This window comes from Nonomuraea sp. NPDC049625 (assembly GCF_040675285.1).
GTDB classification, from domain to species: domain Bacteria; phylum Actinomycetota; class Actinomycetes; order Streptosporangiales; family Streptosporangiaceae; genus Nonomuraea; species Nonomuraea angiospora_A.
Genome location: NZ_JBFAOQ010000035.1, coordinates 1 through 56749, shown reverse-complemented (window position 1 = coordinate 56749; position 56749 = coordinate 1). Strand labels below are relative to the sequence as shown.

Below are 56749 nucleotides of genomic sequence, written 5' to 3'. Positions count from 1 at the left end.
GCTGGCGTTCGGCGCGGTCTGGATGCCTGCCCCGGCCTCTCCCAGCTCGCTCGCCTGCTCCAGCACCGTGACCCGCAGGCCGCGCCGCCGCAGCGACAGCGCGGCGGTCAGCCCGCCGAGGCCGCCGCCGACGATCGTGACGTGGTACGACTGGCTCGCCGCCAACGCTCCTCCAGCCTCTCCTGATCGGGGCCGAAATTAATCCGAACACGGACGATCCACGGAAAGCAAGAGGTGGGGGAGGATATAACTCCAGTGAGACGAGGAACTGACGTCCCCCGCCGGGCGCTTCACTCGCCGGCCGTGAGCCCTTCCCACCGGGCGGCGAGGGCCGTCATCTCGCGCAGCACCCGTTCCCGCTCGGCCGGCGAGTAGCCCTTCAGCAGCTGCTCGTCGAGCTCCCGGGCCCGCTTACCGACCTCGGCCAGCCGCCGGGACCCCTTCTCGGTCAGATGCAGCAGCTTGCGCCGGCCGTCATGCGGCGCCGTGTGCCGGACGATCAGCCCGTTGTCCTCCAGCCGGCGGACGACGTCGGCCATCGTGGACCGGTCGAGCGCCACCGACGAGGCCAGCGAGCCCTGATCGACGCCCGGATGGTGGTCGACCGCGGTGAGGACGGCGAACTGGGGGCCCGTCAGGACGGGGTCGACCACGCGGGTCCACAGGGCCACGTACGACTGGTGGAGCCGCCGGGCCACGTAACCGGGTGCCGCGAGAAGCGCCTGAGGGGTGGTGATCCCCTCTCCGCGGCTGCCCCTTATCGCCGGCTTGCCCGATTCATGCGCCATGGGCCTACCTAATCATGACCCTGCGGCCGGCGGCCTGGCCGTCGCCTCAGAGCGCCACCGTGCGGAAGCCCGCGTTGCCCATGCTGGAGTCGGGCGTGTTCGACGATCTGGCGGCGTTGCGGTAGCGGTTGCAGTAGGAGTCGTGGCACAGGTACGAGCCGCCGCGCAGGACCCGGAGCCTCGGGGCGACCCGGGAGCGCGGGTCGTGGACCCGCTCGCGGGCCCGTTTGGCGTACGCCCGCGGGTCGAACGGGTCGTCGCACCACTCCCAGACGTTGCCCACGGTCTGCCAGAGCCCGAACCCGTTCGGGCGGTAGGCGCGCACGGGCGCGGTGCCCGGCCAGCCGTCCTCGGCGGTGTTGCGGTCGGGAAAGGAGCCCTGCCAGATGTTGGCCTGCCAGTCGCCCCGCGCGTCGAGGAGGTCGTCGCCCCAGGGATAGCGGGCGCCTTCGAGGCCGCCGCGTGAAGCGCGTTCCCATTCGGCCTCGGTGGGCAGGCGCCGCCCGGCCCAGGCGCAGTAGGCCTGGGCGTCGTTCCAGGTCACGTGCACGACGGGATGATCTTCACGGTCGAGCGGGTCGGAGCCGGGGCCTTCCGGATGCCTCCAGCTCGCGCCTTCGACGGCGAGCCACCAGGGAGCGCGCGGCGAGCTGCCGATGACGTCCGCCCGCGGGTGGACCAGCGTGTGGAAGACCGCCGACATCCCCACGAGCTCCGCCTCGGTGCGATAGCCCGTGTCGCCGGTGAAGCGGGCGAAGTCGGCGTTGGTGACGGTGGTCGCGTCGATGTCGTAGGCGTCGAGCGTCACCTCGTGCACCGGCGACTCGCCGTCCCCGGCCAGGCCGTCGCCGAAGGGGTCGCCCATGCGGAAGGCGCCGGCCTCGACGCGGCACTGCTCGATCAGGTGGGCGCCGCGCCCGGCGGGAATCGGCTCGCGGCCCGGGGTGGCCGCCAGGTTCGGCATGCAGCAGGAAGAGGGGTCGGACCTATCGACAGAGGGTGACACTTGTGTCATGGTATCACCGTTCCACTTGTGGCACGGTTAACTCCGTTACAACGACGGGCACATTTGATGAAGCTTGAGATTCTGCTGCTCGGCGCGCTGCTCCATCGCCCCAGCACCGGCTATGAGCTGAAGAGGTTCTTCGACACGCACGGCCGGTTCATGCGCTCGAACACGACCATGAGCCAGGCGTACCGGACGCTGTCGGCGATGGAGGAGCGCGGCTGGGTCGAGCACACGATCGAGGAGCGCGCCGGGGCGAGCAACGCCAAGCGCTACCACGTGACCGAAGAGGGCCACACGGTCTTCACCGACTGGCTGACGCGCCCGTACAACCCGCCCACGCGCTTCCAGGACCCTGACCTGTACGCGCGGCTGGGCAGTGCCGGGTTCATGACGGTCGAGCAGGTGATCGGCATCCTCGACGTCGAGATCAACACCCGGGTGGCGGAGGTCGCGCGGTACCGCCACCGTGACCGCAGCCGGTTCGACGAGCCGCCTCGGGGCTACGACGCCGAGCTCGGAGGCCAGATGGACGAGTGGCTCCACCGGCGCGGGGCCGAGGCGATGGACCGCCACATCGCCTCGCTCATCGAGCTGCGCCGGCGGCTCCTCGACGGAGAGCCGATCAACGCAGATCACGCCGAGGAGGCGACGCGATGAGAGCCATCATCCTCATGTTCGACAGCCTGAACAGGCACATGCTCGCCCCTTACGCCGACACCTTCGTCGACGCGCCCAACTTCGCGCGGCTGGCGGCCAAGGCCGTGACGTTCGACAACTTCTACGCCGGGTCGCTGCCGTGCATGCCGGCGCGGCGTGAGATGCACACCGGCCGGTACAACTTCCTGCACCGCAGCTGGGGCCCGCTGGAGCCGTTCGACGACTCGATGCCGGAGCTGCTCAAGCGGGCGGGCGTGCACACGCACCTGGTCTCCGACCATCCGCACTACTGGGAGGACGGCGGCGCGACCTACCACACCCGCTACAGCACCTGGGAGTTCTTCCGGGGCCAGGAGGGCGACCCGTGGAAGGGCGTGGTCGCCGACGACGGCGGCCCGGCGAGCCCGTACGGGGCGATGAAGCGGCAGGACGTGATCAACCGCACGTACATGCCGACCGAGGCCGAGCACTCGCAGACCCTGACCGTCGACGCCGGTCTGCACTTCCTGGAGACCAACGCCGACGCCGACCGGTGGTTGTTGCAGATCGAGCTGTTCGACCCCCATGAGCCGTTCTTCACCCACCAGCACTACAAGGACCGCTACCCGCACGACTATGACGGGCCCGCGTTCGACTGGCCGCCGTATCAGAAGGTGCTGGAGCCGCAGGGGCAGGTCGAGCACGCCCGCCTGGAGTACGCCGCGCTGGTGTCGATGTGTGACCGCTCGCTCGGCCGGGTGCTGGACTTCATGGACGAGCACGCCCTGTGGGACGACACCCTGCTCGTCGTCAACACCGACCACGGCTTCCTGCTGGGCGAGCACGGCTGGTGGGCCAAGTCGGTGATGCCGTGGTTCAACGAGCTGGTGCATCTGCCGATGTTCCTGTGGGACCCGCGGACCGGCGGGCGGGACCGGCGGCGGGGTGAGCTGGCGCAGACCATCGACATCGCGCCGACCGTGCTGCGCTACTTCGGCCAGGAGCCCACCCCTGACATGCAGGGCGCGGACCTCGCCCAGGACGGGCCGCTGCGGGAGGGCGCGCTGTTCGGCATCCACGGCGGGCACGTGAACGTCACCGACGGCCGCTACGTCTACATGCGCGCGGGCAGGGAGGCGGCCAACGGGCCGCTGGAGGAGTTCACGCTCATGCCCACCCACATGCGCAGCAGGTTCTCGGTGGCGGAGCTGCGGGACTGGGAGCCGGCCGAGCCGTTCGCCTTCACCAAGGGCCTGCGCACGATGCGGATGCCCGCCTCCCCGAGCTGGATGAACCCGTGGCAGCACGGCACCCTGCTGTTCGACCTGCACGAGGACCCGGCGCAGCAGAGCCCGATCGTGGACGACGACGTGGAGCTGCGGATGATCGAGCTGCTGCGCCGTCTCATGGTCGAGACCGACGCCCCGCCCAGCCAGTTCGAGCGCCTGGGCATCCCGCGCGAGGGCGAGGTCACCCGCGAGCACCTGCTGGTCCGCGAGCAGCGCGAACGCGCGGCGGCCGTCGCCGTGCCGCTGCCCGCGGGCGCGGAGTTCCAGGCTCCGGCCCTGCTCCGCGCGCCCCTCCTGGAGCTGCTGGGCGTCACCGGCGCCAAGGACGTCCTCGCGCAGGAGGCCCCGGCCCTGGTCCAGTCGGAGCTGCTCGCCGCCCCCGCCCCCATGAGCCTGCTGGACCTCGCCCGTCTCGGCTTCGTACCCGCCGCGGTCCTGCGCCGCATCGACGAGCAGTTCGGCCTTCTTACGGCAACACCCGCCGCCTCGATCGACTGAGGCGACGGTCTCTCTATCGCAACACTGCAGACAGGGGCACCGCATGGATGCCAGCGCCTCCACCGCGTCCGTACAGCCAGGAGCGGCTCAGGCCGCCAACGTCCCCCATCGCTGGCGCAATCTCGCCGTCCTTTCCGGCGTGAGCGTCGTCGACAACACCGAAGCCGGTCTCATCAACACCGTCTTCCCCACGCTCGCGGCCGCGCTCCGGCTCAACAGCGGTCATCTCGGCATCATCGCGGCGCTCGGCAAGATCGCCAGTGTTCCGGCCGGCCCGTTCTGGGTGTGGCTGTCCAGCAAGATCGGCCGTCGTGGCGCGCTGGTCGCCACGACGGTGACCGGCGGCCTGTTCGGCATCGCCGCCGGTTTCTCCCAGAACTTCGTCCAGCTCCTCATCTGCTGCACCCTCATGTCCGCCGCGGTGATCGGCGGCTCGCCCATCGCCATGGCCGTCATCGCCGACTCCTTCGCCGACGAGCAGCGGGCCCGGGCGAACGGGATCTTCTTCGGTACGCTCCAGCTCGCCGCCATCGTCCTCGCGCCCGTCATGGCCGTCTTCGTCGGACTCGAGGACGGCTGGCGCTGGGCGCTGTGGACCCTCGGCGGCGTCTGCATCGTCGCCGGGTTCGTCGTCGCCGCCTTCTTCGCGGATCCGGGCATCGGATCCTCCGAGAAGCAGCTCGCCGACCTCGCCAACGAGGACCGGACGAAGGCGAAGGTCACCGTCGCCTCCGTGGCCGGCCTGTTCCGCATCCCCACGTACACCGTGATGATGGTGAGCCGGCTCCTGTCGGGCCACCTGCTGATCGCCATCTTCGGCGTGCAGTTCCTGGTCACCGAGCGCGGCATCGACAACGCCACCGCCATCCTGGTGGCGCTCCCGTTCGGCATCGGCTACAGCGTCGCCACGCTGAGCGCAGGCTTCATCCTGCCCCGGCTCGACCGGCTCATGCCGAGCAGGGGACGCGTCCTAGTCCTGCAACTGGCCCAGATCCTGTTCGCCGTCATCGCCTTCTTCGGCACGCAGTTCCGGTACGAGACGATCGCCGCCTACGCGGTCTTCTGGGCCCTGCTGGGCGCCTGTCAGGGCCTGAACCCGCCGGTCAACCGGCCCATCGTGGCCGGCGTCGTGCTGCCGGAGCTGCGCGGGCAGGCGTACGCGATCTGGCTGACGGTGTTCGAGACGATCGCCTGGGCGCTGTTCTCGCTCCTGGCCGGCTCGCTGGCGGCGACGCTCGGCATCCAGGGCGTGTTCCTGTGGGTGCTGGTCATCCTGATGATCGTCAACGGCCTCCTGCTCTCCGTCCTGTACGTCACCTACCCGCGCGACACCGCCCGGATCGGGCAGCAGCTCGAACTCCGTCGCCGGCAGGCGCTGGCGGACTGACGCCCGGTCACGACGTCTCCCGGTGAACCACACTGGCCCAGACGCCGGGCTCGGCCGGGGGCGTGTCCTCGACCCCGAGGGCGTGGAGCGCGCGATGGGCGGCGTACCTGCCCAAACCCGCCACATCCACGCGCACGCTCGTCAGCGCGGGCACCAGCAGCCGTGCCAGGGGACTGTCGTCGTGCCCGACCACCGCGAGGCGGCCGGGCAGGGCGATCCCCGCGCGCACGGCCGCCCCCACGACGGCGGCGGCGATGTCGTCGTTGTAGGCGATCACCCCGGTGACGCCGGAGTCCACCCAGTCCCGTACGGCATCGGCCGCGGAGCCGTCCTCGTCGGAGACCGTCCGCACGTCGGCGATCTCGAGGCCGAGCTCCGCGGCGCGCGCCCGCGCCAGGGAGGCGCGCAGGCCGGCGAGCAGCTCCAGGCGCGGCTCGCCCGTGCGGGCGACGGCCACCCGGGCGTGGCCGCGCTCGTGGAGATGCTCCACCTGGAGGGCCGGCCCGGCCCGCAGGGACGGCACCTCGTGCAGCTCGGAGGGCTCACCGCCGCCGAAAAGCAGCCGCGCGCCCGCCTCCCGGCGCAGGACGTCGAGGTCGTCGCGGGGGAGGGGGACGACCGGGACGACGAGGTCGGGGTCGAGCGTCTCCCACAGCGGGCGGGAACGGCCGCCCGCGTGCCGGGTCCAGGTCACCAGCGAGTAGCCGGCGCGGTCCAGGACGAGGGTCGCCTCCTCCAGGTAGCGGCGCAGGCTGTGCTCCACCGGCCAGTCGGGCAGGATGAACAGGACGATGCGGTTGCTGCCCCGGGCGAGCGCCTGGGCGGCGGCGTGCGGCCGGTAGCCCAGGCGCGCGGCCTCGGCCAGCACCTTGCGCCGGGTCGCCTCCGAGATCGTCTGGCCCGGGGTGTCGTTGATGACGAAGCCCACCGTGGCCCGGGAGATCCCCAGGGACCGCGCGATGTCGCTCGCCGTCACCCGTCGTTCCCGTCCGCCCATGGCCGCCCTCCCGTTTCCCCGACGACATGGCACTTGCGCGCGCTAGTGCCCCAAGGTTAGCGTCGCATCGCTGGCAGCTAGCGCGCGCTAGCTCCACTCATCCCGCAGGACAGGAAGGTCACGACATGACCGACGGACGACCCGTCGTCGAACGGCTCACGCTCGAGGAGAAGGCGCGGCTCGTGTCCGGCGCCAGTTTCTGGACGACCGCGGAGGTGTCGCACGCGGGCGTGCCGGCCGCGCTGCTCACCGACGGCCCGCACGGCGTACGCCTGCAGCGCTCCGGCGTGGACCACCTCGGGCTCGCCGACAGCATGCCCGCCACGGCGTTCCCCACCGCGGCGGCACTGGGCTCGTCGTGGGACGACGGCCTCCTGCGCGAGGTCGGCGAGGCGCTCGCGGTCGAGGCCAGGGCGCTCGGCGTGGACGTGCTCCTCGGCCCGGGCGTCAACATGAAGCGCTCCCCGCTGTGCGGGCGCAACTTCGAGTATTTCGCCGAGGACCCGCTGCTGGCCGGCGTCATGGGCGCCGCGTGGGTCGCGGGCCTGCAGTCGCGCGGCGTCGGCGCGTCGGTCAAGCACTTCGCGGCCAACAACCAGGAGACCGACCGCATGCGCGTCAGCGCGGAGGTGGACGAGCGCACCCTGCGGGAGATCTACCTGCGCGCGTTCGAGCACGTCGTGCGCGAGGCTCGGCCGGCCACGATCATGTGCTCGTACAACCGGGTCAACGGCGTGTACGCCTCGGAGAACCCCTGGCTGCTCACCACGGTCCTGCGCGAGGAGTGGGGCTTCGACGGCTACGTGGTCTCCGACTGGGGCGCGGTGCACGACCCGGCCGCCGCCGTCCGGTCCGGCCTGGACCTGGAGATGCCGGGTACCGGGGGCCGCAGCGCCGCCGCCGTCGTCGCGGCCGTGCGCGCCGGCGAGCTCAGCGAAGAGGTCCTGGACGTCGCCGTGGAACGCCTGGTGAGCACCCACGACCGGCTGCGGCAGGGGCGCGCGGACGCCGCGCCCGACTTCGACGCGCACCACGCGCTCGCCCGCCGCGTCGCGGCGGAGTGCGCGGTCCTGCTGAAGAACGACGGCGGCCTGCTCCCGCTGGACCCGGAGTCAGGCGGCCCGATCGCGGTGCTGGGCGAGTTCGCGCGCACCCCGCGCTACCAGGGCGCCGGCAGCTCCCTCATCAACCCGACCCGGCTCGACGACGCCCTGACGGCGATCCGCGCCGCCACCTCGCGCGAGGTCGCGTTCGCGCCGGGGTTCCGTCTCGACGGGACGCCCGACGCCGTCCTGCTCGCCGAGGCGGTGGAGGCGGCTCGCGGCGCCGCCGCGGTGCTGCTGTTCCTCGGCGAGCCGTCGGAGGCCGAGTCCGAGGGCTTCGACCGCGAGGACCTCGACCTGCCGGAGGCGCAGATCCGGCTGCTCGAGGCGGTGGCCGCGGTCAACCCCTCGGTCGCGGTCGTGCTGAGCAACGGCGGCGTCGTGCTGACCGGCCCGCTCACCGAGCACGCGGCCGCCCTGCTGGAGATGTGGCTGGCGGGCCAGGCGGGCGGCGGCGCCGCGGCCGACCTGATCTTCGGGCACGCCGACCCCTCCGGCCGGCTGGCGGAGACCGTCCCGCACCGGCTGTCCGACACGCCCGCGCACGTCAACTGGCCGGGCTCGGAGGGGCAGGTGCTCTACGGGGAGCGCCTCTACATCGGCTACCGCTGGTACGACCGCACCGGGCGGGACGTGGCCTTCCCGTTCGGGTTCGGGCTGTCGTACACCACGTTCGCCTGCTCCGACCTGGCCGTGCACGTCCCCGACCCGGCCCGGCCCGAGGCCCGCGTCGAGGTCACGGTGACGAACACCGGCACGCGGGAGGGCGCCGAGGTCGTGCAGGTGTACGTCAGCGATCCCGTCGCCGGCGTGGACCGTCCCGAACGCGAGCTGCGCGGCTTCCGCAAGGTCCGCCTGGCCCCCGGCGAGAGCGCCCGCGTGGTGATCGAGCTCGACGCCCGGGCCTTCAGCTACTGGAGCACCCGGCACGGGCAGTGGGTGGCCGAGCCGGGCGAGTACGGTGTGCACGTCGGCAGCTCCTCCCGCGACCTGCCCCTGGAGCAGCGCATCCACCTGGACGTCGAGTCGCCGCGGGCCGCGCTCACGGCCGACAGCACGCTTCAGGAATGGCTGGCCCATCCCCAGGGCAGGAAGATCGTCGAGGAGACCCTGCTGAAGGCCGCGGACGGTGAGAAGAGCTTCTTCACCGACCCGGCCAGCCAGGCGCTGATCGCCCAGATCCCGCTGGCGACCCTCCTCAGCATGGGCGCCTCCCAGGGCGGGCAGCAGCCGCCGGCCATGGACGACCTGCTGCGGATGGCGAACTCCGAGACCCCGGCGAGCTGAGCGGACGGCCTGCCGCGCGGTGACGGTCGCCGCGCGGCTCAGGAGTTCAGGACGCGTCCCGCGAAGGAGCGGAAGCGGCCGACCAGGTCGACGTTGTCAGGGTCGAGCAGCCACTGCGGCTGCAGCCCGTCGGCCATCGCGACGAGCTGGTCGGCGAGCTCCTCGTGGTCCGTCTCCGGGTCGAGGTGCCCGGCCTCGGCCCCCGTGGCCGGGCTCATCGCTTGACCGGGACCGGCTTCCAGGCGGTGACGCCCAGGAGGTCCGTGGAGCCGAGGTCGAAGAGGCCGCTGACGCGCTCCCTGCCGGAGCCGGTGGTGACGACGAGCGTGGCGCCGACCGCGGGCGGACGGGTGGTGCCGCCGTAGGTGTTGCGCCACGCCAGGGTGAAGGCGGCCGATCGGCCCGGCCGTACGGTCACCGCCTTCGGCCCGGGATCCTTGATGGCGGTGGTGACCTGCCGGGCGCCCCGGTCGATCTTCACCTTCAGCGGCTCGCCGTCCTCGTCCAGGAGCCGGACGCGCGGGTACCCCTCGACCTGCCGCACCGTGTCGCCGCAGTTGGTGAGCGTCACTGTCTGGACGCGCAGCCCCATCGCGGCATCGGGCGGTTCGGCGTACAGGAGCAGTCCCGAGCCGGCGCAGGACGGGGTCGGGGGCGGGGACCACACCGTCGGCGGCGGCTGGACCAGGGGGTGGCCGGGCGGGAGACCCGTCGCCGTGGGACGCGCCGGCGCGGCCCCGGCGCCGGGAGCCTGCGTGCCGCAGCCGGCGAGGCAGATCAGGGCGGCGGCGACGACGCAGACGCGCGCGGCGGGCGGGAGGATCATCGGCATCATTCTGCCGGGGAAACCCGATGCCGCGGTCGTCCGGGCGGCGCGGGCCTCCTGCCCGCGCCCCACCAGCGCGTCGCCGCCCAGGTTCGCCCGGATGCGCTCGGACTTCGGCGTGGGAGAGAGGGACGGTGACCAGGTCCGCCTCGGGGAAGTCGGCGACAACCCCGAGGACAAGGGCGCGGGCCATCCGGTTGTCCGGGGTCAGTCCACGGCGGTGTCCCATGCTTCCTGACGTACCTCCAGGTGCGGGGAGGCGCGCAGGTCACGGAGGAGGTCCCGCCACGGGGCCGCCCACTCGGTGCGCTGCCCTCCCGACTGGGTGAGCATGAGCGCGAACAGGCCGCCGGACAGGTCACCGCGGCCGGCCAGACGCCGGGCCGCGGGCAGCGCGACCGCGATCGGCAGCGGCGGCCGCCGTCCGTACTCGCCGAACAGCTCCGAGACGGCCTTGCCGGCCGTCCGGGCGGCGAGCACCGGCCGGTCCGCGAGCAGGTCGGCCAGGGCGCACAGGGCGTCGGCGAGTTCGTCCCCGTCCGTTTCCCTGGGGATCAGGGCCACGCCCAGCTCGGCCACCTGGGGCAGCAGGAGAGGCTGGGTGGCGAGCACGTCCATCGCGTCCCGGGCGAGCCGCCGCCGCCACGGCTCCGGCTCCTCCTCCAAGGGCCCGGCCAGTCTCCGGGCGATGGTGTCCACGCGTTGCCTGGCCGGTGTCCGCAGGCCCTCCCCGGGTACGGCGGCGGCCAGCCTGGCCAGGACGTCCAGCGCCTGGGACCGGATCGACCCGGCCCGCAGCAGCCCCAGGAACACCGCCATGCCCTCCCCGGTCGTCCCCGGATCGGCCACGGCCTCGATGATCTCGTCGAAGCCGCCCCGGTACCAGTGCGCCCACACGGCGAACGCCTTCGACCCGCGGAAACTCACCCCGGGCAGGTCGGCGGCCATGAGGAGGCGCCGTACCAGGTCCGCGTAACGGGGGCGGGCGGCGGGGGCGTACTCCATCGGGTGGGCCTGGAAGAGCGTGCGCAGCATCGGCTCGCCGGCGTGCGGGCCGGCGGCGTCGCCGAGCGCGTCCAGGGTCCGCGGGTCCTCGGGGATCGTGCGCAGCACCGAGGCGAGGGCGACCCGTACGTCCCGGTGCAGCCCCGGGTCCGCCCACGCCCGCAGCAGCACGTCCACCGCGCCGGGCGGGCGGTTGCGGCCCAGCTGGCGGGCGGCCAGCTTGCGCAGCGTCACCTTGCTGCCGGGAGCGGTCAGCGCCTCCTCCAGCAGCGGCCCGAGCAGGGACGGGGGTGTCGAACGGCAGCAGCGGGCCAGCGCGGCCACCGCGACGCGGGAGGCCGGGCCGCCGGCGTGGCCCACGAGCACGGGCACCGCGCGGGCGGGCTCACCGGCGTGCGCCATGGCCGTGACGGCGGCTTCGGCCAGCATCGTCTCCTCCCGGCCCGCCCATGCGGCGAGGAGGTCCAGCCCGCCGCCGATCCGGCCGGTCGCCCGGACGGCGGCCAGCCGCGCGGCGATGGGCAGCCCTTCGTCGTGGACGGCGACGGTGAGCTCGGCGCGGACCCTTTCGCGCTGGGCGGGCGTCCATCGACCGGCGTCGCCGCCGTCGACCCGGGGCACCCACGCGGGGTCCGCGAAACGGCCGCTGCGGTGGCCGTCCAGGAGGGGGAGGAGGAGGTCGGTACGACGCCGGGCCACGGTCCGCCAGACGGCGGGCAGCGTCACGGCGGACGCGTCCTCCCGCACAAGCCAGAGCACCCGCTCCTCCCGCACGCTCCCGCTTCCTCCTGACCGCCCCTCCTGCTCGATCCTGAGGTCGCTCGACCGCTCCGGCGCTTGCACCCCAGAGGCGGCTGCGGCACGAGTCGTCCGCAGGCGGCGACGAGGACGGTTCAGCCACAAGCCGGCAGCCTCGCGGGCCAGCGCCTCCGGTGCCGTGCGGATGGCGGCGCGCAGGTCGTCCTGGAGTTCGGCGAGCGCCCATGAACGGCGGCCGAGCACGTGGGCGAGGGCCACGGCCAGGGTGAAGTCCTCCCGCTCGCGTGCGGCACGAAGGTGCGGACGCAGCACCGCCAGTAGATCGTGCTCCTGACCCGCGCGCAGCACCCGGTCCAGGCGGTGCGACTCCGCGACCGGGCCATGGGTGCGGTAGCGGCGGCGGCGAACGGGGGAGGGCCGGGGCTCCCGCGCGGACAGGCCGCTCGCGCCGTGCCGCGCCACGAGCCTCCCGTACGTGCCCAGCGCCCACGCCGTCAGCGCCGGCGCGGTGGCCGGGTCGTGGTGCCGCAGGACCCGGCCGGCCAGGCTCCGCAGCTCGTCCTGGGTGGCGAGGGAGGAGTCCGGGGCCTCGACGGCGTCCGCGGAGATGCGCTCCAGCGTCCCCGCGCAGGAGTCGTCGAGCAGCGCGGGCGGGACCTCCCGCAGAGCGGCCAGCAGACCCCGGCGGAGCGGGTCCTGTTCGCTGGCGGTGCGCAGGGCCAGGTCGGCGAGGAGCGCGTGGAGCGCCGCCCGGTCCCGGGTCCGGGCCGTGCACTGGATCAGCAGCGTCCTGGCCAGCCCGCGGCGTCGGGGGTCCCCGGCCACGGCGGCCTCGCGCAGCGGGCCGACGGCCTCCTCATAGGGCAGGTAGGAGGTGAGCTTCAGCGGGATGTCCGGATTGTCCAGGCGGGAACGGGGCGAGTGCCACACCGACTCGTGCCAGGCCAGCATGCGCCTCGCCTCGGCCGCCGCCGACTCCGGAGGCAGCCATCTGAGGAACCGCATGGCCCACAGCCCGGTGGAACCGCCCCTCCGCGCGGCGACCGCCTCGAAGATCGCGGCCCGGCGGGCGGGCGGCAGCGAGGGCAGCACCGGGTCGAGCCGGTGTTCGGACGAGGCCAGACGCAGGATCTCCGGGTCCGATCCCGACCGCAGGTGGCGGAGCACCGCTTTCGCCGGCCCCTCCCAGCCGGTCGCCACGGGGTCGGCGAACAACGTCCCGGCTCGCGCGGCATCCACCCTGAACAGCGCGTTCACGACCGGGGCGGGCAGGCCGCGGAGGCTGTGACGCAGGTCGTGCCGTTCCAGCAGAGCCAGCATGCGGGCCGGCTCGGCGAGGGCCGCGAGCATCACGCCCGCCCCGCGGCGGCGCCACCAGCTCCACGCGTGAACGCCACCCGCCAGCTCCTGCTCGGCCACCGCCATGATCGCGCCCGGGTGCCGTTTGGCCAGCGCCGTCCAGGACGTCACCGCGTGGGCGACGTCCGGCAGCCATCGCGCGACGGTCTCGGCACCGCAGGCCGGCAGCAGCGCCGCCGCCTCGCGCGCCCCCCATCGCGCGTGGACGTCCGGCAGGAGCGCTTCGGCCAGCGCCTGCCGGCGGCCGAGCGCCAGCGTGCGATACAGCGCGAACCGCAGCTCGGCAGGGGCGTCCTCGAACGCCGCGGCCACCGCCGGATCCGGCACGGGCAGGGTCCGCACCGCACGCAGCGCCGCGCGCCGCAGCCCCATGTCCGGCCTGGCGAGAACCTCCCGGACGTGATCGAGGTCGCGCGCCGCCATGGCCACGTGCAGCGCCGTACGCCGGGCGTACCGATCCCGCGCGGACAGCTCGTCCAGGAGGACGCGCAGCTGGGAGGTGCCGGCCAGCCGGCGGGCGTGGAGCGCCAGAGCCCGCATGCGCCGCGGGTACGGCAGAGGCGCGAAACGCGCCAGCAAGGCATCGGCGGAGATGTCGAGGGCCGGCTCCTCGGCCGGCTCCATGGGCCTCAACGGGCCGGGCGGAGATCGCCCTTTCCACAAGTCATGCCGACGATACTGGCCGATCATCGCCTCGCCGCGCAACCCCGGCCGCTCAGGGAGAGCGGCGCGGCGGCCGAGGGGGAGGCGGTGAGCCACCTCGGCCGTGGTTCCGTGGACGCCGGCCCTTTCGCAGGAGACGGCGGCCGAGACGGGGTCAGCCCTCGGTGTCCGCGAGCTGGTCCTGGGCGGCCGGGTCCGGACGGTCATCGCGGGGCGGTGCGCAGCTCTGGCCGCAGCCGCCGAAGCGGGCCGTGTTCACCGGGGTGAAGTCCGCGGCCGGCACGTCCTCCAGCGCCGCCATCATGGTGTCCTTCCAGATCGGCCCGGGCACCGAGGCGCCCGCCACCGCGCCGAAGGTGCGGCCGCCGATCGTGACGCCGGTCAGCTTGTAGCGCTGGGAGCCGCGCGGGTCGCCCACGCTGACCGCCCCCGCCAGGTCGGGGGTGAACCCGGCGAACCAGGCCGTGGCGTACCCGTCCGTGGTGCCCGTCTTGCCCGCCGCCGGACGGCCGATGCCGCCGACGCCGCGCATCGTGCCCTTGGTGAACACCCCGGACAGGACGTGCGCGGTCGCGTCGGCCACCTCCGGGTCGAGGGCCTTGCGGCACGACGGCTCGAACGCGGTCGCCTTGCCCGTGCTCGCCTCCGTCACCTTGGTGATGACCATGGGCGCGCAGTACGTGCCGCGTGCCGCGACGGCCGCGTACGCGGTGGCCACGGTCACCGGGTCCATCTCGTTGATCCCGAGCGTGAACGTCTCGTACTCCTGCAGCGGCCCCCCGTCCGCCCGCCTGATGCCGAGCGACTTGGCCGTCTGCACCGTCTCGCACAGGCCGACCCGCTGCTCCAGCGCCATGAAGAACGTGTTCACCGACCCCCACGTACCGGTCGCGAGCGTCTTGAAACCGGGCGAACCCTCGTCGTTCGTGACCGTCCAGGACGGGATGCCCATGTTCTGGCCCTTGCAGTTCTTGAACGAGGCGTAGCCAGGGGCGGTGTAGGCGTTGGTCACGCTGATCCCGTCGTCGATCTTCATGCCCTGCGCCAGTGCCGTGATCAGCGTGAACGTCTTGAACGTCGAGCCCGCCTGGAAGCCGATCAACCCGCCGTGCCGCTTGTCCGCCACCGGGTTGTAGGAGATCTCGTTCCGCTTGGCCGAGCGGCCGTAGGGGCGGCTGGCCGCCATCGCCTTGATCTCGCCGGTGCCCGGCTTGACCAGCGCCTCGGCGGCGACGGGGTGGTCCGAGGCGAACACGTGCTTCCTGATCGCCGTCTCCGCCGCCCGCTGCGCCTTCGGGTCCAGGGTCGTGTAGATCTTCAGGCCGCCGCGGGCGAAGCGCTGCTTCCTGGCCTGATCGGTCCTGCCGAAGGCGGGGCTGGTGAGCAGCTCATGACGTACGTATTCGCAGAAGTAGGGATAGCGGCTGACCTGGCAGCCATTGGGCGCCTCGACGCCCTTGTAGCCGAGTTTCGCCGCCTTGGCGCGCGCCGCCTGATCCGGCGTGATCCGGCCGAGTTGCGCCATCCGGTCCAGCACCACGTTCCGGCGCTCCAGCAGCAGCTTGCGGGGCTGCTTGCCGAGCCCGGGGTCGGTCCTGTTGGGGTTCTGGACGGCACCGGCCAGGGTCGCCGCCTGGGTCAGGTTGAGGTCGGCGGCCGAGACGCCGAAGAAGCGCCGCGCCGCCGCCTCCACGCCGTTGGCGCCCGCGCCGAAATAGGCGATGTTCAGATACCGGCGGAGAATCTCGTCCTTGGAGTACTTCTCCTCGACGCCCATCGCGTACCGCAGCTCCTTGAGCTTGCGCGCGTAGCTGGCCTCCAGCGCCTTGTTCTTGCCCTCCTCGGTGTCGGCCGAGTTCAGCAGGACCTGCTTGACGTACTGCTGGGTGATCGACGAGCCGCCCTGGGCGATGCCGCCCGAGCTGAGGTTCTTGGCCAGGGCCCGGGCGGTGCCCTCCAGGTCGAGCGCGCCGTGCTCGTAGAAGCGGTAGTCCTCGATGGCGACGATCGCCGTCTTCATCACGTCCGCGATCTGGTCCAGCCGCACTTCCTTGCGGTTCTCGGCGTAGAACTGGGCGATGCGGTCGCCCTCGGCGTCGTACACGACGGAGGTCTGGGCCAGGGGCGGCTCTTCGAGCTGGGCGGGCTTGAGATCAAGCATCTCGGTGGCCGAGACGAACAGGGAGCCTGTGCCGCCCACGGTGGGCAGCGCGATCGCGGCGACCACCGTGCCGGCGGCCACGGCCGCTCCGGTCAGGCGGGCAAGGCTCCACAAGAGGCTCGAAGGGGACATGGGCGTCATGACAGCACAGAGCCGTTCGCGCTGTCCAAGACTGATATGCCTTGATTGTCGATATTCGAATGGATATCACTGCAGGCCGGAGCGCCGCCGTCCGGGGACGGCGGCGCTCAGCGTCGCGCATGTCACTCGCCGGTCATCGCGGCGTGCATGCGCAGGTACGGCTCGGCGTCCTTCGGCCTGTTCTGGCGCTGCAGCGTACGACCGAGGAGCAGGCAGGCGTACCCCTCCGCCGGGTCGCGCTCCAGCACCAGCCGGAGCTCGGCCTCGGCCCGGCCCAGCTGGGCCGAGTGGTAGTAGGCGCGGGCCAGCAGCAGCCGGGCCGCGAGGTTGTCCGGCGCGGCGGCCACCACCTGGGCCAGGATGCGGGCGGCCCCGATGTAGTCCTGGGAGTCGAAGAACCGGCGCCCGCGCTTGTACTCCTCGGCCAGCTTCTCGATCGGCATGTTCACTCCTGTCCGGTGTGCGGAAGGCGCTCGGCGGGGATGACGCCCAGGCGGCCGGCCTGGTAGTCCTCCATCGCCTGAAGGATCTCGGCGCGGTTGTTCATCACGAAGGGGCCGTACTGGACGACCGGCTCGCGGATCGGCTGCCCGCCGAGCAGCAGCACCTCCAGGTTCGGCTCGGCCTGCGGCTGGGCCGGGTCGGCGGCGACGGTGATCGCCCCGCCCTGGCCGAAGACGACCAGCTGTCCCTTGCGCACCGGCGTGCGCTCGTCCCCGGCGTAGCCGTGTCCGGCCAGCACGTAGGCCAGGGCGTTGTACGCCGGGTTCCACGGCACCTCCAGCCGGGCGCCGGGGCTCACCGTGGCGTGCACCATCGTGATCGGGGTGAACGTGACTCCCGGACCGGCGTGGCCGTCCAGCTCGCCGGCGATCACCCGCAGCAGCGCGCCGCCGTCGGCCGAGGCGAGCAGCGCCGCCTGGCGACCGCGGATGTCCTGGTAGCGGGGCAGGTGGAACTTGTGCGCCTTGGGCAGGTTGACCCACAGCTGGACGCCGTGGAACAGCCCGCCCGAGACCACCAGGTGCTCCGGCGGCTTCTCGATGTGCAGCAGGCCCGAGCCCGCGGTCATCCACTGGGTGTCGCCGTCGGTGATCGTGCCGCCGCCGCCGTTGGAGTCCTGGTGCTCGAAGATGCCGTCGATGATGTAGGTGACGGTCTCGAAGCCGCGGTGCGGGTGCCAGGGGGTGCCCTTGGGCTCGCCGGGCGCGTACTCGACCTCGCCCATCTGGTCCATGTGGATGAACGGGTCCAGCGCGGACTGCGGCACGCCGGCGAACGCGCGCCGTACCGGGAAGCCCTCGCCCTCGAACCCGCTGGGCGCGGTCGTCACCGACTTCACGGGCCGCCGCGTGACGGCGGCCGGGTCGGGCGCGGCGACGCGGGGCAGGGCCAGGGTGTCAGCGGTGATGGCGGGCATGACCCCTCCTGTTTGGTTGAAACTTCAATCGGTTGCTCGCCACAACGCATGGGTGCCTCCGGGCATTCCCGGCCGCGCGTACCTTTGGGTCATGCGATCTGCCGTCGTCGTTCCCGGCGGGAATTTCGGCCGCAGGCGGGCGTCACCTGGCGTCAGGGCGACGGTCAGCAGGACTCTCGCATGATGCGCATCAGCTCGTCGGGCCGCAGGGGCGGCTCCGGCAGCGGATGCGCCGCCGGGGCGCGGAACCCGTCGAGGATCAGCGCCAGATGCCGCCGCCACACCTCGGGCCGGACGGCGGTGGTGGCCTCGACCGTGCGGGCGATGCCCCACGTCACGAACACCATGTCCTCCAGCGTGCAGTCGGGTCGCAGCACCCCGGCCTCGTGCGCGCGGTCGATGATCCGCGACATCATCGCGTAGCCGAGTGCCGGGTCGCTGGCCGGCGTGGGCTGCGGGCCCCGGCGTGAGACGAGGTCGTTGTAGCCGCGGTCGGCGGCCTGCAGCTCGCACACCCGCTCCAGGAAGTGCACCAGCCCGCTCCACGCGTCCGGCAGCGACAGGGCGTGCTCCGAGATCCGCACCACGGTGGCGGTGCGGTCGCTGAAGACGGCGTCGACGAGGTCGTCGCGGCTCGGGAAGTGGTTGTAGAGGGTGCCGCTGCTCACCCCGGCCGTACGGGCGATCTCGTCGAGGGGGACGTCCAGCCCGCGGGCGGCGAACAGCTCTCTCGCGGCCGTCACCAGCAGGTCGCGGTTGCGCTGCGCGTCCCTGCGGAGCGGTCTGGCGGGGGTCGGCATGCGGCCCATCGTAGGCGAAGTTGAGAACGCTCCCAACTTGTGCGTATGCTTCCGGCACGGAACTTGGGACTGCAGTCAAGTTAGCTGAATGCATTAAGGAGTTGTCATGCCCAGAACTCTCGCCATCTTCGGCGCCGGCCCCGTCATGGGCCTGTCCCTCGCCCGCCGCTTCGGGCGCGAGGGCTTCCGGATCGCGCTCGTCGCCCGGACCAGGCAGAACCTCGACCACCTCGTCGCCGAGCTCGCCCGCGACGGCATCGAGGCGGCCGGATTCACCGCCGACGTCTACGAGCCCGCCCGGCTCGCCGCCGCGGTCGCGGCCATCAAGGAGGCGTACGGGCGGATCGACGTCGCCGAGTTCAGCCCCGGCGGCGGGAACATGGGGGAGGGGATCGCGGCGACGCTCGACGTCGACGTCGAGAACGCGCGGGTGATCCTGGACCGGTTCGTGCTCTCGGCGGTCGCCCTGGTGCGGCAGGTGCTGCCCGACATGGTCGAGCGGGGCGACGGCGCGATCCTGTTCACCGCGGGGCAGTCGGGGATCTACCCGACGCCGGGGCTCGGCAACGCCGGCATGGCGCAGGCGGCGCTGCGCAACTACTTCCACACCCTCAACGCCGAGCTCGCGGGCAAGGGTGTGTACGTGGGGGCGGTCAACGTGGGGGCGCTGATCGAGGGCAGCGTGCCGCACCGGGGGATCACCTCGTCCTCGGTGCCGCTCGAGTTCGAGCCGGAGGTGATCCACCCGGACGTCCTCGCGGACGGCTTCTGGGAGCTGTACGCGAAGCGGGACCGGGTGGAGGTGCTGGCGGGCAGCTTCGGCCAGTAGGCGGAAGGACGGTCAGGACGACTGGACGGGCAGCCCCGCGGCCGTCCAGTCCTCGATCCCCTCGCGGTACTTGCGCACGTCGGTGTAGCCCAGCGCGGTGAGCCGGCCGGCGACCTGGCCGCTGTTCGGGCACGCCGGGTTGGAGCAGTACGTGATGATCGCGGCGTTCTTGTCGGGCAGCAGCGCGGATGCCTGGGCGTCCACGTCGGCCGGGGCCAGGGGGACGGCGCCGGGGAGATGCTGCTTGGCGTAGTACGCGCCGCCGAGCGCATCGACCACGGTCACCGTGCCGGCCTCGATGGCCGCCGCGAGGTCGTCCCGGGTGATCAGAGCGGTCATGTCATTGCCTCCAGAATAAGTCGGACTGCGGTCCGGTTACGTGGGTAAGACGTTACCGGACCGCAGTCCGATTTTGCAATCTGGGGCGGGCGGCTCCTCGTTACTTGCCGAATCCGGCGGTCAGGCCGGCCAGCAGCTGGCGGCGGCCGACCACGTACAGGATGAGGATGGGCACCGAGGTCAGGACGACGGAGGCGAGCACCGCGGGCACGTTGATGCTGTACTGGCCCTGGAAGGTCCACAGCGCCAGCGGCAGCGTGCGCTGCTCGGGGCTCTGGGTGAGGATCAGCGGCAGCAGGAACCCGTTCCAGATCGTCAGGGCGTTGTAGATGGTCACCGTCACCACGGCGGGCCTGGTCAGAGGGAGTGCCAGGTGCCAGAGCGTGCCGAGCTCGCTGGCGCCGTCGAGGCGCATCGACTCGAACAGCTCCTTGGGGACGTCCCTGATGAAGTTCGACAGGATCAGCACCGACAGCGGGATCGCGAACGCGATCGACGGCAGGATGAGCGCCATGGGCGTGTCGTAGAGACCGAGCTTGATGATGATCAGGTAGATCGGGATGATCGTGGCCTGGTGGGGGATGGCCAGGCCCATGAGGAACGCCGAGTTGGTCCAGCGCAGGAACCGCCCCCTGCCGCTGCGGACGATCGCGTACGCCGCCATGAACGACACCGCCACGGCGGGCGCGACCGCGCCGACCGTGACGACGACGCTGTTCATGAAATATCGGATGAAGTCCGACTCGATGACCATCTGATAATTGGCCAGCGTGGGCTCGGCCGGCGGCACGAGGGGGTTCTCGACGTAATAGTTGCTCTGCGACTTGAAGCTGGTGATGACGATCCAGTAGATCGGCACGACCACGACCGCCAGCCAGAACCAGGCGACCAGCCCGCCCAGCCAGTTGGGGCGGCGGGTCACCCGTTTGGGGTCGGGAGCGGTGTGCCGCGCCGCCGCCTGCGAGGTGTTCTTCGCGAGGGTCGTCGTCATGTCAGGCACCTTCCAGCTGGCTGTGGGTCGCGTCCCGGCCGCCGAGGCGGCGCAGCAGCAGCGCCAGCGCCAGGCCCACCAGGACCAGGATGACGGCGATCGCGCTGGCCGGGCCCATCAGGTTGGCCTGGAAGCCTCTCTTGTACATCTCCAGGGCGAGCACCCGGGTGGCGTCCCCCGGGCCGCCGGCGGTGAGCACGAAGATGAGGTCGAAGAAGACCAGCGACCCCACGACCATCAGCGTCGAGGACGTGATGATCGTGTACTTGAGCTGGGGCAGGGTGATGCTGAAGAACATGCGGACCCGGCCGGCGCCGTCGATCTCGGCGGCCTCGTACATCGAGCGCGGGATCTGGCGCACGCCACCCTGGTAGATCAGCGAGTGGAACGGGATGAACTGCCACGACACCACGAAGATCACGACGCTGAAGGCGAGGACGGGCTCGCCCAGCCAGTCCTGCACGAGGATCGGGATCCCCAGCCCGGCGCCGAGCCCGAAGTTCGGGTCGAGCAGCGCCTTGTAGGTGATCGCGATGGCGGCCGAGCTGAGCAGCAGCGGGATGAAGTAGATCACCGAGAGCACCGTGCGGTAGCGCTGGAAGCCGGCCAGGAACGTGCCGAGCAGGATGCTCGCCGGCGTCTGCACCACCCACGACATCGCGATGACCAGGAACGTCACCCACAGCGCGTGCGGCAGGCCGGGATCGGAGAGCACGGCGCGCCAGCTGTCGAAGCCCGCCGGACGGATCTCGCCGAGCCCGTCCCAGGCGGTGAAGCTGAGCACGAAGACCCCGATGAGCGGGATGACGCCGAAGCCGACGAAGAGCAGCAGGGCCGGTACGGCCAGCCAGGCCAGGCCGCGCCCCTGGCCGCCGGGCACGGCGGCCAGGGGCGCGTTTCCCCTGGCGGAGATCGGGGGGACCGTCACTTGCCTATGACCTCGTTGAGGTTCGTGGCGAACTGCTGCGGCGAGACCGACAGCTGGAACAGCTTGGCGATGTTGTCCAGCAGGACCTCGGCCGCGGTCGGGCTGAGCGCCTGGTCCCAGGACTGCTGGAAGGACTTGGCCTTGCTGGCGGTGTCGTAGACGAACCGCTGCCACGTCCCGTCGAGGTCGGTGCCGAACTGCGAGTCGGTGCCCTTGACGATCGGCACGAAGCCGTTGCTGGCCCAGTCCTTGTTCTGTGCGTCGGAGTTCATCTCGGTGGCGAGGAACTTCTTGACGATCTCCTTCTCCGCCTCCGACGCCTTGGAGGAGATCGACATGTACTGGGCCGGGTTGCCCACGGTGTCGCTGGGGTCGCCCTTGCCGCCGTCCACCGGCGGGAAGTTCATGTAGCCGAGGTTGCCGCCCTTGACGAAGTCGCCGCCGGTGTCGCGCATGTTGCCGTACGTCCAGCCGCCGTGCAGCATCATCGCGGCCTTGCCCGTGTACAGCAGCGCCTGGTCGGCGTTGGAGTCGGCGGTGATCGAGGAGAAGCCCTTGATGAAGCCGTTCGCCTTGATGAGGTCCTGCATCTTGGTCAGGGCGTCGATGGCGGCCGGGTTGCTCCAGGCGTCCTTCTCGCCGTCGAAGACGGCCTGGAAGACCTCGGGGCCGGCGATGCGGTCGAAGAGGAACTCCAGCCACATCATGTTCGTCCAGCGCGACTGGCCGCCGAGGGAGAACGGCGCGACGCCCGCGGCGTTGAACTTCTTGACCAGGTCCATGATGTCGCCCCAGCTCTGCGGGGGCTGCGCGCCGACCTTCTCGAAGACCTTCTTGTTGTAGAAGAGGACGATCGGCGTCACGGCCTCGACCGGCACCGCGTAGATCTTGCCGTCGACCGTGGCCGCGTTGAAGGAGGACGGGAACAGCTTGTCCTTCAGGGCCGCGTTCTGGTCGAACCAGGAGGTGAGGTCGTCGACCTGGCCGGCCTGCACGTAGCTCTTCAGTCCGCCGCCGCCCCAGCCCCAGATGATGGTGGGGGCCTCGCCCGCGCCGATCGCCGTCTTGATCTTGGTCTTGAAGGCGTCGTTCTGGAACATCGTGGTCGCGAGCTGGCCGGTCGGGTTGGCCTTGTTGAAGCGCTCGACGGCGCGGGTGCGGATGCCTTCCTGTGGCTGTCCGGTGAGGTACCAGTAGGTGGCCTTGCCGCCACCGCTGCCGCCACTTGTGGTGCTGCCACCCCCGCCACCGGCGCCGGCCTGGGTCGGCCCGGAGCCTCCGCAGGCGGTCAGGGCGGCTCCGAGGGGAAGGCCCATGGAGAGGCTGAGGAAGGTGCGGCGAGAAGTTGACCTGTGCTCCACGCTGATCTCCGTACTTGAACGCCGGGGGGTTGGCCGCGCGGCTCGTTGATCTCGGATGGTGGTGGCGGGCGGCCGGGGACGCGGCGCCTGCCGATGCCGCTCGTCACGTCTCCTTTGAGTGAGCTCGTCGAAACATTTGCGACATACCGCGTGGTCCGTCAATTTAGGTTTCGACCATGGGCCTGTCAAGACCGTCGTATCCGGGAATCTGCCCTTTCGAGCAGCGCGTGTGTAAAGTACTCAGGCGCGGCGTTCATCTGGTCGTCTGTAAATCGGGGACGCTTGCTCGTAGGCCACTCGACGACATCGAAACATTTCGAAATACTCACGGCGGGAATCGGCTTTAAGGAGAGCAGATGACGGCTCTGGATCGGACCCCCGCGATGGACGGCGTGCTCCGCCCGTGGCAGGACCCGGCGCTTCCCGTGGCCGACCGAGTCGAGGCCCTCCTCGCGGAGCTGACCCTCGAGGAGAAGGTCGGCCAGCTCGGCAGCCGGTGGTTCGGCAACGACATGCAGCACGAGCCGGCGCAGGACGCCGAGACGCTGAACGTCGCCCCGATGCAGGACGTGTTCACGGCCTCCGGCACGGTCCCCCTCGACGAGGCCGTCAGGCACGGGCTCGGCCACCTGACCCGGGTGCACGGCAGCGCCCCCGTGACCGCGCGGGAGGGCGCCGCCGAGGTGGTCAGGCTGCAGCGGGCCGTCGTCGAGCGCTCCCGGCTCGGGATCCCGGCCATCGTCCACGAGGAGTGCCTGACCGGGTTCACCACGTACGGGGCGACGGTCTACCCGGCGGCCATCGCGTGGGGGGCGACGTTCGACCCCGGGCTGGTGGAGCGGATGGCGGCCGCGATCGGCCGGGACATGCGGGCCGTGGGCGTGCACCAGGGCCTTTCACCGGTGCTGGACGTGGTGCGCGACTACCGGTGGGGCCGGGTCGAGGAGACGATGGGCGAGGATCCGTACCTCGTCTCCATGCTCGGCGCCGCGTACGTGCGCGGGCTGGAGAACGCGGGCATCATCGCCACCCTCAAGCACTTCGCCGGATACTCCGCCTCCCGGGCGGCCCGCAACCACGGGCCCGTGCCGATGGGGCGGCGCGAGCTGATGGACATGATCCTGCCGACGTTCGAGACCGCCATCGCGCTGGGCGGCGCCCGGTCGGTGATGAACTCCTACTCCGACGTGGACGGCGTGCCGGCCGGAGCCGACCCCTGGCTGCTGACCGAGGTGCTGCGCGAGGAGTGGGGCTTCACCGGGACGGTCGTGTCGGACTACTGGGCGATCCCGTTCCTGGCGAGCATGCACCGCGTCGCCGCCGACACCGGCGAGGCGGGTGTCCAGGCCCTCACCGCGGGCATCGACGTCGAGCTGCCCGACACGCTCGGCTTCGGCCCGCACCTGGTCGAGCGGGTACGCGCCGGCGAGCTCCCCGAGTCGCTGATCGACCGGGCGGTGCGCCGGCTGCTCACCCAGAAGGTGCAGCTCGGGCTGCTCGACCCGGACTGGACGCCCGAGAAGTCCGTGTCCGGGGCGGATGACGTGGACCTCGACTCGCCGGGCAACCGGGCGCTGGCGCGCGAGCTGGCCGAGCGGTCGATCGTCCTGCTCGACGCCGGCGACGCGCTGCCGCTGCCTGCCGGGCCGCGCCGGATCGCGGTCGTCGGGCCGTGCGCCGACGATCCGCGGACGTTCATGGGCTGCTACGCCTTCCCCAACCACGTGCTGCCCCGCCACCCCGCGCTCGGGCTCGGCATCGAGGCGCCCAGCCTGCTCGACGGGCTGCGGGCCGAGCTGCCGGAGGCCGAGCTCGTCCACGAGCGGGGCTGCGAGGTGCAGGGCGACGACCGCTCCGGGTTCGCCGCCGCGCTCGAAGCGGCGCGCGGGGCGGACCTGTGCGTGGTGGCCGTGGGCGATCTCGCCGGGCTGTTCGGCCTCGGGACCTCCGGGGAGGGTTGCGACGCCGACGACCTGCGCCTTCCTGGGTTGCAGGAGGACCTGGTGGCCGAGCTGGCCGCGACGGGCACGCCGGTCGTCGCCGTCGTCGTCGCCGGCCGCCCGTACGCGCTGGGCCGGGTGCGCGCGGGCGCGGCGGCGCTCGTCCAGGCGTTCATGCCCGGCGAGGAGGGCGGCGCGGCCGTCGCCGGCGTGCTGTCCGGCCGGGTCCAGCCGTCGGGCAGGCTGCCGGTGCAGATCCCGCGCGGGCACGGCGGGCAGCCGGGTACGTACCTGCAGCCGCCGCTGGGCGCCGACAGCCAGGGCATCAGCAACCTCGACCCGACCCCGCTCTTCCCGTTCGGGTACGGCGCCTCCTACACCAGCTTCGAGGTCGGCGACCTGCGGATCGGCGACGCCGAGGTGCCCACGGACGGCGAGTTCGGCGTGGCGGTCAGCGTGCGCAACACCGGGGACCGGGCCGGCGAGGAGGTCGTCCAGCTCTACCTGCACGACGTCGTCGCCCAGGTCACCCGGCCGGTCCGGCAGCTGACCGGGTTCGCCCGGGTCCGGCTGGAGCCCGGGGCGAGCGCCCGCGTGACCTTCCGGGTGCACGCCGACCGGACGGCCTTCACCGGACGAGATCTGAGGCGCATCGTGGAGCCCGGGGACCTCGAGGTGCTCGTCGGCACGTCGGCGGCCGACCTGCCGTGCCGGGGCACGGTACGGCTGACCGGCCCGTCCCGGGTCGTCGGCCACGACCGGCGCCTGGACACCCCCGTGTCGGTCGAGCGTGAAAGGGGAGTCGATGCCGTCCAGTTCTAGACGCGCCACGCTGGCCACGGTCGCGGCCTCGGCGGGCGTGTCGGTGGCGACCGTGTCCAAGGTGCTCAACGGCCGCAGCGACGTGGCGCCGACCACCCGCTCCCTCGTGCAGTCGCTGCTGCGGGAGCACGACTACATCGCGCCGTCGCCACGCCGGGCCCCGGGCACGGACGGGCCGGTCGCCACGGACACCGTCGAAGTGCAGTTCGACGACGACTTCAGCACCTACTCCACGGAGATCATCCAGGGTGTGGTGGCGGCCGGGGCGGAGCTCGGCGTCGGGATCGTCGTCAGCGTCAGGAAGAAGATCGACCACCCCGCCGCGTGGGCCGGCGACCTGGCCGCCGCCGGGCGCCGGGCGCTGATCTGCGTCACGTGCGACCAGCTGAGCACCCGGCAGCTGGCCGCGCTGTCCCGCGTCCGGCTGCCGCTGGTCGTGATCGACCCGCTCCACCTGCCGCACGCCGGCGTGACCAGCGTCGGCTCCACCAACTTCGCCGGCGGGCTGGCCGCCACCCAGCACCTGCTGTCCCTCGGCCACCGGCGCATCGCCTACCTCGGCGGCCCGGCCACCGCCGCCTGCCACCAGGCCCGCCTGCATGGCTACCGTGCCGCCATGGAGGCCGAAGGGGTGCCGGTGCCGCCCGCGTACACGCGCTCCGGGCACTTCCGCTACGAGGACGGACTCGAGTACGGCGGGGCCGTGCTCGACCTGCCGGAGCCGCCGACGGCGATCTTCGCCGGCTGCGACGAGAGCGCGCTGGGCGTCATGGAGGCCGCCAGGGAGCGGGGCCTGCGCGTCCCGCAGGACCTGAGCATCGTGGGGTTCGACGACACCCAGATGGCCCGGATGGCCTCCCCGCCGCTGACCACCGTCCGCCAGCCGCTGCGCGAGATGGGCGGCGTGGCGGTGCGTACGGCGCTGCGGCTGGCGGCCGGCGAGAAGATCGACTCCCACCACGTCGAGCTGGCCACCGAGCTGGTCGTCCGAGCCTCCACGGCGAAGCGCGTCTGACGTGGATTTTGTCAGGCGCCTTGCACATATTCCGTAAGGCGCCTTACGATTCTTCGGGTGATCAACGACTCCGCCGCCCAGCCGCCCTCCTACGCCGAACTCCACGCCCGGTACGGCACCCCGCTCGGCGTCGAGGAGGCCCGCGCCGGCTGGGGGACCATCGTCAAGGCCGCCAGGAACGGTGAGACCATCCTGGTCACCCGCGAGCGCTGGGAGTGGGCCGCGCTCGTCCCGCTCTCCCAGGTGTCCGGGATCCTGAGCGGGCTCCCGCTCGTGCCGCTCTCGACGGCCCGGGCCAAGCTCGGCGACCTCGTCCGGCAGGTCACCCAGCCGTACGACGAGAGCCCTGTGCTGCTGGGCCGCCACCGCACCCCCGTGGCCGCCCTGATCTCGGCCCGCGACCTGATCAACCGGGCCGCGCCCCCGTCCAGGACGGACGCCGAGACCATGCTGCTCGACGGGCACGCCGTCACCCTCACCTGCGACCCGGACGCCCCGGCCGGTCCGGTCTTCTCCGCCGTGGCCGTCGACCGCGAGGGCGGGGTCGTCGCGGCGGGCTCCGGCGCCGACCTCCGCGAGGCCCTGCGCGCCCTCACCCCGACCCGGGATTGACCGGCCCCCGCGCCGGCCGTTGTTACGATCCTTCCCATGCACAGCGCGGAAGCCGCAGTCGACGGAGAGGACGTGCGCCGGGTCGTGGCTCTGGCCGTCGACGCCCTGAGGGACGCGGATGCCGATGCGTGGGAGGCCAAGGCGGGGACGCTCGAGTGGACCTGCCGGGAGACGCTCGAGCATCTGGCCGACGACCTGTTCACCTACGCCGCGAGGTTCGGGCTCGCCGAGCCGCCGACGACCGCGCTGTTGCCGTTCCGGACGAGCAGCGACCGGAGCGGTGGCCCGGCGAACGTCATCTTCGCCGACCGGGCCGCGGGTGCCGACGGCCTGCTGACCATTGTGGAGGCGTGCGGAGGCCTGATGGCGTCCGTCCTGCGCACCGCCCCCTCGGACACCGTCGCCTACCACGTTTTCGGGCCCTCCGACCCGGAGGGTTTCGCCGCCATGGCCGTTGTCGAGGTCCTCGTGCACACGCATGACATCGCTCAAGGGCTGAATCTGGAGTGGTCGCCGCCGGGGGAGTTGTGCTCCCGGGTCCTGAACAGGCTCTTTCCCCACCATGCCGCCGTTGACGGTGACGCCTGGGAGGTCCTGCTGTGGGCGACCGGGCGCACCGCTCTCCCCGATCGCCCACGGCTCACCGAGTGGCGCTGGTACGGCACGCGGGGGGCGAGTTGAGCGCGGGCGGGGCGGCTCCGTACCCGGTCGGCGCCACGGTCCTCGTGGTGCCCGTGCCCGAAGCCGAGCCGGTCGTCGGCGGCCAGCGCGCGTTGTTCGACCCGTCGGCCAGGTACGGCGTGACCGCGCACGTCACCGTGCTCTATCCGTTCCTGCCACGGCCGGAGATCGGGGACGGGACGCTGGCGGAGCTGGCGGGGCTGTTCGCCGCCCACCGGCCCTTCGAGGCGGCCTTCACCGGTTGCGGCCGCTTTCCCGGCCTGCTCTATCTGGGGCCGGAGCCCGCCGGGCCGTTCGCCGCTCTCACGCGGAGCGTGACCGGCAGGTGGCCGGCGCTGCGCCCGTACGGCGGCCGGTACGGCGAGGCCGTCCCCCACCTGTCCGTCGGCTACGGCGACGACGAGGTCCTGAACGGCGTCGAGTCCGCCGTGGCGCCCGGACTGCCGTTCACCACCCGCGTCACCGCCGTGGACCTGGCGAGCTTCGACGGGCTCCGCTGGACGCCCGTCACGCGCTTCCCGCTACGCCAAAGTCGGATATTTCAGGAATGAGAACAGCCTCAGGGGTTGTGGAAGGCGACCTCCGGGTTCGCCGGTGACGGGCCGTCGAGCAGCGGCTGCTTGCGGCCCTTCAGGTGCTGGTCGAAGAAGGCGCCGACATAGGCGCGGGTGATCTCCAGCGAGCGCCGTGCCGGGAGGGCGTCGGGGCCCGACAGGCCGGCGGCCTGCTGCAGGATGGACAGGTCGGTGAAGCTCGCGTGGTCGGTGGCGGCCACCGTGAGCCAGCGCTTCCAGCCGCTCATCTTCGTCCAGCCGTCATCCCAGGTGTGGTCCTTGCCGGGCACGTGGTCGGACCGGCTGCCCATCAGCAGGAAGGGCCGGTCGAGCGGGACCGCGGGGTGGAAGGTGCCGTCCAGGTTCACCCCGGCGCGTACGCGCCTGTCCACGGCCATGGTGGCGGCACTGGCGTCGCCGCCGAGGGAGTGGCCCGCCATGCCGATCCGCTTGGGGGCGATCATGCGGGCGTTCTTCCAGGCGGGATGCCGGCCGGTCAGCTCGTCGAGGACGAAGGCGATGTCCTTGGTGCGGTTCGCGGTGATGGCCGCCTGCCCGCCTTCCGGCGGTTTGGGCTGGTCGCAGAGCGGGGCGCAGGTGATGGTCCGGCCGTCGGGCAGGGTCGTGCCGGAGGACTCGTAGGCGTGGTCGACCAGCGCGACCACGTACGCGCGGCTGGCCAGGTCCTCGGCCAGGAAGGTGAGGCTGGCGCGCGGGAGCCCGAGGCCGGGGGAGAGCACCACCAGCGGGTAGCGGCCCTGCTTGGGCGGCGCTCCTGCGCGGGCGTAGGTGCGGGTGCCGCTGACGACCTCGGCGGGGATCTTCGCGCCTGGGGCCTTGCGCTGGAGCAGGGAGGCGGCCTCGGCGGTGGTCATGTACGGAGCGGGTCCGCCGGTGGCCGAGCGGGCGGGATAGTACATCGAGACCATGAGCCGGCGCAGGCCCGACTCGGGGACCCAGGGGTCCTTGCGAGCGCTGTCGACCAGGGGCAGGATGTCGCGGCCGACCGGGTTCGGGCCGGTCGGGCGGGGCAACTCCAACTGGATGGAGGCCGAGGCGGCGGCCGCTGTGCCGGGGGCGGCGGTCAGGGTGAGGCAGGCCGTCAGCGCGACGGCGGGCAGGCGGAACTTCATCGGATTTCCTTTCGTACGGGTCACACGTCGCGGCGACGTACGACGATCAGGGTCAGGGCGGCGGCGACGAGCGGCCACAGCGCGAAGGCCGCCCACGAGCCGGCCACCGTGGGCAGGGCGGGGTCGTCGCGGAGCAGGGGCAGGCCCAGGCAGGTCCGCCAGACGTAGAAGGGGACCAGGGCGTACAGGTCGTTGAGCCACTGGTGAACGGTGGGCCGGAAGAAGGTGGGCACGATGACCAGCGCGGCGCAGACGGTGACGACGGCGGCGGCGGTGTGCCGCGCCAGCGCGCCGATGCCCATGCCGGTCAGCGCCGACACCGGGGCGAGCAGCGCGTTGGCGGCCAGGACGCGCAGCACGCCGGGGTCGCCGAGCGAGACGGCGACGCCGCGGCCGGACAGGATGGCCTGGCTGACCCCGAACGTTCCCCCGGAGATGAGCGCGCCGGTCGCGAGCGTCACGGCGGCGGTGACGGCGAGCTTGGCCGCCACGACGCGGTGGCGGGCCGGGACGGCCGTGAGCGTCGTGCGGATGAGGCCGGTGGCGTACTCGCCGACGATGGTCAGGGCGCCCAGGCTGCCGGCGCCGATCATGAGCATGGAGGCGGCCAGGCCGCTGAACGCCTCGCCCAGCGGGTCGAACCTGGCCCTCTCCATCGCGGTGAAGCCGGGCCAGCTCTGGTAGGTGTCGAGGCTGCTCTGGGCGGCCAGGGCGACGATGGCCAGCGTGCCCAGGCCGAGCAGCCACGAGGTCGAGCGCAGGGACCAGAGCTTGATCCACTCGGCGGCGAGCAGGTCGCGGAAGGTGCCGGAGCTCGTCGTGAGATCACCGGCGGGTCTGGTGGTCATCATCGGAGGCCACCGGCCGGGTGATCGGCGGGTCTGGCGGTTATCGCGGGGTCGCCGGTCCGGTGGTCGGCGGGTCTGGCGGTCATTGCGGGGTCGCCGGTCCGGTGGTCGGCGTGCCCGGAGGTCATCGCGGGGCCGCCGGCCCGATGCTCGGCGTGGCCGGCGGTCAGCTCCATGAACGCCTGCTCCAGCGAGGCGGTCCGCGGCGCCAGCTCGTACAGCATGATCCGGCGCCGATGGGCGAGCTCGCCGACGCGGGCGGCGCTCAGCCCGGTCACGGTCAGGGCGTCGCCGCCCTCCGGCCGCACGCGCGCCCCCTCCAGGCTGAGGACGGCCGCCAGCTCGGCGGGGTCGGGGGTGCGTACGGTGACGGACGCGCCGGTGCCGCGGGCGGCGAACCCGGCCAGGCTCTCCTCGGCGATCAGCTCGCCGCGGCCGATGACGACGAGGCGGTCCGCGGTGTGCTCCATCTCGCTCATCAGGTGGCTGGAGACCAGCACCGTGCGTCCTTCGGCGGCCAGCCGCCGGAACAGGCCGCGCACCCAGAGCACGCCCTCCGGGTCCAGGCCGTTGATCGGCTCGTCGAACATCAGCACCGGAGGGTCGCCCAGCAGTGCGCCGGCGATGCCGAGTCGCTGGCGCATGCCGAGCGAGAACCCGCCGATCCGGCGGCGCGCCACCCCCGCCAGCCCCACCTCCTCCAGCACCTCGGCCACCCGGCGCCGGGGCAGCCCGTTGCCGCGGGCCAGCGCGCGCAGGTGGGCGCCCGCGGTGCGGCCGCCGTGCACGTCGCCGGCGTCCAGCAGCGCGCCGACGTGGCGCAGGCCCGCCGGGCGGCGGCGGCCGTCGATGGTGGCGCTTCCGGACGTGGGACGGTTCAGGCCGAGGATCATGCGCAGCGTGGTGCTCTTGCCGGCGCCGTTGGGGCCGAGGAACCCGGTGACGTGCCCCGGCCGCACGGTGAACGTCAGGCCGTTCACCGCCGTCACCGCGCCGTAGCGCTTGGTCAGTCCGTTGACTTCGATCACCTGGCCAACGTTGTCGCAGGTCGAAGGCGTGCCGCATCTGGCTGCGGGCCTGTTTGCGGCGGGCGGGGGTGGCCCGCGGGCATAGGCCTGGCGGCCGATGCCCGGCCCCTGAGCGGGTGACTACGATCGACGGGTGCGCGACAGATGGCCGGAACGGCTGCCGGGCGGCGTGCGGACGCTGCTCACCTGGTGCGGCCTGGCGGCCCTGGTGCCGCTGCTGTACGCCCTGACGCTGACCGACGGCGAGAACCTGCTCCCGGTGGGAGCCGCGCACGCGGCGTTCGCCGCCGCCATGGCCTTCCCCCTGGCCTGGGCGCGGCGGCGGCCCGGCACGGTGCTCACGGTGCTGCTGGCCGGGGTGGTCACGGCGTCGGCGGCCGGGCTGCCGGCGGAGCGGTTCTGGCCGCTGCTCCTGGCGGGTGACGTCCTGGTCTGCCTGGTCGCCGCCGCCCGGTCGCGCCGTGCCGGCCTGGCCGCGGCGGCCGTCACGCTCGTCGTCCAGGAGGCGGCCTTGCAGGCGGACCTGCTGCGGCACGGCCTGCGCGCTCTTGCGCCCGGGTTCCTGGCGCTGTCGGTCCTGCTCGGCCTGGGCGTCGTGGTGGGCTGGATGGGCGGGATGTTCATCCGGCAGCGGCGCGAGTACGAGCGCGCGCTGCGTACGCACGCCGCGGCCCAGGCGGTCACGGACGAGCGGCTGCGCATCGCCCGGGAGTTGCACGACATGGTCGCGCACAGCATCGGCATCATCGCCATCCAGGCCGGCGCGGGCGCCCGCGTGATCGACAGCCGGCCGGAGCAGGCGCGCGAGGCGCTGGGCGCGATCGAGGCGACCAGCAGGCAGACGCTGAAGGGGCTGCGGCACCTGCTCGGCGGGCTGCGCGACAGCGACCGCGAGTCTTCTGAGCCCTCCCTCGCAGCGGGGCTGGCCGACGTCGACCGGCTGGCCGAGGCGACGGCGGCCGCCGGGGTACGCGTGGACGTGCGCAGGCACGGGCGGCCACGGCCCCTGCCCGCCGCAGTCGACCGCTCCGCCTTCCGTATCGTGCAGGAGTCGGTGACCAACGTGTTGCGCCACGCGGGCACCGACCACTGCCAGGTCACGATCGACTACGAGGACGAGGAGCTGCGCATCGACATCGCCGACGCCGGACGCGGCACCGCCACGCCGAGCGCGGGAAGCGGGCACGGGATCGCTGGGATGCGCGAACGCGTCGCCCTGCTGAACGGCGATTTCAGCGCGGGCCCCCGGCCCGGCGGCGGCTTCCGCGTCACCGCCCGCCTGCCGCTCACGACCCCACCCGCCGGCCCGATCAAAGACCCGGCCGGACGTGCGAGCGCCGAGGTGGAGGTGTCGTGACGATCCGTGTCGTGCTCGCCGACGACCAGCCGCTGATCCGCGCCGGCCTGCGCATGGTCATCGACGGCACCCCCGGCGTCGAGGTCGCCGGAGAGGCCGGGACCGGGGCCCAGGCGGTCCAGCTCGCCAGGCGGCTGCGTCCGGACGTGGTGGTGATGGACATCCGCATGCCCGGCATGGACGGCATCGAGGCCACCCAGACCATCGCCGCCGAGTCCCCGTCCACCCGGGTGATCATGCTGACGACATTCGACGACGACGACAACGTCTACGCCTCCCTCCGGGCGGGGGCCAGCGGATTCCTGGTCAAGGACATGGCACTGGAGGACATCCTGTCCGCCGTGCACGTCGTCGCCGCCGGGGACGCCCTGATCGCGCCCGGCGTCACCCGCCGCCTCATCGAGGACTTCGCGCGCCGCCCCGCCCCGGCGCCCCGGCCGCGCGAGCTCGCGGGCGTCACCGGGCGGGAACGCGAGGTGCTGACCCTGGTCGGGCGCGGCCTGTCCAACGCCGAGATCGCGGCCGAGCTGCACATCAGCCCGGGCACGGCCAAGGCGCACGTGGCCAGCCTGCTCGCCAAGCTCGCCGCCCGCGACCGGATCCAGCTGGTCATCACGGCCTACGACGCGGGCCTGGTGTCACCGTCCCGCTGATCAGTACGGCCCGCCCGGACGCCGCCGGTCCGCACGACAAGCGTGCATCGGTGCCGCCCGTGCCCCAGGGCCGGGGCACGGGCGGCACCGATGGGGGTCAGCCGCTGTACGGCGCCAGCGTGATCCTGTCGATCACGGGGGCGTACTGCGCGCGCAGGAGCACCCCGGGGAAGGTCTCCGACGCGTACGTGGTGCCGTCGAAGTTCGGCAGCTCCTCGGCGGAGAAGCGCACCGTGTTCGAGCCCTTCTTCAACCGCACCGGGACGGTGAGCTCCCAGAAGTTGTTCTCGTGGAAGGTGTGGGGGAACAGGACGCGCTGCGCGGCGGCGCCGTTCACCGAGATGTCGGCGTGCCTGGCCAGCGGGTCCGGGTTGTAGTGCGTGGCGGGCGACTGCTCCGGGTTGGAGTAGCGCACCCGCATGGCGTACGTGCCGTCGGCGGCGGCCCGCACGTCGAAGGTGAGCGTGTTGGCGTTGCCGGGCGTGCCGCCGACCCCGGTGACCGCGCTCCCGCCGCCCGCCAGCGAGAGCGGCGACGCCTTCGCCGTCCCGGCGAGCCGGGCGGACTCCGCCTCGTACACGGTGGCCGGCAGCGCGCCGGCGGCGGGCCGCACTTCAAGCCGGTCGATGAGCGACGTGCCGGACCTGCCGGTGACCGTGACCTTGTTGACGCCGCCGGACAGCGACACCGCCGCGGTCGCGTCGCCGCGCCGGGCGCGGTCCAGCACCCGCACGCCGTTGACCGTCACCGCCGCCCGGCCGGAGCCGAGCAGCCTGAGGTCCAGCTCGGCCGGGGCGTCCTGGGCGGAGTACACCCAGAAGGTGGCCGACTCCTCGCGCCGGGCCGCGACGACCCCGGAGCCCGAGAGCGCGGCTCCGTACGCGGAGTAGGACGGGCGGGCGCCGCGCAGGTCGGCCAGCTCGGCCTCGTAGATCGAGGTCGCCGCCGCCGGGTTGGCCAGCGAGAGCCGGATCCGGTCGACGATCGCGTCGCCCTTCGTGGCCTTGGCGCCGTCGAGGCTGCGCGCGGCCAGGGAGAGCACGTGCTTGCCCGCCGTGAGCTCCACGGTGGTGTCCGCGTGGTCCCACACCACCCACTTGTAGCCCAGCGGCAGGAACAGCTCCTGCTCCGCGCCGCCGTCCACGCGGACGAAGACGTTGGTCGGACCCTGCTCGCGCACCCGGTCGAAGGTGTTCAGCGAGTTGGCGAACACACTGAGGTCGTAGCGGCCGGCCCGCGGGACCTCGACGGTGAAGTCGAGTACCCCGTCCGAGCCGGTACGCAGCCCGCCCACGTCGTAGCGGCCGGAGGTGTAGAACTTCGACACGTCCGACGGGGAGCCCTCGGGGCCGTTGCGGCTGTAGCCGCCGCCGGTGTACTTCGCGTCCTCGGCCTCGTACGACCCCTCCCACAGCTTGGGCTCGGGCGCCGTCGCGGTGCCCGAGCCGGCGGGGGTGAGGACGATCTCGTACGCCGACGACTCCTTGAGCCTCGGCGGGTCACCGGCCCCGAAGTCGAAGACCGCGGTGCCGTCCTTGACGGCGACGTCGCGCTCGGCGACGATCTCCGGCTGCGCCGAGTCGCCGACCTGGCCGGTCCACGGGATCTCCCGCACCCACGCGTGCACGCGGCGGCCGAAGACCTCGTCGGGGACGTGCTCGAAGCGGATGTGCCCGGCGCTGTCGGCGCCGCCGAAGATCGCGCGGGCCTGCTTCTTGCCCGGATCGAGCGTGGCGACGCCCTGCAGGGTGTAGTTCTGCCCCGGGTACGGCGGCGTGACCCGCACGGTGTGGCCGCTCATGCTGCCGTAGGCGTTGAAGAGCCACCACTGGCCGTTGCCGCGGTTGGCCTGCACGGCGGAGTCGGACAGGTTGCCGTCGATGTTCCAGTACGCGATGTCGGCGTCGACCTTCGACTCCTCGATGGCCGACACCCACTGGATCATCTGGCCGGGCACCGAGGTGTGGTAGTTGAAGGCGTACTCGTTGATGTTGATGGGCAGCCGCTTCCCGGCGTACTTCGTGCCGGCGAAGACCTCGGCCTCCATCTCGCGGTAGCGCTTGACGCTGGCCCTGACCTGCTCGGGGTGGCTGAGCTCGTGCCAGGTCATCACGTCGGGGACGGTGCCGGCCTCGACCACGTGCTCCAGGTAGCCCTTGACCTGGGAGTACAGCACGCTGGTGTTGGGTCCGGCGATCCGGGCGGCCGGCATTTTGCTCTTGATGAGGGCGTAGACGTCGTCCCACGCCTTGAAGTAGTCGCGCGGGTCGCTGAGCCAGCTGACCCGGTTGTAGCTCCACTCACCCGTGCCGAACATGTTGCCCTCGGGCTCGTTGAACGGCACGAAGACAATGTTGTCCTGATATTTCGGGTCGAGCTGGAGGACCTGGTCCACCTGCTTGGCGATCTTCTGCCGGTACAGGTCGAGCTTCTCCTGCGGCGTGCCACCGGGCCACTGGTAGGGGAAGCCGCGGTGGATGTCGGTCATGTAGATGTACACGTCGCCGTCGGTGCTGTCGGCCAGCGGCTTGACGACCTCGAGGGCGTCGGCCCCGGGGTGCTGCGGGCCGTCCTGGGCCTTGGTCGAGACGGTGCGCAGGCGCATCCCCTCGATGAGGTTGTTGGTCGGCGCCCCCGGCCCGTAAAGGCCGTAAAGGGTGCCGGACGCGCCGCCGTGGAAGGGGCCGGTGTCCTCGGCGAGGTCGATGACGAGCTGGCCCTCGCGGATCACGGTGACCTCGGCCGTGACGGGCCTGCCGCCGGCCGTGCCGGTCACGGTGAAGGTCCCGGCGGCGGCGTAGTCCGCGGGATCCACGGGCGACCAGGCGATGGGCAGCTCGCGGTCGTAGCCGTCGGTGAAGGTGGCGCGGACGGCGGCCGGCAGGGCCGGCGCGGTGCCGATGGTCGTCCGGACGGAGAACGCGCTCTGGGCGAGGCCCGTCGGCGTCGGCATCCGGCCGCCGGCGACGGCCGCCACCTGCTCCGCCGACAGCGCGGCGGCGTAGACGCGGAAGTCGTCGATCGCGCCGTCGAAGAGCGGGTCCTGATAGAACGAGCGCCCGATGAACCCGGCCGAGGTCGTGGCGGCGTCGATCAGCTGCGCGGCGCTGATGGTGGTGGGGGCCGAGGCCACGGCGGCGCCGTCGAGGTAGGTGGTGACGCGCTTGGCGGCGGTGTCGAGCGTGACGGTCAGCGTCTTCCAGGCGCCGGCCGGCAGCGGGGCATAGCCCGTGACCTTGGCCTCGCCGCCGCCGCCCGAGGTGGTGACCGCCGTGCGCAGAACGCCGTCCCCGTTGTACGGCGTGCTGAACAGGTAGCGGTTGGTGTCCTTGCCGAGCGCGTAGATCCACTGCCAGGCGGCGGCGGTGCCGTCCCACTTGACCCGCGCCGAGACCGTCAGGTCGGTCCTGCCCTTGATCGCGTCCAGCGGCAGCCGCACGTAGGCGCCGTCGGAGGAAGGCGCGCCGCCGGGCAGGCTCAGCGCGTGGCCACCGCCCGCGCCGTCGACCAGCGCGGCGGTGGAGCCGTTGACCAGCGTCCCGTTCAGGCCGTTGCCGGAGGAGTCGGTGATGGAGCCGGTGGCGAGGTCGTCGGAGTCGAACGTGTAGAGGAGCACGGGAGAGGGTGGATCCACGGTCCGCGCATCCGCGACGCCCGTGGTTAAGGCGGCGACGAGGGCGGCCGGGAGCAGCCCGGCCCACATGGCCTTGATGGTCATGACGAAGTCCCTGGGAGGTGTGAGCGTTAACAAATCTCAGGGAGGGTGATCGAGGAACGCAACTGAGGGTTTCGCGTAGGTTACGTAGCCGCGCCCCGCGCGTCAATGGGCGTTTCCGGCATGTCACGATTCGGTATCGTCGACCGTCCTCGCTCTTGACTCCCGCTCGCCGGCGGCGCGACAGTCGGGGCACATCGTTGAACCGGTTCGCTGATTCCGGCGGCCCGCAGGTGGAGCCCGTTCCCGGCCGTGACCGGCGGCGGGCCGATCGATCCTGCAGATCCCCAGGAAAAGGCGCCGTCCGGTCGGCGATCCGAGGGTTTTCGCGACGCAACTGTCGAACCGGTTCAATGACGTACAGGAGGTGAGAGTGGCGACGATCGGAGACGTGGCCCGGGAGGCCGGGGTGAGCCGCAGCACCGCGTCCTACGCGCTGTCGGGCAAGCGGCCCATCTCGGAGGAGGTCCGCCGTCGCGTGCTGGCGGCCGCCGAGGCGCTCGACTACACGCCGAACGCGGGCGCCCGAGCGCTGGCCACATCCCAGACCAAGGTCCTCGGTCTGCTCGCCCAGTTCCACGAAGACGAGTTCGCGCCCGCGATGATGCAGTACATCCTGGGCGTCACGAACACCGCCCGCGACCTGGGTTACGACACGCTGCTGGTCACCGAGGCCGACGGCGTGCGGGCGCTGCGGCGCATCACCGACTCGCGCATGGTGGACGGCGTCGTCCTGATGAACATCGCGCAGTTCGACCCGAGGCTGCCCATCCTGCGGGCCGCGCCGCAGCCGGGCGCCCTGGTCGGCCTGCCGGGCGACTGCTCGGGGCTCGACGTGTTCGACCTCGACTTCGAGGAGGCCGGCCGGGCCATGGTGGAGCACCTCCACCGGCTCGGCCACCGCGAGCTCATCCTGATCTCGCAGCCCGAGCACGTCGTCGAGCGCGGCGGCGCGTACGTGTGGCGCCTGCGCGACGCCGCACTCGAACGGGCCCGCCAGCTCGGCGTCACCCTGCACGCCGTGTACGGCGAGTCCCGCCAGCCCGCGGTCGGACGCCTGCTCAACGCCCTGCTCGACGCCTACCCGTCGGCGACCGGCCTGCTGCTCAACAACGAGGCCGCCACCGCGGCCCTCCCCTCCGTCGCCCACCAGCGCGGCCTGCGGGTGCCCGAGGACCTCTCGGTCATCGGGCGCTACTCCGCCGAGTTCGCCGCGACCTTCTCCCTGCCCTATTCGTTCATCGAGAGCGCGCCCGACCGGCTCGGCGCCATGGCCGTACGCCAGCTCGTGCGCCGCGTCGAATCGCCGGCGGCCCGCGACGAGCCGTTCGTGGTGCGCTTCATCTCTCCCGAACTGGTCTCGCGCGGAAGCACAGCGCCCCCCGCAGCGCCCCCCGCAGCGTCCCCCACCGTGCCCCCGACCGCGCTGCCAACCGCACCCCCTGCCGCCCGCTAGTTCGCGGGCCCGATACACACCTTCCGGCCGCGCTCGAGTGTGAGCGCTAACATTGGAGGCCTCGATGAACCGCACGTCGGTTTCCGCGAAGGCGGCGGTCCTCGGAACCGCCGTTCTGGCCCTGTCGGTCAGCGCGTCCGCCTGCGCGTCCGCCCCGCAGACCGGTGGCACCACCGCCACCAGCGCCGCCGCGGGCGGCGCCGGCGCGTACACCTGGTGGGACCCGTACCCGCAGCACGACCCGGCCTCGGCCTGGGCGAAGCGGGTGGACTCCTGCGGCAAGCAGGCCGGCGTCACCATCCAGCGCACCGCCTACGACACCACCGCGCTGACCAACCAGGCGCTGCTCGCCGGCCAGGAGGGCAACGCCCCAGACGTCATCCTCCTCGACAACCCCGCCGTCTCTACGCTCGCGGACGCCGGGATGCTCACCACGATGTCCGACTTCGGCCTGGACACGGCCCGGTTCGACAAGAACCTCATCGCCGCCGGCGAGCTGGACGGCAAGACGTACGGCATCCCCATCGGCGCGAACACCCTCGCCCTCTACTACAACAAGAAGATCCTCGACGCGGCCGGCGTCGACCCCGGCTCGATCAAGGACTGGGCCACGCTCAACGCGGCGCTGAAGAAGGTCAAGGCCGCGGGCAAGAAGCCGATCACGTTCGCGGCCATCGGCACGGAGGAGGGCTCGTTCCAGTTCCTGCCGTGGTTCTGGGGCTCCGGCGCGCAGCTGACCCAGCTCGACTCGCCCCAGGCCGTCGCGGCGCTCGACCTGTGGACCACGTGGGTCAAGGACGGCACCGCCCCCAACTCCGTCATCAGCAACTCCCAGAACACCACCTGGGAGCAGTTCCTGACCGGGGAGTTCGCGTTCGCCGAGAACGGCACCTGGCAGATCGACAGCGCCAAGAAGGCGGGCTTCCCCACCGGCATCGTGCAGATCCCCGGCAAGGACGGGGGCACCGCGCCCACGCCCACGGGCGGCGAGTTCATCACGGTCCCGGTGCAGAAGGACACCAAGCGCTACGCCGTCACCAAGAAGATCCTCGAATGCATGACGACGCCCGAGGGCCTGGTGGAGACCGGTACGACGTTCGCGTACTACATCCCCTCCACCGCCGAGGGCCAGCAGGCGATCCTCGCCAAGGAGCCGGGCCTCAAGCCGTGGGTCGACGCCGTGAAGTCGGCCAAGGGCCGCACCAGCGACAACCTCGGCACCAAGTACCCGAAGATCTCCGAGGCGCTGTGGACCGGGGTGCAGAAGGCGCTGAGCGGCTCGGCCACCCCCGCCGACGCGCTCAAGCAGGCGCAGGCCCAGGCGAAGCAGGCCACCGGCGGCTGATCCGATGACCTCTCTCAGCAGCGAGGCCGGCGAGGCGGTGACGGTGGGCAGGGCGGCGCACGCGGCTCCCCGGCGGGGGCGCTCGCGGCAGTGGACGGCCTACGCCTTCCTCGCGCCGCTCGTGATCTACCTGCTCGTCTTCTACGCCTATCCGCTCTACCGCAACATCGACCTCAGCGTGCACGACTACACGCCCCGGGCGTTCGTGCGGGGCGACCCCGAGTTCACCGGGCTGGACAACTACCGCGACATCCTGTCCGACGACACCTTCCTGCGGGCGCTGCGCAACACGGCCCTGTTCACGCTGGTGTCCATCGCGGCGCAGTACGCCCTCGGCCTGGCCCTCGCGGTCTTCTTCCACCGCAACTTCCGCCTGTCGGCGGTGCTGCGCGCGATGTTCCTGGTCCCGTGGCTGCTGCCGCTGATCGTCTCCGCCTCGACCTGGTCGTGGATGCTCAACAGCGACAACGGCATCGTGAACGCGGCGCTGGAGGCGTTCGGGATCGGCCAGATCAACTGGCTCACCTCTCCCGACACCTCGCTGCTGGCCGTCACGATCGCCAACATCTGGCTCGGCGTCCCGTTCAACCTGGTGATCCTGTACGCCGGGCTCCAGAACATCTCCGCCGACCTGTACGAGGCCGCCGGCCTGGACGGGGCCAACGGGTGGCAGCGCTTCTGGCGCATCACCTTCCCGCTGCTGCGCCCGGTGTCGGCGATCACGCTGCTGCTCGGCCTGATCTACACGCTCAAGGTCGTCGACATCATCTGGATCATGACGAAGGGCGGCCCGGCGGACGCCTCGACGACGCTGGCCACCTGGTCGTACCGGGAGGCGTTCGGCACCGGCCAGCCCGACTTCTCACCGGCGGCGGCCGTCGGCAACCTGCTGATCCTCATCGCCTTCGCCGCCGGGCTCCTGCACGTGCACCTGCAGCGCAAGGAGGAGCGCGCATGAAGAGCTGGAAGACCGTGGCAGGCGTCGTCCTCGTCGGGGTGATGCTGTTCCCGGTCTACTGGATGTTCAACGTCTCGCTGACCAGGACGGGCGACATGCGGGCCGACCCGCCCCACTGGTTCCCCTGGAACCCCACGTTCGAGGGGTACGCGGCGGCGTTCGCCCAGCAGCTGCCGGCCCTGGCCACGAGCCTGTTCATCGGCCTCGGCACCGTCGCGCTCACGCTGCTCGTCGCCCTGCCCGCGGGCTACTCGCTGGCCAAGCTGCGCCCGCGCGGCGCGCGCGGGATCGACTTCCTGCTCCTCGTCGCGCAGATGATCCCCGCGGTCGTCATGGCCATGGGCTTCTACGCCATCTACATCAGGCTCGGGATGCTCAACACCGTCCCCGGCCTGATCGTCGCCGACTCGACGCTGGCCGTGCCGTTCGGGGTGCTGCTCTTCCGGGCGTTCATGGCGAGCATCCCCGGCGAGCTCATGGCCGCCGCGCAGATCGACGGGGCGAGCACCTGGCGGACGTTCCGGTCGATCATCCTGCCGCTGAGCCGCAACTCGGTGATCACGGTCTCGCTCTTCGCGTTCCTGTGGGCGTGGTCGGACTTCATCTTCGCCTCGACCCTCAACCGCAACAGCGACGTGATCCCGATCACGCTCGGCATCTTCCGCTACATCGGCAACAACACCACGCAGTGGAACTCGATCATGGCGACCGCCGTGATCGCGTCCGTCCCCGCGGCCTTCCTGCTGGTCCTCGCGCAGCGCTACATCGCCGCCGGGGTCACCGCGGGCGCCGTGAAGGACTGAACAGCAATCCGTCGAAAGGTTCACCACATGACCAGCCCCGTGCTGCCGTCCCAGGGCCGGGTCCGCCCCCTCGGGCTCGCGCAGGTCGCCATCACCGGAGGGTTCTGGGGGAGCCGGCAGGCCGTGAACGCCGCGGCGACGCTCGCCCACTGCGAGTCGTGGATGGAGCGCCTCGGCTGGCTCGCCAACTTCGACCGGGTCGCCGAAGGGACGACCGCGCCCGACCGCCCCGGCTGGTCGTTCTCCGACTCGGAGGTCTACAAGCTCCTGGAGGCCCTGTCCTGGGAGAGCGGCCGTACCGGCGACCCGGGGGCGGAGGCGGCGATCAAGCGGCTCACCGGGCGGATCGCCCGCGCCCAGGACCCGGACGGCTACCTCAACACCTGCTTCGGGCACGGCACGCAGCCGCCGCGCTACAGCGACCTGGAGATGGGCCACGAGCTCTACAACACCGGCCACCTCCTGCAGGCCGCGGTGGCCCGGCTGCGCACGCACGGCGAGGACGACCTCGTACGGGTCGCGCGCCGCGCCGCCGACCACGTGTGCCGCACGTTCGGCGCGGACGGCCGGCCCGGGATCTGCGGGCATCCGGAGATCGAGGTCGGCCTGGCCGAGCTCGGCCGGGCGCTGGGGGAGGAGCGCTACGTCGAGCAGGCGCGGATCTTCCTCGACCGCCGCGGGCACGGCACGCTCAGGGACATCCCCCTGGGCCGCGCCTACTTCCAGGACGACATCCCGATCCGGGAGGCCGACGTGTGGCGCGGCCACGCGGTCCGCGCGCTCTACCTCACCGCCGCCGCCGTGGACGTCGCCGTCGAGCGCGGTGACGACGAGCTGCTGCGGGCCGTGGAGCGGCAGTGGGAGCGCTCGGTCGCGCGCCGCACGTACATCACGGGCGGGATGGGCTCACGCCACCAGGACGAGGGCTTCGGCGAGGACTGGGAGCTGCCGCCGGACCGGGCGTACTGCGAGACGTGCGCCGGCGTCGCCTCGATCATGGTCTCCTGGCGCCTCCACCTCGCCACCGGCGACGTCCGCTACACCGACCTGATCGAGCGCACGCTCTACAACGTCATCGCGACCTCCCCGAGCCCCGACGGCACGGCGTTCTTCTACGCCAACCCCCTCCACCAGCGGGCCCCGGGCCGGGAGGCGGACCCGGACGAGGTGAGCCCGCGCGCCGAGGCCGGCGTCAGGGCCGCCTGGTTCGACGTGTCCTGCTGCCCCACCAACGTCGCCCGCACCCTGGCCGGCCTCCAGGGTTACCTCGCCACCACCGACGACGACGGCCTGCAGCTCCACCAGTACGCCCCCGCGACCGTCCGCGCCGAGCTGCCGGACGGGCGGGAGGTCGCGGTGGAGGTCGAGACCGCCTACCCCGACAGCGGAACCGTCCGCGTCCGGATCCTCGCCGACGGGCTCTGGACGCTGGCGCTGCGGGTCCCCGCCTGGGCCGCCGGGGCCACGCTCGCCGAGGACGGGCGGGCGCGGCCGGTCGAGCCCGGCATGGCCACGGTGCGGCGGGCGTTCCGGGCGGGCGAGGTGATCACGCTCGAACTGCCGATGGAGCCCCGCTTCACCTGGCCGGACCCCCGCATCGACGCCGTACGCGGCTGCGTCGCCGTCGAGCGCGGCCCCGAGGTCCTGTGCGCCGAGTCCCACGACCTCCCGCACCCCGGCGGGCTCGACGCCCTGACGATCGATCCCCGACGCGACCTCCGATCCGGCCCCCGGGCCGAGCCCGGCGAAGTGCTGGTGCGCGGCCGCCTGGCCGCACCCCCCGACCGGCCGTGGGCCTATTCCGGCGCCGCGGCTGCCTCCGCGGCGGACGTCGAGTGGTTCGACGTGCCGCTGCGGCCGTACCACTCGTGGGCCCGTCGCGGCCCGTCGAGCATGCGTGTCTGGTTGCCCATCGAAGGAGAGTGACACGATGTCCCGATTCCGAGTGCTCGCCTTAGCCCTGGTCACCACGGCCACTGCCCTGGTGACCGCCTCACCCCCGGCCGCGGCCGCCGGCGCGACGCTGACCGTCAACGTCGCGCAGCCGTTCCGGCCCGTCACCCACGTCGCCTCCGGCGGCCTGTACGGCCTGGCCGAGAACTCCCGGCCGGCCGACTCCACCCTCCTCCCGATCAAGGTCAACTCCCTCACCCAGCCCGCGCCCGGCGTCGGCCAGCGCCCCAACGGCCAGCCGCCCGGCGGCGACTCCCTGCTGGTGTCCCCGCAGGCCACCCGGGCCGGCGCGGGCGAGTTCATCCGGATGCCCGACATCTATCCCGACTTCCCTTACAGGTGGGTGAGCTGGGACGACTGGCTGGCCAAGGTCAACACCATGGTCAACGCTCGGCTGTCGGCCACCACGGTCACGAACGTCATCGGCTGGGAGCTCTGGAACGAGCCCGACTACACGTGGAACACCGCCGCGGCGGGCAACTTCAACGACGCCTGGGTGCGTACGTATCGGGCGGTGCGCGCGCTCGACACGCTCACGCCGATCGTCGGCCCCAGCACCGCCACCTACAACCGCTCCTGGATGCAGTCGTTCCTCACCAACGCCAAGAACACCGGCACCCTGCCGGACATCATCTGCTGGCACGAGCTGCAGAACCCCACCAGGATCGCCTCCGACATCGCCGACTACCGCAACCTGGAGTCCTCGCTCGGCATCAGCCCGCGCCGCATCTCCATCAACGAGTACGCCGCCACCAGCGAGGTCGACGTGCCCGGCCGGATCGCCAGCTACGTCGCCAAGCTGGAGCGGGGCGGCGTGGAGTCCGCGCACCGGGCCTTCTGGTACGAGTACGGCACCATGAACGGCCTGGTCGTCAACAACAGCCAGCCCACCGGCACCTGGTGGCTGTACAAGTGGTACGGCGACATGGCCGGGAACATGGTCACGACCACGACGACCACGACGACCGGCCTGGACGGGTTCGCCTCTTATGACGGCACCCGCAAGATCGTCAACGTGGCGTTCGGCAACGAGGCCGGCACCAACACCGTCAACCTCACGGGCCTCGGCGCGCTCGGCTCCAGCGTCCGCGTCACGCTGACCTCCACCCCGTCCAGCGGCCGCTTCACCGCGGTCACCGCCCCCACCACGATCTCCACGACGACCCGGACGGTCAGCGGCGGCCAGCTCAGCGTGTCCGTGCCCAACATGGTGGCCACCAGCGCCTACCAGCTCGTGGTCGAGCCGGTCAGCGGGGTGCCCGCCTACCAGCAGCGGTACGAGGCCGAGAACGCCTCCGTCTTCCGCGCGCAGCGGCTCAGCGCCTCCAGCGCGTCGGGCGGCGGCTACGTGGGCCGGATCGACAACTCGGGCACGCCGCGTACCGACAGCTACGTCGACTTCGTGGTGAACGTGCCCACGGCGCGCTCGTACACGATGACCATCGGCTACGCCAACGGCACCGGCGCCACCGCGACCCAGGGCCTGGCCTACAACGGCGGCTCCTGGAGCACGGTCAGCTACCCGCCCACGGCGGCGTGGGGAGAGTTCGGCGCGACCGTCGGCACCACCGTCACCCTCCGGGCCGGGTACAACGTGATCCGCCTGGCCAAGGGCTCGCCGTTCTTCTCCGGCGGCACCGGATACGCCGAACTCGACTACATCCAGCTCACCTGACCCGGGCGGCGGTCCGGCGCACCCCGCCGGACCGCCCGCACGTCAGGGCTTGCGGCCCACGCCGCAGACCGCGTTGATCATCGCCGGCTGGGGTGGCGCTCCCGCCGGGGGCCGCCAGAGCGGTGTGGAGACCACGCCCGGGTCCACGAGTTCGAGCCCTGCGAAGTGGACGGCGAGCCGCTCGGGGCTGCGCAGCGTGTACGGGAAGGCGGCCCGCTCGTTGTAGGAGCTCACCGCCGCCACCAGCGAGGGGTTGACGTCGGCGCCGTCGGACAGCGCCAGGTGGCTGCCGGGCGGCAGCGCCTTGACGTACCGGCGGACGAGATCGGCGGCGAGGTCGTCGTCGGGGATCTGGCCGGCGATGCTGAGCATCATCAGGCCGATCGGCTGGGAGAAGTCCAGGGTCTCGGCCGCCGCGGCGAGGATGGTGCCGGGGTCGCGCACGTCGGCCTCGACGTAGGCGGTCCTGCCCTGCGGGGTCCCGGCGAGCAGGGCGCGGGCGTGCACGAGCACCAGGGGGTCGTTGTCGACGTAGACGACGCGGGACTCGGGCGCGAGGCGCTGCGCCACCTCGTGCGTGTTGTCGGCGGTGGGCAGGCCCGAGCCGATGTCGAGGAACTGCCGGATGCCCGCCTCGGTGACGAGGTAGGTCACCGCCCGCCGGAGGAACTCGCGCTGCAGCGTGGCCACCTGCGCGAAATCGGGGAACACGCGCAGCAGGGTGTCCCCGGCCTCGCGGTCCACGTCGTAGTTGTCCTGCCCGCCGAGCAGGTAGTTCCAGACCCGGGCGGAATGCGGCTTCGTACGGTCGATCCTGGGGTCGGCGTCCATGGGCGAAGCCTATAGGGATCTTCGCGAGCATGATCGACTGCTTGTGTCAGACTGCGAGTATGGCCCACACCCATGACGCAGAGGACCCGGCGTGCACAGTGGCCCACCGCGAGGCCCACAGCGAGGCCCCTGTCGAGCCTGCCGGGCGGACGCTGGTCGCCGTCTTCGCCTCCCCGGTGGCCGAGTGCCTGCTGAGGTTCGGCGCCGAGCTCGGCTTCCGCCCGATCCTGGTCGAGCCCGATCCTGAGCGCCGCCTCGAGGGATTCACGGCGGTGACCGGGCTCGGCGCCTGGCTCGACGCCACGGCCGACGTGGTGCTCACCGACCATCACCGCGAGGAGATCGGACCGGTCCTGCGCGACGTGCTCAAGTTCCCCGTCCGGTGGGTCGGCATCATGGGCAGCGCCCGCCACACCGCGCCGCACGTGCGGGCGCTGGCCGACCTCGGCGTGCCGCCCGAGGAGGTCGCCCGGGTGCACCGGCCCATCGGGCTCAACATCGGCTCGCGCACCCCGCCCGAGATCGCCGTCGCCACCCTGGCCGGCCTGATCGCCGACCGCAACGACCGCCCGGGCGGCTTCGCCTTCTGAGGAGTCAGCGCAGGTGGGCGGCCGTCCAGCAGTCCACCGCGCCCGGCTTGCCGCACCTCTTCAGGCCGTCGAGGACCTTGCTCAGGGCGGTCGTCCTGGCGTTGCCGGGGTCATTGGACTCCTCGCGCGGATCGGTGACGGTGTTGTAGTACTCGGGCCGCGGATCGCCCTTGTACTCGACATAGAGCTCCCCGCCCGTGCGCACGGCGGAGTAGCTGGGCGGCCGGGAGTTGCCCTTCTTCATGGCGTCCGCGTCCGGGTCGGGCTGGCCGGGCGCGTGGGGGTCCGGCTTGACGTGCTCGATCAGCGCCGCGTCGCGCCAGCCGGTGACGTTCTGACCCTGGATGAGGGGCAGCAGGCTGCGGCCGTCGCGGCTGTCACGCGTCGCCGCGCCGACGCCGGCCATGTCGAGGAAGGTCGCGAACAGGTCCACGTTCTGGGCGATGGCGGGCGTCACGAGGTCGCCGCGCGGCCCCGAGGCCGGGCGCCTGACCAGGAGCGGCACCCGTACGTCGTGGTCGTAGGCGGTGGCCTTGCCGCGAACCAGGCGGTGCTGCCCGAGGTGGAAGCCGTTGTCGCTGGTGAACACGACGTACGTGTTCAGCTTCTCCTCCTCGGTCAGCGCGGACAGGACGCGCTGCACCATGTCGTCGATCGACTGCACCATGCGGATCCGGTCGCGGAAGTCCTCGCGGAGCTTCTCGGTGATCTTCGGGCCGATGGGCTCCCGCCGTACCCAGGAGGGCTTGTCGGAGGTGTCCTCGTTGAACGACGGCAGGGTGGTCACGTCGATGGAGTCGCAGTCGGGGCCGCCGCAGTCGCCATGGGGGAACTCCCCTGCGGGGAAGCGGTCCTTCGGCCGGTCGCGCGGCGCGGGCGGGAAGCGCGGCTCCGTGTCGCCGCGCTTCACGTTGACCCTGTTGTGCGGCGAGAACGGCGAGACCTGGAGGAAGAACGGCTCGCCGGGGGTGTACCGGCGGGACCGCTCGATGAAGCCCACCGCCCGCTGCCCCAGCTCGTCGACCAGATATTTGCCCCCGGAGGGGTCGATCGGCCGCCGGCCGCCCGCTTCCTCCTTGATGTAGAGGGTGAGCTTGTACCTGAACTCGTTGTAGCCGCCGCTCGCCGTCACGTGCCACTCGTCCCAGCCGGGCGGGACGTGGTAGCCGGGGCCCGCGGGATACTCGTTGATGTACTTGCCGAGGTAGCCCGTGCGATATCCGGCCTGATGCAGGGAGACGGCGTATGTCCTGCCCTCGTGCTTGGCGAACGCCCCGTAGCCGCCGTGGTCGTAGCCCTGGTTGGTCCGCACGCCCGTGTTGTGCGGGAACCGGCCGGTGAACATGGTGGCGCGGGAGGGACAGCAGAGCGAGTCGGCCACGTAGTAGCCGGTGAACGTGGTGCCGTCGTGGCTCAGGCTCTTGACCGTGTCCATGTACTGGAGCAGCTCGGCGGACATGTCGTCGACGAGGAAGAAGATGATGTTCGGCCGCTTGGGCGCGGCGACGGCCCCCGCGCTCGACGGGGACGCGAGGGTCAAGGTGAGGACGACGGCCAGCGCCACCGCCAAGCTTTTCCTGATATATCCGGGCATCGGGGAGAACGGCCTCTTTGGCAGGGGACAGGAGGTTGGGGGTGCGATGCACGTACATTCTGGACAAAGCACTCAAACAACTTCATATCACCCGCGAGAGTATGCTCCGGAGCCGGGCAATCCCGGCCGGCCCTCATGGGGCACGGCCGGGCGAAGACCGGCGTCTAGTTCCAGATCCCCGGGACCGCGGCCGGGACCTTGTCCTCGAGCTGGTCCCGGTCGAGCACGTCTCCCTGCAGGGGCAGGAGAACGGTGACCTCGCGGCCCCAGTCCGCGTAGCGGGTGCTCGACTCGACCGTCATGGAGCTCTTGCCGTAGGGCAGGACCGCCTTGGCGGACAGCCGCTCGACCAGGCCGTCACCGCCGAACCAGAGGGTGTAGGTGATCTTGCCGTCGCGGCCGCTCCTGGAACGCGTACCGAAGCGCGACGCGAACGAGGGGGAGACCGCCGCGAGCTTGGTGGCCTTGATCGAGCCCTTCAGCACGCGGTCACGCCACGAGGTGCGGTGGGACAGGAGCGTCTTGAGCGTGTCGGGCTCCAGGGTGTTCAGCACCAGGTTGCTCGGCGGCAGAGCGGCCCGACTGTAGCGCACCCAGCTCGTGCCCTGGGGCAACGCGGAGTCGACGATCGGGCCGGAGACGTAGCTCACGTCCCGGGTGGAGATCATCCTGATGGGCCCCTGCTGGAGGGCCTCGACCTCCGCCGGCTTCGTCCTCTTCACGCTGCGGAGGAGGTCCTCGCTGTACTGCAGGGTCTGGGCCACATCGGACGCGGCCGCGCCGCGCCGGTCGAACCCGATCGTGCCCTCCAGCCCCGAGGTGACGACCAGGCTGCGCGTGTACGTCACCTTGGCCGTGGACTGCACGTTGACGGCTCTGCCGGCGGTTAACTCGGCTTTGAGCGCCTTGACCGGGTCGATCGTGGGTGCCGCTTGCGCGGGCGTGGCGGTGAGTTGCACCACGCCCGCGACCACGGCGGCACCGATGATGGCTCGCTTCATGGGTTTCCTTGGGAACGGTCCGAAAAGTCGCGAACAATCTGGTGCATCGAAGATCATCAGTCAAGTCGAACCATGACATCCGGTATTTCCCGGACACCCCGTTCCCTTGATCTCACGCCGTACGGGGACGAGCATGGTCAACGGCGGCCCGACGACAGGGAGAGACGTGCCGGCGTGAACGACCCCAGCGAAGACACGCGCAAGATCCCGCGCCAGGCCGCACCCGGGGCCTGCCCGGTCCGGCGCGCCGACGACGGCACGTGGGAGGTCCGCGGCCACGAGCAGGCCCGCGCCGTGCTGCGCAGCTACGACACCGTCCAGGCCGGGCTGGGCGTCGAGACCGTGGAGAAGCTGCCCGCCAGGATCCGGCGGCCGGTCCTCTACCGCGACGGGCCCGAGCACCGCGAGGACCGCCGCCAGACCGCGCGGTTCTTCACGCCCCGCAGGGTGGACGAGCGGTATCGCGACCTGATGGCGCGGGTCGCGGAGAGCCGGCTCGCCGAGCTGCGGGAGGCGGGGGAGGCGCACCTGTCGGAGCTGAGCTTCGGCGTGGCGATCGAGGTGGCGAGCGCGATCATCGGCCTCACCTCCAGCAGGCCCGGGATCCGCGCCAGACTGGAACGGTTCTTCCCCGAGAAGTTCGGCCGGCCCGGCCTGACCAGCCCGAGCGGGATCTACTGGCTGGTCAGGCAGAACGTGAGCTGGCTGAGCGTCTACCTGGCCGACGTGCGCCCGGCGATCCGCGCCCACCGCCGCGAGCCGCGCGACGACCTCATCTCGCACCTGATCTCCGAAGGGTGCACGGACGCCGAGATCCTCGGCGAGTGCCTGACCTTCGCCGCGGCCGGCATGGTGACCACGCGCGAGTTCATCTGCGTCGCGGCCTGGCACCTGTTCACCGACGAGGCGCTGCTGGAGCGCTACCGCGCGGCGGACGAGCCCGGCCGCCTCGCCGTCCTGCACGAGATCCTGCGGCTCGAACCCGTGGTCGGGCGGCTGCGCCGGCGCACCACCGCCGCCCTCGACCTGGCCGGCGCCGACGGGCCGGTCACGGTGCCTCCGGGCGCGGTGATCGAGGTGTTCGTCGACGCGGCCAACACCGACCCCCGAGCCGTGGGCTCGCTGCCGCTGTCGGTCTGCCCCGGCCGCGCCATCGACGGGGGCACGAGCGCCGCGGCGCTGTCCTTCGGCGACGGGCCGCACCGGTGCCCGGGGGCGAACATCGCCATCCTGGAGACGGACGTCTTCCTCAGCCGCCTGTTCGCCATGGACGGCGTGCGAATGGCGTCGGCGCCGCGCGTGAGCTTCAACAACGACATCGGCGGCTACGAGATCCGCGGGCTGGTGGTCAGGGTGGGGGACCCGTAGGGGTCAGGAGGCGCCGCGTGCCGCGGTGACCACCACCGTGGTGTAGCGCATCGTGAAGCCGCCCCCCGCCGCGTCGACGGCGGCGCCGATGCCCGCGAGCACCTCCTGCAGCGTGGCCGCCGGGAGCCGGGTGTGGACGCCGGTGGTGGGCACCAGGTCCAGCCACTCGTCGCGGGTGTAGGGCCGCTCCCAGTCGAAGCGCCACTCCTCCACGTCGCCGAACGCGCCCGCCTGCCGGATGCCGTCGGCGGCCTTGGTGCTCAGCGACACGTACGCGTCCGCGTCGGACATCATGCGCTGGTAGATCGGCGCGTCGGGCATGATCCTGCGGTAGACCGCGGCGATGGCCGCGCCGAGATCGGGCGGGGCCTGGAACGCGTTCCAGAACACCGCCAGCCGTCCGCCGGGACGCAGCACCCGCGCCGCCTTGGTCGCGCCGGCGACGGGGTCCACCCAGTGCCAGGCCTGTCCGGCGACGACCGCGTCGAAGTCCCGGCCGGCGGGCTCCCAGGTCTCGAACGTCGACACCTCGACCTCGAGCCCTTCGCGCCGCGCGAAGTCGGCCATCCGCTCGTCGGGATCGACCCCGAGCACCTTGCAGCCGGCCGCCTGGAACTGCCGGGCCTCGATGCCGGTGCCGCAGCCGACGTCGAGGACGTCGGGCCCGGGGCTGCCGGCGAGGATCCGGGCCACCATGGCGTCGGGGTAGTGGGGCCGGGTCCGGTCGTAGCGCTCGGCGTCCACGCCGAACGATTCCGCCATCTGCCGAGCTTGATGCGGCTCGGGCTCGGGAAGCGAGGCTCCCGGCTGAGATATAGTGGGCATGCGCCCACTATGAATGGGCGTGTGCCCACTCGTCAACCCCGCGTTGACGAAAAATGGAAGGCGGGATGCGACGGTGCCGACAGGGGTGGCTCTCCGCGACGTGCGTGAGCAGTTGTTCGACGCCGCCGAGCGGATCCTGTTGCGGGACGGGCCGAGCGCGCTGACCAGCCGGGCGGTCACCGCGGAGGCCGGCTGCGCCAAGGGCGTCCTGCACCGGCACTTCGAGGACTTCGACGCCTTCCTGGCCGAACTCGTGCTCGATCGCGTCGCCCGGATGGACGCCCAGGCCGCCGCGCTGCGCGAGTCCGCCGGGGCCGGCACCGTCGCCGGCAATCTCGCCGGCGCGCTGACGGCCGTGTTCGGGTCGGTCGCCGTGTCGATCGTCGCCCTCGTCACCTTCCGGGACGAGCTTCGCGCCCGGCTGCGCCGGTCCTGGCCGGTCGGCGTCCCGCTCCTGACGGAGGCCGGCGCCATGATCGCCTCCTATCTCCGCGCCGAGCGGGACCTGGGGCGCATCGCGGCGGACGCCGACGTCGACACGCTCGCCCCGACCCTGATCGGGGCCGGGCACCTGCTGTTCGCCGACCGGACGGGCGCCCCGCCGGAGCCCGCCGCCGTCCGCAAGATGGTGACCACGGTCATCGCCGGCGTCGAGCGCTAGCAAGACGGACCGTATCGTCTCGTCTTGCTGCTATGCTGACCCGCATGTCTAAGAGCCCCGACCCCGCCCGCCGCAGCGAGCGCTCGCGGCAGGCCGTCCTCGAAGCGGCCCGCGAGCTGGTCTCCGAAATGGGATACGCCAAGATCTCGATCGAGGCCATCGCCGCCCGCGCGGGCGTGGGCAAGCAGACGATCTACCGCTGGTGGCGTTCCAAGGGGGCGGTGATCTTCGACGCCTTCCTCGCCCTCAGCCAGGTCGGCGACAGCATCACGCTGCCCGACACCGGCGACATCGAGGCCGATCTCAAGCTGGTGATGCGGGCGACGGTGGCCGAGTTCGCCGACCCGGGGTTCGAGGCGCCGATCAGGGCGCTCAACATGGAGATCATCAACGATCCCGACCTCGCCGCCCAGTACCGCGAGAAGCTGGCGGGCCCGGTCGACGAGGCCAAGAAGGCCCGGCTGCGCAGCGCACAGCGCGCCGGCCAGATCGCCGAGGACGCCGACCTCGACCTGGCCCTGGAGCTCCTGTACGCCCCCCTGTTCCAGCGCTGGCTGCACCGCTCGGGCCCGCTCACCCCCGAGTACGCCGACGCCCTCGTCGAGCTCACCCTCAAGGCCCTGCGTCCCGCCTGACCGCGGACACCGTCCCCGGGGGCTGCGGTGTCGATGAGTAACTGTACCTTCTGGATGGTACAGTTACGGTCATGCGACCGAGCCAGAGGACCCGGATCCTGGACGCCGCCATCCGCGTGACGGAGCGCGACGGCATCACCGCCCTGACGCTGGAGTCGGCGGCCGAGGAGGCCGGTGTTACCAAGGGCGGGCTCATGTACCACTTCCGCACGCGCGACGAGCTGCTGGTGGCGATCCAGCGGCATCTGACCGACGCGTGGGAGGCGCAGCTCGTCGCCGAGCTGGGCAAGCCGCTGGCGGAGGCGTCGCCGCAGGAGGCCGTCGAGGCCTACGTACGGGTGGGCGCGCACGGCTCGGTGAGCAAGGCGGACCTGGCGTTCATGGTCGAGTCGGTCACCACGCCGGCGCTGGCCGAGGCGTGGGACGACCTCATCGGCCGCTGGGCCCCGCCGCCCACCTCGACCGACCCGCGCGACATCGACCTGCTCCTGGCCCAGATGGCCGTCGACGGGCTGTGGCTGTGGCGGGCCACGAGCATGATCCCCCTGTCCGAGCCGGTCAGGAAGGCACTCCACGACCGCCTGCTCAAGCTGGTGGCGGCGGAGGACGCCGACGCCGGCTGAAGCGGGAGCCCGAGCAGGCGTCCTCCACCCCCCCATACGTGCCCAGCCACCCCGACGACCGGGATCGCCCAGGTCGCCGGGGTCAGCCGTGTGACCCTGCGCCACCACCCCTTTTTCCTTGGAGGACCCCCATGACGAACACGGTGACCGAGCTGAACCCCAGACGCTGGGCGGCGCTGGCCGTCCTGTCGGCCAGCCTGTTGCTGATCACGATGGACATGACCATCCTCAACGTGGCACTGCCGCAGATCTCGGCCGACCTGCGGCCGGGCGCGGTCGAACTGCTGTGGATGATCGACGTCTACTCCCTGGTCGTGGCGGGCCTGCTGGTGGCCGTCAGCGCGCTGGGCGACCGCTGGGGGCGCAAGCGCATGCTCGTCTCCGGCTTCGTCCTCTTCGGCCTGGCCTCCGTCGCCGTGCTGTGGGCCGACAGCCCGGCCGAGGTGATCGCCGTACGGGCGCTGCTCGGTGTCGGCGGTGCGATGATCATGCCGTCGACCCTGTCGATGATCCGCAACCTGTTCACGGACGCCCGCGAGCGGGCCACCGCGCTGGGCGTGTGGGCCGCGATGGCGGCGGTGGGCGGCGCGCTCGGCCCGATCGTGGGCGGGCTGCTGCTGGAGGCCTTCAGCTGGCACGCCGCGTTCCTGGTGAACGTACCGGTCATGGCCGTCGCCGTCGTCACCGGGCTGCTCCTGCTGCCCGAGTCGCGCAACCCCGACCCGGGCCGCTGGGACGCCCTGGGCACGGTGCTGTCGATGGTCGGCATGATCGCCCTGGTCTACGCCATCAAGCACGTGGCCACCGAGGGCCTGGACGCCTGGACCGCGCTCACGGCCGTCCTGGCCGCGGTCACGCTGACCTGGTTCGTCCGGCGGTGCCTGGGCCGCCCCGACCCCCTCCTGGAGATCCGGCTGTTCCGCGGCGGCGCCTTCGCCTCCGGCACCCTGGCCGCCTTCACCACCTCGATCGCCATGGCGGGCATGATGCTGCTCATGGTCCAGTGGGCGCAGCTCGTCCAGGGCTACTCGCCGCTGCAGACGGGCCTGGCCATGCTGCCCATGGCGGTCGGCTCCGCGGTCCTCTCACCGCTGGCGCCGGCCCTGGCCACCCGGATCGGCGCGCGTACGGTGCTGGCCGGCGGGCTGGTGATCGGCGGGCTCGGCTTCGCGGTGCTCTGGGTCGCCCCGACGACCTACCTCTGGGTGACCGTGTCGATCCTGCTGATCGGGGCGGGCATGGGCTCGCTGGCCATCGCCTCCGCCGTGATCATGGCGGGTGCCCCGGCGGAGAAGGCGGGCAGCGCGGCCGCCATCGAGGAGACCTCGTACGAGATCGGCGGCACCTTCGGCGTGGCGGTGCTGGGCAGCCTGGCCGCCGCCCTCTACCGGGCCGAACTGCCCGAGAGCGCCACCGACGCGGTGCGCGAGTCGCTCGGCGGCGCGCTGGCGGCCGCCCGCGCGATCGGCTCCTCCGACCTGGCCGCCCAGGCGACGCTCGCCTTCACCGAATCGCTGCGGACGACCAGCCTGTACGGCGCCGTCCTCATGCTGCTGGCGGCCGTGGCCGTCTGGTGGCGCACCCCCGCCCGGCTGGACCTGGCCTCGGCCCAGCACTGAGCGCCCCCCACCCGCGAGGACCTCCGGGCGGCGCAGCACCGAGCGCCGCTACCCGCGGAGTCCTTCGGGGACGCAGCGCTGAGCGCCGCTATCCCCGGCGCAGCGCTGAGCGCCGCTATCCGCGGGATCCTTCGGGCGGCGCGGCAGGCAGGACGACGGACAGGGCATGGCGCAGGATGGCCGCGAACGACTCGGTGTTGCCGGGCTCCAGCCAGCGCCGCCCCGCCACCCGGATGGCCCCGGCCACCGCCGCGGCCACGACGGCGGGGAACAGGTCGCGCCCGGGATCGACGCCGGTGCGCGCCGCGATCGCCTCGGCGAGCGGCCCCTCCGCCATGGTGAACGTCTTCAGCGCCTCCCCCTCCAGCGCCGGCGTCGACATGATCATGCGCAGCCCGGCCCGGTCGGGCTCGGGGTCGGTGTAGAGCTCGACCACGGCCGCGATGACGGCCTGGTCGAGCGGCTCGCCGGCGGGCCGGGCCCGCAGCGCCTGCCCCGCGCGCCTGGCCTGGTCGGCGTGGAAGGCGCAGATCGCCTCCTCCCTGCTGGAGAAGTAGTTGTTGTACGTGCGCGGGGAGACGCCCGCGGCCGTGGCGATGTCATGGACGCGGACGAGGGCCAGCCCGTGGGGCCCCTGCTCGATGGCCAGGCGCAGGGCGGCATGGCTGATCGCCTCCCGGGTGGCCTGCTTGTTGCGGGCCCGGAGGTCCACGGCGTCGTCGTTCATGGGAGGACTCTATCCGACATTGCGTGCAGCGCACTATGTGCGTGGCACGCAAGTTGTGGGTAAAGTGCGTGGGGACGCCTGGCACTCACCCCTGGAGAGTGCCAGCCGCCGGGACGGCGAGGCCCGCGGGCAGGTCATGACGCCTGCCCGCGGGCCGTCCGTCGCGGGCGCCGTCCCGGCAAACCCCCATCGTGAGCAGGAGAGAACATGGCTTCGAAGATGATTGCGTTCGACGAGGACGCCCGGCGCGGTCTCGAGCGCGGTATGAACCAGCTCGCCGACGCCGTCAAGGTGACCTTGGGTCCCAAGGGCCGCAACGTCGTGCTGGAGAAGAAGTGGGGCGCCCCCACGATCACCAACGACGGTGTCTCCATCGCCAAGGAGATCGAGCTCGAGGACCCGTGGGAGAAGATCGGCGCCGAGCTGGTCAAGGAAGTCGCCAAGAAGACCGACGACGTCGCGGGTGACGGCACCACCACCGCCACCGTGCTCGCCCAGGCGCTGGTGCGCGAGGGTCTGCGCAACGTCGCCGCCGGCGCCAACCCGATGGGCCTGAAGAAGGGCATCGAGGCCGCCGTCGAGCGCGTCAGCGAGGAGCTCTCCAAGCTGGCCAAGAATGTGGAGACCAAGGAGCAGATCGCTTCCACGGCCTCCATCTCCGCCGCCGACCCCGAGATCGGCTCGCTCATCGCCGAGGCGATGGACAAGGTCGGCAAGGAAGGCGTCATCACCGTCGAGGAGAGCAACACCTTCGGCCTCGAGCTCGAGCTCACCGAGGGCATGCGCTTCGACAAGGGGTTCATCGCCCCGCTCTTCATCACCGACTCCGACCGGCTCGAAGCCGTCCTCGACGACCCGTACGTCGCGGTCGTGAACGGCAAGGTCTCCGCCAACAGGGACGCGTTGCCGCTGTTCGACAAGGTCGTCCAGTCGGGCCGGCCACTGCTGCTGATCGCCGAGGACGTGGAGGGCGAGGCCCTGGCCACCCTGATCGTCAACAAGATGAAGGGCGTCTTCCGGTCGGTCGCGGTCAAGGCCCCGGGCTTCGGCGACCGCCGCAAGGCCATGCTCAACGACATCGCCATCCTGACCGGTGGCCAGGTCATCGCCGAGGAGGTCGGTCTCAAGCTCGAGAACGCCACCCTCGACCT

Annotated in this window: 49 protein-coding genes (1 of these 49 cut by a window edge); 25 read left to right on the top strand and 24 right to left on the bottom strand. The window is 72.1% G+C overall.

The annotated features are described in order from the left end of the window. The 3 genes from AB0J87_RS62120 to AB0J87_RS62110 form a co-directional block, all read right to left on the bottom strand. Positions 1 to 165, bottom strand: the start of a protein-coding gene (locus AB0J87_RS62120; RefSeq protein ID WP_363985117.1) for an FAD-dependent oxidoreductase. Its footprint begins 1104 nt before the window's first position; 165 of the gene's 1269 nt are visible here — the first part of the coding sequence; the start codon lies at positions 163 to 165; its stop codon lies beyond the left edge, outside the window. Positions 166 to 290: 125 nt separating this feature from the next. Further along, a complete protein-coding gene (locus AB0J87_RS62115) occupies positions 291 to 788 on the bottom strand; it encodes a MarR family winged helix-turn-helix transcriptional regulator (protein ID WP_363985115.1) in 498 nt (165 codons plus the stop codon). A 46-nt stretch (positions 789 to 834) separates the two neighbouring features. Beyond that, a complete protein-coding gene (locus AB0J87_RS62110) occupies positions 835 to 1794 on the bottom strand; it encodes a formylglycine-generating enzyme family protein (protein ID WP_363985113.1) in 960 nt (319 codons plus the stop codon). A 66-nt stretch (positions 1795 to 1860) separates the two neighbouring features. Between AB0J87_RS62110 and AB0J87_RS62105 the strand changes: the two genes are divergently transcribed. From AB0J87_RS62105 to AB0J87_RS62095, 3 genes are read left to right on the top strand one after another with little or no spacing between them, the layout of a single operon-like run. Then, a complete protein-coding gene (locus AB0J87_RS62105; RefSeq protein ID WP_363985111.1) occupies positions 1861 to 2454 on the top strand; it encodes a PadR family transcriptional regulator in 594 nt (197 codons plus the stop codon). Continuing rightward, a complete protein-coding gene (locus AB0J87_RS62100) occupies positions 2451 to 4220 on the top strand; it encodes a sulfatase (protein WP_363985109.1) in 1770 nt (589 codons plus the stop codon). The genes AB0J87_RS62105 and AB0J87_RS62100 overlap by 4 nt, the downstream gene beginning before the upstream one ends. 43 nt (positions 4221 to 4263) lie before the next feature. After that, the gene (locus AB0J87_RS62095; protein WP_363985107.1) at positions 4264 to 5607 is read left to right on the top strand and encodes an MFS transporter; all 1344 of its coding nucleotides are present in this window, start codon (positions 4264 to 4266) and stop codon (positions 5605 to 5607) included. A 7-nt stretch (positions 5608 to 5614) separates the two neighbouring features. Here AB0J87_RS62095 and AB0J87_RS62090 read toward each other — a convergent pair whose 3' ends face one another. Then, entirely contained in the window at positions 5615 to 6604 is a 990-nt protein-coding gene (locus AB0J87_RS62090) for a LacI family DNA-binding transcriptional regulator (protein WP_363985105.1), read from the bottom strand. 125 nt (positions 6605 to 6729) lie between these two features. Between AB0J87_RS62090 and AB0J87_RS62085 the strand changes: the two genes are divergently transcribed. Next, on the top strand, positions 6730 to 8994 hold the full coding sequence (locus AB0J87_RS62085; RefSeq protein WP_363985103.1) for a glycoside hydrolase family 3 C-terminal domain-containing protein: 2265 nt from the start codon (positions 6730 to 6732) through the stop codon (positions 8992 to 8994). A gap of 38 nt (positions 8995 to 9032) precedes the next feature. Here AB0J87_RS62085 and AB0J87_RS62080 read toward each other — a convergent pair whose 3' ends face one another. The 7 genes from AB0J87_RS62080 to AB0J87_RS62050 all read right to left on the bottom strand — a co-directional run bounded on the left by AB0J87_RS62080 (position 9033) and on the right by AB0J87_RS62050 (position 18128). Continuing rightward, entirely contained in the window at positions 9033 to 9212 is a 180-nt protein-coding gene (locus AB0J87_RS62080) for a TetR family transcriptional regulator C-terminal domain-containing protein (protein WP_363985101.1), read from the bottom strand. Beyond that, positions 9209 to 9820, bottom strand: a complete 612-nt coding sequence (locus AB0J87_RS62075) for a DUF4232 domain-containing protein (protein ID WP_363985099.1) — start codon at positions 9818 to 9820, stop codon at positions 9209 to 9211. Before AB0J87_RS62075 ends, AB0J87_RS62080 begins: the two co-directional genes overlap by 4 nt. A 207-nt stretch (positions 9821 to 10027) precedes the next feature. Further along, the gene (locus tag AB0J87_RS62070; protein ID WP_363985097.1) at positions 10028 to 13567 is read right to left on the bottom strand and encodes a hypothetical protein; all 3540 of its coding nucleotides are present in this window, start codon (positions 13565 to 13567) and stop codon (positions 10028 to 10030) included. Between the two features lie 193 nt (positions 13568 to 13760). Then, positions 13761 to 15899, bottom strand: a complete 2139-nt coding sequence (locus AB0J87_RS62065) for a transglycosylase domain-containing protein (RefSeq protein WP_363985095.1) — start codon at positions 15897 to 15899, stop codon at positions 13761 to 13763. Between the two features lie 131 nt (positions 15900 to 16030). Further along, complete coding sequence (locus AB0J87_RS62060) at positions 16031 to 16351, bottom strand: tetratricopeptide repeat protein (protein ID WP_363985093.1); 321 nt, start codon at positions 16349 to 16351, stop codon at positions 16031 to 16033. A 2-nt stretch (positions 16352 to 16353) separates the two neighbouring features. After that, positions 16354 to 17328 (bottom strand): pirin family protein, encoded by a 975-nt coding sequence (locus AB0J87_RS62055; RefSeq protein WP_350741083.1) that lies wholly within the window; start codon positions 17326 to 17328, stop codon positions 16354 to 16356. Positions 17329 to 17492: 164 nt separating this feature from the next. Then, complete coding sequence (locus AB0J87_RS62050; RefSeq protein ID WP_363985091.1) at positions 17493 to 18128, bottom strand: helix-turn-helix domain-containing protein; 636 nt, start codon at positions 18126 to 18128, stop codon at positions 17493 to 17495. Between the two features lie 106 nt (positions 18129 to 18234). Between AB0J87_RS62050 and AB0J87_RS62045 the strand changes: the two genes are divergently transcribed. Beyond that, on the top strand, positions 18235 to 18957 hold the full coding sequence (locus tag AB0J87_RS62045; protein WP_363985089.1) for an SDR family NAD(P)-dependent oxidoreductase: 723 nt from the start codon (positions 18235 to 18237) through the stop codon (positions 18955 to 18957). Positions 18958 to 18969: 12 nt separating this feature from the next. Here AB0J87_RS62045 and AB0J87_RS62040 read toward each other — a convergent pair whose 3' ends face one another. The 4 genes from AB0J87_RS62040 to AB0J87_RS62025 form a co-directional block, all read right to left on the bottom strand. Continuing rightward, entirely contained in the window at positions 18970 to 19296 is a 327-nt protein-coding gene (locus AB0J87_RS62040; RefSeq protein ID WP_350741077.1) for a rhodanese-like domain-containing protein, read from the bottom strand. A gap of 100 nt (positions 19297 to 19396) precedes the next feature. Beyond that, positions 19397 to 20287: a carbohydrate ABC transporter permease gene (locus tag AB0J87_RS62035; RefSeq protein WP_363985087.1), complete on the bottom strand. Its 891-nt coding sequence runs from the start codon at positions 20285 to 20287 to the stop codon at positions 19397 to 19399. A 1-nt stretch (position 20288) separates the two neighbouring features. Further along, entirely contained in the window at positions 20289 to 21215 is a 927-nt protein-coding gene (locus AB0J87_RS62030; RefSeq protein ID WP_363985085.1) for a sugar ABC transporter permease, read from the bottom strand. Further along, positions 21212 to 22531, bottom strand: a complete 1320-nt coding sequence (locus tag AB0J87_RS62025; RefSeq protein ID WP_363985083.1) for an extracellular solute-binding protein — start codon at positions 22529 to 22531, stop codon at positions 21212 to 21214. Before AB0J87_RS62025 ends, AB0J87_RS62030 begins: the two co-directional genes overlap by 4 nt. Positions 22532 to 22932: 401 nt before the next feature. Between AB0J87_RS62025 and AB0J87_RS62020 the strand changes: the two genes are divergently transcribed. The 5 genes from AB0J87_RS62020 to AB0J87_RS62000 are packed head-to-tail and all read left to right on the top strand — an operon-like array spanning position 22933 to position 28197. Continuing rightward, positions 22933 to 25338: a glycoside hydrolase family 3 N-terminal domain-containing protein gene (locus AB0J87_RS62020; protein ID WP_363985081.1), complete on the top strand. Its 2406-nt coding sequence runs from the start codon at positions 22933 to 22935 to the stop codon at positions 25336 to 25338. Next, complete coding sequence (locus AB0J87_RS62015) at positions 25322 to 26353, top strand: substrate-binding domain-containing protein (protein WP_363985079.1); 1032 nt, start codon at positions 25322 to 25324, stop codon at positions 26351 to 26353. Before AB0J87_RS62020 ends, AB0J87_RS62015 begins: the two co-directional genes overlap by 17 nt. Before the next feature lie 57 nt (positions 26354 to 26410). After that, positions 26411 to 26965, top strand: coding sequence for a type II toxin-antitoxin system prevent-host-death family antitoxin (locus tag AB0J87_RS62010; RefSeq protein WP_363985077.1), 555 nt, complete (start codon positions 26411 to 26413; stop codon positions 26963 to 26965). Between the two features lie 36 nt (positions 26966 to 27001). Next, positions 27002 to 27646 (top strand): maleylpyruvate isomerase N-terminal domain-containing protein, encoded by a 645-nt coding sequence (locus AB0J87_RS62005; protein WP_363985075.1) that lies wholly within the window; start codon positions 27002 to 27004, stop codon positions 27644 to 27646. After that, positions 27613 to 28197, top strand: coding sequence for a 2'-5' RNA ligase family protein (locus AB0J87_RS62000; protein ID WP_363985073.1), 585 nt, complete (start codon positions 27613 to 27615; stop codon positions 28195 to 28197). Before AB0J87_RS62005 ends, AB0J87_RS62000 begins: the two co-directional genes overlap by 34 nt. 8 nt (positions 28198 to 28205) lie before the next feature. On the opposite strand, the gene AB0J87_RS61995 is transcribed toward AB0J87_RS62000, so the two are convergent. Genes AB0J87_RS61995 through AB0J87_RS61985 form a run of 3 tightly spaced genes read right to left on the bottom strand, consistent with a single transcriptional unit; the run spans position 28206 to position 31209 of the window. Continuing rightward, complete coding sequence (locus AB0J87_RS61995; RefSeq protein WP_363985071.1) at positions 28206 to 29333, bottom strand: alpha/beta hydrolase; 1128 nt, start codon at positions 29331 to 29333, stop codon at positions 28206 to 28208. A gap of 20 nt (positions 29334 to 29353) precedes the next feature. Further along, the gene (locus tag AB0J87_RS61990; protein WP_363985070.1) at positions 29354 to 30184 is read right to left on the bottom strand and encodes a hypothetical protein; all 831 of its coding nucleotides are present in this window, start codon (positions 30182 to 30184) and stop codon (positions 29354 to 29356) included. Next, positions 30181 to 31209: an ATP-binding cassette domain-containing protein gene (locus AB0J87_RS61985; protein ID WP_363985068.1), complete on the bottom strand. Its 1029-nt coding sequence runs from the start codon at positions 31207 to 31209 to the stop codon at positions 30181 to 30183. Before AB0J87_RS61985 ends, AB0J87_RS61990 begins: the two co-directional genes overlap by 4 nt. A 133-nt stretch (positions 31210 to 31342) precedes the next feature. On the opposite strand from AB0J87_RS61985, the gene AB0J87_RS61980 reads away from it, so the two are divergent. Both AB0J87_RS61980 and AB0J87_RS61975 read left to right on the top strand, forming a co-directional pair. Next, on the top strand, positions 31343 to 32566 hold the full coding sequence (locus AB0J87_RS61980; RefSeq protein WP_363985066.1) for a sensor histidine kinase: 1224 nt from the start codon (positions 31343 to 31345) through the stop codon (positions 32564 to 32566). After that, positions 32563 to 33219, top strand: a complete 657-nt coding sequence (locus AB0J87_RS61975; protein WP_350741052.1) for a response regulator transcription factor — start codon at positions 32563 to 32565, stop codon at positions 33217 to 33219. Before AB0J87_RS61980 ends, AB0J87_RS61975 begins: the two co-directional genes overlap by 4 nt. A 97-nt stretch (positions 33220 to 33316) precedes the next feature. On the opposite strand, the gene AB0J87_RS61970 is transcribed toward AB0J87_RS61975, so the two are convergent. Beyond that, the gene (locus AB0J87_RS61970; protein WP_363985064.1) at positions 33317 to 36937 is read right to left on the bottom strand and encodes a LamG-like jellyroll fold domain-containing protein; all 3621 of its coding nucleotides are present in this window, start codon (positions 36935 to 36937) and stop codon (positions 33317 to 33319) included. A 370-nt stretch (positions 36938 to 37307) separates the two neighbouring features. Between AB0J87_RS61970 and AB0J87_RS61965 the strand changes: the two genes are divergently transcribed. From AB0J87_RS61965 to AB0J87_RS61940, 6 genes are all read left to right on the top strand, one after another. Continuing rightward, on the top strand, positions 37308 to 38390 hold the full coding sequence (locus tag AB0J87_RS61965; RefSeq protein ID WP_363985063.1) for a LacI family DNA-binding transcriptional regulator: 1083 nt from the start codon (positions 37308 to 37310) through the stop codon (positions 38388 to 38390). A gap of 64 nt (positions 38391 to 38454) precedes the next feature. After that, entirely contained in the window at positions 38455 to 39735 is a 1281-nt protein-coding gene (locus AB0J87_RS61960) for an extracellular solute-binding protein (RefSeq protein ID WP_363985061.1), read from the top strand. Between the two features lie 4 nt (positions 39736 to 39739). Beyond that, a complete protein-coding gene (locus tag AB0J87_RS61955; protein WP_363985059.1) occupies positions 39740 to 40693 on the top strand; it encodes a sugar ABC transporter permease in 954 nt (317 codons plus the stop codon). Beyond that, the gene (locus AB0J87_RS61950) at positions 40690 to 41496 is read left to right on the top strand and encodes a carbohydrate ABC transporter permease (protein ID WP_363985057.1); all 807 of its coding nucleotides are present in this window, start codon (positions 40690 to 40692) and stop codon (positions 41494 to 41496) included. Before AB0J87_RS61955 ends, AB0J87_RS61950 begins: the two co-directional genes overlap by 4 nt. A gap of 27 nt (positions 41497 to 41523) precedes the next feature. Further along, positions 41524 to 43422: a beta-L-arabinofuranosidase domain-containing protein gene (locus tag AB0J87_RS61945; RefSeq protein WP_363985055.1), complete on the top strand. Its 1899-nt coding sequence runs from the start codon at positions 41524 to 41526 to the stop codon at positions 43420 to 43422. A gap of 4 nt (positions 43423 to 43426) precedes the next feature. After that, positions 43427 to 45124 carry a hypothetical protein gene (locus tag AB0J87_RS61940; RefSeq protein WP_355211518.1) on the top strand — a complete coding sequence of 566 codons (1698 nt, stop codon included), beginning with the start codon at positions 43427 to 43429 and terminating at the stop codon, positions 45122 to 45124. 42 nt (positions 45125 to 45166) lie between these two features. Here AB0J87_RS61940 and AB0J87_RS61935 read toward each other — a convergent pair whose 3' ends face one another. Then, positions 45167 to 45955 (bottom strand): SAM-dependent methyltransferase, encoded by a 789-nt coding sequence (locus AB0J87_RS61935; protein ID WP_363985053.1) that lies wholly within the window; start codon positions 45953 to 45955, stop codon positions 45167 to 45169. 59 nt (positions 45956 to 46014) lie between these two features. On the opposite strand from AB0J87_RS61935, the gene AB0J87_RS61930 reads away from it, so the two are divergent. Then, a complete protein-coding gene (locus tag AB0J87_RS61930; RefSeq protein WP_363985051.1) occupies positions 46015 to 46545 on the top strand; it encodes an XdhC family protein in 531 nt (176 codons plus the stop codon). Between the two features lie 4 nt (positions 46546 to 46549). Here AB0J87_RS61930 and AB0J87_RS61925 read toward each other — a convergent pair whose 3' ends face one another. Beyond that, entirely contained in the window at positions 46550 to 48109 is a 1560-nt protein-coding gene (locus tag AB0J87_RS61925) for a sulfatase (RefSeq protein WP_363985141.1), read from the bottom strand. Positions 48110 to 48303: 194 nt separating this feature from the next. Next, positions 48304 to 49140, bottom strand: coding sequence for a hypothetical protein (locus AB0J87_RS61920; protein ID WP_363985049.1), 837 nt, complete (start codon positions 49138 to 49140; stop codon positions 48304 to 48306). 174 nt (positions 49141 to 49314) lie between these two features. Here AB0J87_RS61920 and AB0J87_RS61915 point away from each other — a divergent pair, with 174 nt between their 5' ends. Further along, complete coding sequence (locus tag AB0J87_RS61915) at positions 49315 to 50508, top strand: cytochrome P450 (protein WP_363985047.1); 1194 nt, start codon at positions 49315 to 49317, stop codon at positions 50506 to 50508. A gap of 3 nt (positions 50509 to 50511) precedes the next feature. Here the strand turns inward: AB0J87_RS61915 and AB0J87_RS61910 are convergent, their stop codons facing one another. Continuing rightward, complete coding sequence (locus AB0J87_RS61910; RefSeq protein ID WP_363985045.1) at positions 50512 to 51270, bottom strand: class I SAM-dependent methyltransferase; 759 nt, start codon at positions 51268 to 51270, stop codon at positions 50512 to 50514. A gap of 136 nt (positions 51271 to 51406) precedes the next feature. Between AB0J87_RS61910 and AB0J87_RS61905 the strand changes: the two genes are divergently transcribed. The 4 genes from AB0J87_RS61905 to AB0J87_RS61890 all read left to right on the top strand — a co-directional run bounded on the left by AB0J87_RS61905 (position 51407) and on the right by AB0J87_RS61890 (position 54871). Continuing rightward, the gene (locus AB0J87_RS61905) at positions 51407 to 51994 is read left to right on the top strand and encodes a TetR/AcrR family transcriptional regulator (protein WP_363985043.1); all 588 of its coding nucleotides are present in this window, start codon (positions 51407 to 51409) and stop codon (positions 51992 to 51994) included. 44 nt (positions 51995 to 52038) lie between these two features. Then, on the top strand, positions 52039 to 52629 hold the full coding sequence (locus AB0J87_RS61900) for a TetR/AcrR family transcriptional regulator (RefSeq protein ID WP_355211534.1): 591 nt from the start codon (positions 52039 to 52041) through the stop codon (positions 52627 to 52629). A gap of 71 nt (positions 52630 to 52700) precedes the next feature. Continuing rightward, positions 52701 to 53252, top strand: coding sequence for a TetR family transcriptional regulator (locus AB0J87_RS61895; protein ID WP_363985041.1), 552 nt, complete (start codon positions 52701 to 52703; stop codon positions 53250 to 53252). 131 nt (positions 53253 to 53383) lie between these two features. Further along, positions 53384 to 54871: an MFS transporter gene (locus AB0J87_RS61890; protein WP_363985039.1), complete on the top strand. Its 1488-nt coding sequence runs from the start codon at positions 53384 to 53386 to the stop codon at positions 54869 to 54871. A gap of 115 nt (positions 54872 to 54986) precedes the next feature. Here AB0J87_RS61890 and AB0J87_RS61885 read toward each other — a convergent pair whose 3' ends face one another. Then, positions 54987 to 55598 carry a TetR/AcrR family transcriptional regulator gene (locus AB0J87_RS61885; protein WP_363985037.1) on the bottom strand — a complete coding sequence of 204 codons (612 nt, stop codon included), beginning with the start codon at positions 55596 to 55598 and terminating at the stop codon, positions 54987 to 54989. 207 nt (positions 55599 to 55805) lie between these two features. On the opposite strand from AB0J87_RS61885, the gene groEL reads away from it, so the two are divergent. Next, on the top strand, positions 55806 to 56749 hold a 944-nt coding region (gene groEL, locus AB0J87_RS61880), incomplete at its 3' end, for a chaperonin GroEL (RefSeq protein ID WP_363985035.1).

What these genes read in the sequence shown, in the direction of transcription:
- AB0J87_RS62080 (WP_363985101.1), bottom strand. Translation starts at nt 9,212, where the DNA reads ATGAGCCCGGCCACGGGGGCCGAGGCCGGGCACCTCGACCCGGAGACG.
- AB0J87_RS61910 (WP_363985045.1), bottom strand. Translation starts at nt 51,270, where the DNA reads ATGGCGGAATCGTTCGGCGTGGACGCCGAGCGCTACGACCGGACCCGG.
- AB0J87_RS62020 (WP_363985081.1), top strand. Translation starts at nt 22,933, where the DNA reads ATGACGGCTCTGGATCGGACCCCCGCGATGGACGGCGTGCTCCGCCCG.
- AB0J87_RS62060 (WP_363985093.1), bottom strand. Translation starts at nt 16,351, where the DNA reads ATGCCGATCGAGAAGCTGGCCGAGGAGTACAAGCGCGGGCGCCGGTTC.
- AB0J87_RS61885 (WP_363985037.1), bottom strand. Translation starts at nt 55,598, where the DNA reads ATGAACGACGACGCCGTGGACCTCCGGGCCCGCAACAAGCAGGCCACC.
- AB0J87_RS62105 (WP_363985111.1), top strand. Translation starts at nt 1,861, where the DNA reads ATGAAGCTTGAGATTCTGCTGCTCGGCGCGCTGCTCCATCGCCCCAGC.
- AB0J87_RS61930 (WP_363985051.1), top strand. Translation starts at nt 46,015, where the DNA reads ATGGCCCACACCCATGACGCAGAGGACCCGGCGTGCACAGTGGCCCAC.
- AB0J87_RS61940 (WP_355211518.1), top strand. Translation starts at nt 43,427, where the DNA reads ATGTCCCGATTCCGAGTGCTCGCCTTAGCCCTGGTCACCACGGCCACT.
- AB0J87_RS61935 (WP_363985053.1), bottom strand. Translation starts at nt 45,955, where the DNA reads ATGGACGCCGACCCCAGGATCGACCGTACGAAGCCGCATTCCGCCCGG.
- AB0J87_RS61895 (WP_363985041.1), top strand. Translation starts at nt 52,701, where the DNA reads ATGCGACCGAGCCAGAGGACCCGGATCCTGGACGCCGCCATCCGCGTG.
- AB0J87_RS62075 (WP_363985099.1), bottom strand. Translation starts at nt 9,820, where the DNA reads ATGATCCTCCCGCCCGCCGCGCGCGTCTGCGTCGTCGCCGCCGCCCTG.
- AB0J87_RS62065 (WP_363985095.1), bottom strand. Translation starts at nt 15,899, where the DNA reads ATGTCCCCTTCGAGCCTCTTGTGGAGCCTTGCCCGCCTGACCGGAGCG.
- AB0J87_RS61955 (WP_363985059.1), top strand. Translation starts at nt 39,740, where the DNA reads ATGACCTCTCTCAGCAGCGAGGCCGGCGAGGCGGTGACGGTGGGCAGG.
- AB0J87_RS62045 (WP_363985089.1), top strand. Translation starts at nt 18,235, where the DNA reads ATGCCCAGAACTCTCGCCATCTTCGGCGCCGGCCCCGTCATGGGCCTG.
- AB0J87_RS62055 (WP_350741083.1), bottom strand. Translation starts at nt 17,328, where the DNA reads ATGCCCGCCATCACCGCTGACACCCTGGCCCTGCCCCGCGTCGCCGCG.
- AB0J87_RS61960 (WP_363985061.1), top strand. Translation starts at nt 38,455, where the DNA reads ATGAACCGCACGTCGGTTTCCGCGAAGGCGGCGGTCCTCGGAACCGCC.
- AB0J87_RS61970 (WP_363985064.1), bottom strand. Translation starts at nt 36,937, where the DNA reads ATGACCATCAAGGCCATGTGGGCCGGGCTGCTCCCGGCCGCCCTCGTC.
- AB0J87_RS61900 (WP_355211534.1), top strand. Translation starts at nt 52,039, where the DNA reads ATGTCTAAGAGCCCCGACCCCGCCCGCCGCAGCGAGCGCTCGCGGCAG.
- AB0J87_RS62025 (WP_363985083.1), bottom strand. Translation starts at nt 22,531, where the DNA reads ATGGGCCTTCCCCTCGGAGCCGCCCTGACCGCCTGCGGAGGCTCCGGG.
- AB0J87_RS62100 (WP_363985109.1), top strand. Translation starts at nt 2,451, where the DNA reads ATGAGAGCCATCATCCTCATGTTCGACAGCCTGAACAGGCACATGCTC.
- AB0J87_RS61995 (WP_363985071.1), bottom strand. Translation starts at nt 29,333, where the DNA reads ATGAAGTTCCGCCTGCCCGCCGTCGCGCTGACGGCCTGCCTCACCCTG.
- AB0J87_RS62040 (WP_350741077.1), bottom strand. Translation starts at nt 19,296, where the DNA reads ATGACCGCTCTGATCACCCGGGACGACCTCGCGGCGGCCATCGAGGCC.
- AB0J87_RS62070 (WP_363985097.1), bottom strand. Translation starts at nt 13,567, where the DNA reads ATGGAGCCGGCCGAGGAGCCGGCCCTCGACATCTCCGCCGATGCCTTG.
- AB0J87_RS62005 (WP_363985075.1), top strand. Translation starts at nt 27,002, where the DNA reads ATGCACAGCGCGGAAGCCGCAGTCGACGGAGAGGACGTGCGCCGGGTC.
- AB0J87_RS61950 (WP_363985057.1), top strand. Translation starts at nt 40,690, where the DNA reads ATGAAGAGCTGGAAGACCGTGGCAGGCGTCGTCCTCGTCGGGGTGATG.
- AB0J87_RS61890 (WP_363985039.1), top strand. Translation starts at nt 53,384, where the DNA reads ATGACGAACACGGTGACCGAGCTGAACCCCAGACGCTGGGCGGCGCTG.
- AB0J87_RS62085 (WP_363985103.1), top strand. Translation starts at nt 6,730, where the DNA reads ATGACCGACGGACGACCCGTCGTCGAACGGCTCACGCTCGAGGAGAAG.
- AB0J87_RS62035 (WP_363985087.1), bottom strand. Translation starts at nt 20,287, where the DNA reads ATGACGACGACCCTCGCGAAGAACACCTCGCAGGCGGCGGCGCGGCAC.
- AB0J87_RS62115 (WP_363985115.1), bottom strand. Translation starts at nt 788, where the DNA reads ATGGCGCATGAATCGGGCAAGCCGGCGATAAGGGGCAGCCGCGGAGAG.
- AB0J87_RS62095 (WP_363985107.1), top strand. Translation starts at nt 4,264, where the DNA reads ATGGATGCCAGCGCCTCCACCGCGTCCGTACAGCCAGGAGCGGCTCAG.
- AB0J87_RS61945 (WP_363985055.1), top strand. Translation starts at nt 41,524, where the DNA reads ATGACCAGCCCCGTGCTGCCGTCCCAGGGCCGGGTCCGCCCCCTCGGG.
- AB0J87_RS61990 (WP_363985070.1), bottom strand. Translation starts at nt 30,184, where the DNA reads ATGATGACCACCAGACCCGCCGGTGATCTCACGACGAGCTCCGGCACC.
- AB0J87_RS62090 (WP_363985105.1), bottom strand. Translation starts at nt 6,604, where the DNA reads ATGGGCGGACGGGAACGACGGGTGACGGCGAGCGACATCGCGCGGTCC.
- AB0J87_RS62015 (WP_363985079.1), top strand. Translation starts at nt 25,322, where the DNA reads ATGCCGTCCAGTTCTAGACGCGCCACGCTGGCCACGGTCGCGGCCTCG.
- AB0J87_RS62050 (WP_363985091.1), bottom strand. Translation starts at nt 18,128, where the DNA reads ATGCCGACCCCCGCCAGACCGCTCCGCAGGGACGCGCAGCGCAACCGC.
- AB0J87_RS61920 (WP_363985049.1), bottom strand. Translation starts at nt 49,140, where the DNA reads ATGAAGCGAGCCATCATCGGTGCCGCCGTGGTCGCGGGCGTGGTGCAA.